Here is a 48842-nt window from a genome sequence, read left to right as displayed (position 1 = left end):
CCACCATTTCGCGCAGCTTGTAGCGATGCCGCGACAGCGCGCGCAGAACGCCGCCGGCGAGACCCGCCGCCACGACCGGTCCCTTGATGCCGAGCAGGTCGAAAAGATCGTTCATCATGGCCTCCAGCCGCAAAGTTTCTGGCCCTTTTCGTTGTGAGCCAGGATCGCCGCCACCGACGCGTCGGAAAGGGCCGCCGCCTCTGCCCTTGTCGGCCGGATGGGATGCCCGGCCGCGCAGAACGATCCACCTGATGTGGTGCAGCCGGCCAGCAGGAGCGAGAGCGCTATGATTTTGACCATCTGGCCAGCCTCCCTCTGTTGTCGTCCGGCGCCCGGCCGGCGACGGCATCGTCGATCTCCTGGGCTTCGGTGCGCGCCGCGGCGTCGGCGGCATCCTGCCTGGCCTTCTGGTTGGCCTTGCCCTTGGCGTAGGCCGTCCAGACACCGGCGAGCGCGGCGCCCATTGCCAGAAGATACGGCCAGGCCTGGCCAAGCAGCGCGAAAGCGAGTGTTCCCATCTCATGTCTCCTTGGCCGGCGCGACCATGCCGCGCGGCCCGTCACGCACCGCGTTGATGATGATCTTGGCAAGGGCAATGGCGCCGCTGATCTGAAGGGCAGTGCGGTCGCTCACGCCGAGCAGCGTCCAGTCAAAGCCGGCGAGCGCGCCGCCGCAGATGATGGCGATCAGCGTGTTGAGGAGATTGTGCAGCGCATTGGTGTTGAACCATGTCATCGAAACAGGCTCCCGAAAAAATCGGCGATCTGATGCCGGACGGCCGCGAGCGCTCCGGCCATGAGAACGAGGATGCCGGCCACGGCAGCCGTCTTGCCGCCGGGCGTCGGCTGCTCGAGACGAACCGACGGCGCCCCATTGGCCGATGTTTCGACCCTGGGCGGCGCCGCCGCGGTCACCGGTGCGGCGGGGCGCTGCGCCGACATCAGCAGGGCCTGAACCCGCACCGACCTGACCCGATCCGACCAGCCGCGCCCGAATGTTGCCCATGTCGGCAACCGCTTCAGGAACGCCAGCCGCGCATCGCAAAGTGCATCGATGGTCACACCGGCCGGCTTTGCCTTGGCCGCCGCGACGGTGACCGGTCCGATCCGGCCGTCCTGCGCAACGCCGACGGCCGCCTGCAGATATTTGGCCGCCCGGCCAGGCCCGCTGTTGACGGCGAAATCGAATACCGCGTGATCGACGCCATCGGGCAACTCGGCGCCGAGCACAGCGTCCCAGTAGAAGCGGCGATAAACGGTGGCGACCTGCGCGTCGCTGATCGCGCGCAGATCCGCCTTTGTCGCGCCCGCCTTCACATAGCGGCGGAAGCTGGCAAGCGTCACGCCCTTCATGGTGGCGCCGCCAGGATCAGACGGATTGTCCGACCACCCGCCTTCCGATTTGAGAACAAGCGCAAGCGCCCGCGCGAAGTTGCGGTCCATGGTGTTTCCTTTCCTCATTGAACTATGGTCGGGGGAGACCGTTGGAGGAACCTCACGGTCTAGGAAATGCGAGGCGGGAAGCGCGGGCGCTTCAGTCGATGAGCGATGCGATGATCAGGAAGTCCGCAGTCGGAGAAAACCTTGAACCGGGCAAGCCGTGGATATGAGTCACGCACCTTGCCAGAGGCAGGGCCGGCGCGTTTACTTTCGGCTGCTGATTCCAGCTCGTAAGGAACCGAGATGATCTTGGAAGCTATTCGGAACGTGCGCGATGTTGGCTTTGAAATTCTTACCGCCGGCAGAAGAACGGTAACAGTCCGGAACATCACGCTGTCTTTGGATGGCGTTTCCCGCCGCATGCGGTACGTGATGGCCAGAGGTTACGAGGATCAAGATGCGGCTCTTGCTTTGCGCTTCCTGAGTCGCCACGACAAGGTTCTGGAGGCCGGCAGCGCGATCGGCTTCATGGCGTTGAACTGCATGATCGACATCGGCATCGATGACTACTGCATGGTCGAAGCAAACCCTCGCCTAGAGGCATCCATCCGCGAGAATTTTCGCCTCAATGGGATAAGCTTGCCCATTCTTAGGACCGTCGCTGTAGGTCCGTCCGACGGTTCTATCAGCTTCGGTATAAGCCGAAATTTCTGGTCGTCCAGCGCGTTGCCTCGAGACAACGAAGTCGAACGACTCACAATACCTATGCTCTCAATCCCGACAATCGTTTCAGACCTGCCGTTTAGGCCAACCGTCTTAATCATGGATATCGAAGGCGCCGAAACGAGCATTCCGCCAAACCATTTTGAGTTATTTGAAAAACTCATCATCGAGTTCCACCCCAAATTGACCGGCCCTGCCGAAGCGCTGGAGTTGGAGCGGAACATAACCAGGCGTGGATTTACAGAGTTTGGCCGAACTGGGGGAACAATCGCGTTTATAAAAGGCGCAGTGATAGCCGATTCGAGGTGAGACAGCCGTGAGACCAATTGCTTTCATTGCCATTGCCGTCGGACTTGGAGCTGTCATGACTATCGGCGTCCTAACATTCGCTACTCCCAAGGCTCCCAAAGCCGTGCCGAAGCTGGCAGAAATAAAGGACATCAAAGGTCGACTGACCGTGCTCACCGCTAGTTCGTTCGAGGTGAATGGCACTTCCATCGTTCTCTGTGGAGTTAGGCCATCAGGTACGACGTCTGCGGAAAAAGTAGCCCAGAGCGTTAGGCTTTCTTATGAAAATGCCTATGTGAAATGTAAGCCTGTTGGCGGCGGCACCCCATGCGATGGGAAGACGGTGGCAACCTTGGGTAGATTTGTCGTAGCGCAATGCAAGATTAACGGGGCGCTTGACTTGGCAACGGCGTTGACAGACTCCGGCATTCTTTGCGGGACAATCCCTACGTACAAGTCCTGCTAGAACCATGTCGCACTATTACGCAAAAACGCAAAGTATTCCCATTGCGACGCAGTCGACTTTTGCTGAAAAACTGAAGACAATTTACGCCGCCTCTGCCGTCATCGCAATGAGTCTGCAAAGTGTCTATCTGCCTCAATTCGGGGTAGCCGCCTTTTGCTACCTCGGGCTTCTCATGCTGATCCCGCTATTAAATGCGCCGGTCAAGGCGAATTCTTTTTGGATCGTTGCTTTCCTACTAGTCGGGATGTGCGGAACTTTCACCGAAGATGGCGGCACTAAAGCAGTCCTAGGCACTATTGGCAGCAGCTTGGCTCTCATCCTCGTTCCAGCTTGCTTTGCCAGAGACAGTCGTCCTTTGTTGGTTGGTTTGCGATGGGCGATCGCTGCGCACGCGCTTATGGTCCTGTTCCAGATTTTCTATTTCGTGGCGTTCCGAACTTATTTTGACCCGCTTGCAAGTCTTGGCCTTGGTGATCAGACGGTCATGAGTAAGAAAGGACTTGAGCTTGCCGTCGGCAGAGTGCCGCGCTTTGCAGGCTTGTCGAATGAACCGGGTACCCATTCGACTATGATCGCAAGCCTGCTTGCTGGCGAGTATGCCCTCTCGCGCAAGCTCTCTAAGGTCTCAATTTTAGGCATTCTTTCAGCGATCGCGACGATGTCGCTGGGCGGCATGATGTTCGTCGCAATGTTCTGCGGAATTGTTGGGCTCCACCAATTTTTTGCCGTTCGAAGATGGAGGATTCTTGTCGCCGCCGGCGGCATAGCGCTGCTTTCAATCACTATATATTGGGCATTGCTGAATCTTGAAACAAGATCGCAACTCTATATCGAAGGCACGCAGCACGATCAGATGATGGAGTGGGCATTTTCCTACCAGCGGATAACGTTGTTTGGCCTAAGCGAAAATCAGATACCGATGTTCTTCACATTTGGCTATCTCGGCGTTGGCCTCGACTTTCTGCTCCGATACGGCTTATGGGCAGTTATAGGGATTGCCATGTATTTGTTGAGCTTGCCGCTCTTGGGCATTGGCCTGTCGATTGTGTTGTTGGCCACAAAATTGAAGCTGACGTATCCTCTAGTTTTCGTCATCCTCGCAACGATCAACTTAGGCATGACGCAGTACCCTTACGCAAAGTTGCGAATTCATCCTAGGCTTCGAAATCCCCTGACCAGCCGATAGCCGAACTGACAACCCACAGTCCTACCGTATAGGCCTCCAGGGTTACACGCTCGCCGGGATCGAGAATGAGATATTTGCCTGCACCGCCGCCCTTGATCGTGTCCGTCCCGTTGGGCTCGATGTTCATGACATGGGTTGCGTGTACTCCGGCAAAGCCGATCCGAAGGCCAGGCACGGCAGGCGGCAGCGTATGTGTGCACGTCGCGCCGGCGCCGTTGTTGTGGCAGAGTGCCCGGTTGTGAAGCCCGGACAGCGTTGTGTTAACGCTCAGATTGATCGGCACACTCGACGTCCCCTGCAGGCCGGGATTGTTGCCGCCAATAAACCTGGTCACGGTGCCGGCCGTGATGGAACTGCCGGTGCCATCGCCAACCCATTCCGTCATGTCAAAGCCATCGACCAGCATTTCGTCTATCGCGCCGCCGGTGGTTACCCGAAAGGCAACGCCAATGGAGGTCGGGTTCTTCAGGGCGATGTCCCTGAGACTGGCTTTGCGCAGCCGTTGGCCCACCGAAAGATTGAACCGGACGCCATGCGACTGGGTGTTTCCCCTGATGCCAGAAAGGCTAAGGCTCGCCGGTGTCACTACGTTCGCAACGACAATGGCGTCGGTCGAGCAGTTCATCAACGTGCCCGGGCCGATCGCAAGTGGCGTCTGGTAGGGCGCGGCGATTACGGCTGTGGCACCTGACGTTCCGCCCGTGATAGTCTCGCCAGCCCGAAAGATGCCGGCCGAACCGCGCACATAGATGCGCTGGGTCGCGCTGTTTGCCGTTTTGGCAATCGCAGAGGTGCCTCCAGTGATTGTTTCAGCGGCCTGAAACGTTCCGCTTATCGGCAAGACCCTCAGCACGTTGGCAAAGAAGTCGACCAAGATGCCCGTCGCGCCGGATGAACCGCCTGTCACCGTCTCACCGAGTTCATAGTCGAGGGTTGAACCGGTAATGACGATTTCAAAATGTTGGAACCGCAGGGTTCCGGTCGAGCCAGAGGTGCCGCCGCTGATCGTTTCGCTAATCGCAAACGATCCAACTTGCGAGCTGAGGGCGAACTGATATTCGCCGTTTGGTTCCAATTGCAGGGCTGTGTTGTAGCGATCGATGTACCAGTTATCGAGCCGGCCCGACTGAATCTGAACGCCGAAGACGTTACCGGCAGAACTACCGGAGAGCCGGTTGCCGATTGCCTTGACATTCGAAATGACGATCTCGCTGTTGGCGTCAGTCGCAGCTACGCCAATCAGACAGTCATTCGCCACCACGTTAGTTATGATCCCTCGCGGATCTCGCGCACCGGTCATCTCCACCCAGACACCGGCGGAGGGGCTGTCGAGATGTGCATCGGCGAAAACCCCGTCGACCAACACGTCGGTGGTGTTTAGATTCCCCGTATAGGTCAACACGACACCGTCGCGTTTGCACTTCGCCGACCGGATGTTGCGCAGGATCGGCTTGCGGACGCCGGCCACGTAAACCGTGTCGCCAAACTCGCCGCCGGTTGGCGTGACGATGTTATAGCCGTCAATGTCCTCAATCGTCGGGCTGTCGACACAGAGCGCCATCACACCGGCAAGGCCGAGATTACGGACTTTCACGCCGCGGATTGTCGGCCGCTTCCGGCGTGCACCAGTGGAGAGGCCGACGCGAATACCGATAGAAGCCTGGTAGCCGGCATGTGATCCACCATCAATCGTGAGGTCCCCGTCTATCAGGACGTCATCGGCAGCGATATCGATGACGGGATGGTGGCCGGTAACGGCACCGACTGGCGCGCGCAGGATCAGGGCAGAGCCGCCCAGGCATTCGACGCGCTTCTTCGCTGTCGAGATCGTATGGTTGCCGTCGGTCTGGTAGGAGCCGTCAATCAGCACATGCGGATAGCTGCCCGCGAGCAGTGCACTGATAGCAGCCGTGGCATTCACACCGCCACCACGCGCCCCGAGCATTGATGCCGTCACCGGGGTTGAGGCGAGCGTATAGCCTGTTTTCGTCATGCCATCGCTCAGCGTGATCACCAAATCCCCGACATTCGTTCCATTCTTGCGGTACACAGCGCCGCTGCCTGCCACCTGAGAGCTGTCGTAGAAGGCGGTGCGGATGTATGTGGGCGCAACCGCCGGCGAGTATGCCTCCGCAGTCGCCTTTGTCGCGAATTGCGGATCGAGCACGGTCGTCATGGCGCCCGTCGCTACGTCCGCCGCGGCCTGGGCCTGGTCGATGATGCCTTGCGCGGCTGCCTGGATATCGCCGACGGTGTCGTCGGACTGGTAGAACGACAGCACAATGTCGTCGGTGCCGATCACAGGGTTCAGCGTCTGGAAGGCGAAGCTGCACTCACCCCGTCAACCATTTTCTGAGAAAAAATTCCTAGTCTGGTCGAAACTCCCGCGCTGAGCGACGCTGGCAAAGCGCATAAAACCCTGCTTTTGCCGGCGGCTGGTCATAAGCCGGCAGGTGTGAAATCATTCGTCGAAGCTCATGGAATGATTCCCGTCGCACGGCCTTGTGGGAGAGGACGATGGACAGACCAGCCATGGCATCCGTGTTCAGGATGCGACATGCACCAGCCACGGTTTCCGGCGTGTGCAGCACCGGCCAGGGTCAGGCCGATCCAGTCATCCGCGTGCATTCGCTGGGCGAAGCCATCCGTTTCGTCGCCAACGCCTACCCCCAATACGACGTCGGCGCCGTCGCCATCAGCTGTGGGGATGTTTCGATCGGCAGCCTCGGCAACCTGGAGGTCAAGGCGCTGTGGCGCGAATATGGCGAACGGCTGACGCAGGAATAGGCGTTCGCCCGCAGACTTTCTGGAGCGGAAATGCCGCTCGTGCGTTTCAACCCCAGCCACGGGAGCAATCGCCATGAATGTCGCCAACCTGCAACTCGAAGGCCTGTTGATGGCCGTCGCCTCGATCAATCGTCTCCTGGTTCAAAAGGGGGTGCTGACGGCGGAGGAAATCGACCTGGCCCTGCGCAAGACCGAGGCCGGCGAAACCAACGAGGAACGATCCGAAGGCATGTCCGCATCCAGCCGCGACGCCGTCAACTTTCCGATCCGGCTGCTGGAACTCGCCAACCAGTGCCAGCCGGAGGCGGAGCTGCCGTCCTTCTCAAAGCTGGCCCGCATGGTCGGCAAGATAAAGGAACCCTACAACGACCAGCTGTGAACGGTGCCGGCGGGCCGGCATGCGTCCGCGGTGGCCCACTGCCCTCGCCTCAAGCCCTGCCCGGCCATCCCAAATTGAGCGAAAGCACCTTGCCCGGTCCATGTACCGCCGCAAACAGCAGTCCGGCCAGGAACGAAAAATGGTCGATGAAGAAGCCGAACTCGGCCTGGTTGCCGGCCCAGTGGCTGGGTCCGTGGAAGGCAAGGGCCAGGAACAGCACATAGGCGGCGGCGACAAGGGCCGCCTGCGTGAAGAAGGCGCCGGTCAGGAAGCACAGCACCAGCGCGACTTCCAGGATCGCCGCGCACCAGGCCAGGAACAGCGGAAACGGAAAGCCGGCGGCGGCGATATAGCCGGCGGTGGCCGCCATGCCCATGAATTTGAACGTCACCGCCATCAGGAAGACGCCGGCGAAAATCAGCCGGGCGATGAGAAGGGCCGCGGTCTGCCACGGCGATTGAGTGATTTGCGACGACATGCTCGTTCTCCAGCTTTGCAGGTTGCTCGCTCCTAGGACGCGCGACGGACGCCAGATCCGACACACCAGGCCAATTTTTCTCGACAGGGCGCTTGCCGCGGGTCGAAGCAGGCTTCGAAGCCTCACACCGACGGCAAGGAGCGATCTTCGGTTTGCCGGCCGACGGTATAGCGTTGCTCGCTCAAAGGGGGAAACGGACATGGCCAAGGCATTGACCATTGGCGCACCGCGGCATCCGGCGATGAGCACCGCCTACGAACAGGAATGCAGGGATATGCTGGCTCCGCATCTCGACGCCCTGCTCCGCAAGGTCGAGGCTGCCGGCTGGGACCGCGGGCAGGCCACCTCGGCGCTCATGTATCTCGCCGCGATGCGGCTGAAGCCGGCCTGACGACACGCCGGCCCGAACGGCTTTCCGGCGCATCGCGCGATTGAAACTTGTTGGTAATCACGAATGTGATATTGTTAGCCGGGGCTAATGCAGCGGTGTGCCGGTGCAGCAATTTTGGGTGGGCTGAAATTTGCGAACAAGCGTCAGGTTTGGGGCGATACCTCGTGGCGTGGGGTCGGCGACGCTGGAATGCAGCGGCTGCGGCGGCGCTGGCCAGGTCTTCCAATGTCCGCGCTGGACGAGTTCCAACGGCCATTGTTGCCCTGCCGGCACCCACCGGCGCGGCTGCCCCGGCCTCAGCGCGGCATGCTCCGAATGTGACGGCGACCACGCTGCCGACGCCGACCCGATGCGGCCATCGGCCTGATACAGGCCGGTTGCAGCCTGGCCGTGTCGCCTGGTGGAACCGGCGGCGCCGATCTGTGTTATGTCGTGTTGATCGCGGGCGCCGAAGGTTGCGCGTTTCCCCGACAACAGAAAGCGAGGCCTGAGATGGCTGACGACAAGTCGAAGACGAAACAGGACCGCAAGCAGGTCTCGGGCGAAGAGCCCTACGAGGTTGCCGCCTTTGCCCGCAAATACGGCATTCCGCCAAGCGAGGCACAGACCATCATCAAGCGCTACGGACCCTCGCGCAAGAAGCTCGACGCCCATATGGCGGCCCGCGGCTAGCCGAAACCATTTCGCCTGGGCGGCGTTGAAGACGCTGCGGGCCGTGTCAACCGGGCCTGGTGGTACGGTGAACAGGATGTCTTTTTCCCGGTTTCTCATCCTGGCCAACGAAACGGCAGACGAGCATCTGTCCCACCCGGCCCGCAGCGCCACGCATTGAGGGAGGTCGTCATGTCCGACACCATACGCAGGACCGGCAGCTGCCTGTGCGGCGGCGTGCAGTTCGAGGTTCACGGCGCGCCGCTGCGCGTCGGCCTGTGCCATTGCAAGGATTGCCGCAAGGCCGGCGGTTCGGTCTATTCGGCCTTTGCCATCTGGCCGCGCGAGGCCTTCGAGACCACCGGCCTCGTCAGCTCCTATGGCACGCGCAGCTTTTGCCCGACATGCGGCGGCCGCGTCGCCTGGGTCGACGACAACGAGGCCGAGGTGGCAATCGGCAGCCTCGACATCGCGCCGACCGATCTCGTGCCCGAATATGAATTGTGGACCTCCAGGCGCGAGACCTGGCTGCACGCTTTGCCAGGCGCCGAACAGTTCGAGCATGACCGCCCAGCCACGTACAACGCCGAAGCGCCGACGCCGAGATCGCTGTCGGACATCGACGCAGAGATTTGATCTCCGGGCAAGGGAACCCTGCCCTGCCGCCGACGTTACCGGACGCCTCTCACGCATGTCGCCCGGCGACTTGCGGCAATCATGGAGACGACCGTTGAACGACAAGATGTTTCCCCGCCCCATCAGGCTGAAATTCGCGCCTGAGCGCGAGCGCATCATCCGCAGCGCCTGGGAAGGCCTGGAATGCCTCGGCGACTGGCCGGCTGGCCAGGGACGGCGCTACCGGGCGGCGTTGCGCAGCTGCCGCGATGCGCTGGATGGCTGGACGCCGCCGGAAAAAGCGATGCGGGCGGTGATCGACGCCGCGCGCGAAGCAAAACTCCTGCAGTAGTTGGAAAACAGGACATGTCTGAGCTCATTTTGCCCACACCGATGCGGATCAAGCCGCATGGGTCGGACACGATCCGCGACGTCGCCACGCTCAGGGATGCCAGCGAAATCCTGATCGATTGGCGGCAGGCCAAGCGCGGCCCGTTCTACCAGGCGGCGCGCGAGAAGGTCGAAGCCGCATTGGAAACCCAGAGAGGCGCCGCCGAGGCGCAGGAAGCGTTCGCAGCGCTCTGCAGCCACGCCGGCGTCTTGGTGCGGTAGGTGTCAAAGGAAGCAGACGTCGTGCCTCGCCTGCTTTGTCATTTCGTTGGAAGCTCGCCCTGGACAATCGGCTGAGAGGTTTCGAATCCAAAGCTCTTCGGCACCAGAAGAATCAATGCAATCACGATGGCGATCGACGCAAGCAACGTGGCTGTGGCTGCAATATCTCTCACGATAATCTCTCCAAATTCCAAGTCGTGAGAAAAACGCTCCCGAGAAAACGAGGTTCCATTAGCTTGTGCGGTAATACCAGTGAGCCGGCGTTTATTGCTTCGGCGGCTGGGGTGGAACTTCACCCGGCTTGATCACCGGCGTCTTGCCTTCGTCGGGGGCCGGCGCCGCCATGCCCTGGTCTCCCGTCGGGGGCGGTTTCAGCACGCCGCCGCAGTCGTTGAGCTTCGCGGTCAAATTGCCGTCATCGGCTTGCTTTTCAGGCTGCTGTTTTGCCCCTTGCCCGGTCTGAGCCCTGCATTTGTCGGCCTGCGGCGCCTGGCTGTCGTTCTGCTGCTGGGCTGCGGCCGGCACTGCCAGCGCCAGCATAAGGCCGAATGGCATGATGGCGAGAGTTCTCATCCCTGCCTCCTTCTTTCTTTCACGGTCGCCCGCGGCGACCTTCCCTTCACAGGGACAACGCCTGTCGACGAAAAAGGTTGGCCGCGTCGCCGGGCGGCATTGCAACCAAACCCGTTCGCCGGCCGTTGCGCGTGCCGGAGGCGGTCATGTTCGAAGGTTTTCAAGGCGCGGAAATCGACACCGGCGATGCCGGCATATTCTGCCTGCGTGCCGGGACCGGGCCGCCATTGCTGTTGCTGCACGGCTTTCCGCAGACGCATCTGATGTGGCGCGACATCGCGCCCGCTCTGGCCAGCCGGTTCAGCGTCGTCTGCGCCGATTTGCGCGGCTATGGCGGCAGCTCCTGTCCGGCGTCCACTCCGGACCACGCACCCTATGCCAAGCGCGCCATGGCGGACGATTTGGTGAGGCTGATGGAGAAGCTGGGTTTCAGCAGCTTCATGGTCGCCGGCCATGATCGCGGCGGGCGTGTCGCCTACCGCATGGCGCTCGACCATCCGGGCAGCATCGACAGGCTCGCCGTCCTCGACATCGTGCCGACCGCGGATGCCTGGGACCGCGCCGACGCCAGGCTGGCGCTGGGCTATTGGCCATGGTCGCTGCTGGCGCAGCCCGAGCCATTGCCCGAAAAGATCCTGTCCGGCGCCGCCGAGGCGATCGTCGACAATGCGCTCAACGGCTGGGGCTCACAGCCATCGGCGTTTCCAGCCGAAGTGCGTCGGGCCTATGTCGAGGCCCTGCGTACGCCTGCCCACGCCCATGCCATCTGCGAGGAATATCGGGCGGCAGCCACGCTCGACCGCGAGCATGACCATGCCGACAAGGCAGCCGGCCGGCGCATCCGCTGCCCGCTGCTGGCGCTATGGAGCGGTCAGGGCGCGTTGGCGGATTGGTATGCCGGCGAAGGCGGGCCGCTGGCGCTGTGGCGCGGCTGGGCTGAGGATGTGCGCGGCCAGGCGATGCCGGGTGGACACTTCTTCCCCGAGGAGGACCCGGCGCGGACGGCCGATCTGCTGGCCGGCTTCTTCAGTGAGACCGGTCACCGCATCTCCGCGCGATCGGAGTTACCTTCGCCCTCCCCTTGATGGGTCAGGACGTTTCGGTTTCAGGCAGGTCAGCGCCGAGCTGCGGAACGATGATCGAATCCAGCGGCGCCGTCAGCGACCAGCTGAGATGGCCCGGGCTGCGATCCAGCACCGCCAAGCCGTTCAGCGATTGCGGCGCGACCCGTTGCAGGACGACGGTGCCGAAACCCTTGCGCGTGCTTTCGTCTTGCCGCCCCCCGGGCCGCTCTCCCTCACGCACCGGCATCGTCTCGTCCCAGAGCAGATGGATTTCCAGCTTGTCCGAAGCGCCTTCGACGATCCGCCAGGTGATCTCCAGCCGCCCGGCCTCGCTCGCCAGCGCGCCATATTTGGAAGAGTTGGTGCCGAGTTCATGGAACGCCATGCCGAGATTTTGCACGGCATTCGGCTGCAGGGTCAAAAGCGGTCCGGAAAGCGATACCCGCGCCTCGTGGCCGAACGGCTTGAGCTGCTCCTGGGCAAGGTCGAAGAGGCTGGCGCCGGCCCATTCCGAGTTCACCAGCAGATCGTGCGACCGCGACAGCGCCATGATGCGGGAACGGATCATCTCCTCGAACTCGCGCGGATCGGTCGAGCGTTTGCTGGTCTCCCGGATCATCGAGAGTATCACCGCGAACTGGTTCTTGACGCGATGGTTCACCTCGCGGAGCAAAAGCCTGATCCGACGCTCGCTCTCCTTGCTGGCGGTGATGTCGCGGGCGATCTTCGATGCGCCGATGATCTCGCCGGACGCATTCCTGATCGGCGAAATGGTCAGCGACACGGCGATGAGGCCGCCATCCTTGCGCCGGCGGATAGTCTCATAGCTGGCCAGGAGTTCGCCCTTGCGAACCCGGCTGATGATGTCGGTCTCTTCATCCTTGAGATGATCGGGGATGAGCATGAGCACGGAGCGGCCGACGGCCTCTTCGGCGGTGTAGCCGAACATGCGTTGCGCCGCCGCGTTCCAACTGGTGATGATGCTGTTCAGGTCCTTGCTGACGATGGCGTCGAAGGACGAATCGACAATCGCCGCCAGCCGAGCGTGGGCAGTGATTTCGAGCAGGCTATCGACGCTTGCCAATTCTGTCATTGCCCCGTCGTGGCCCCACCTTGCCGCCTCCCGCCAGCGTCCGGGCATGCGTGAGGATTTCCCTCGTGCCAGAAATGCCTGACCGGGCATTTTGGTTGCAGTCGGTGCGCAACATTCCGCATTTGCGGTCGCGGACACGCATGTCACGATAATGCCCGGCCCTCCATCTCGGCAATGCCTCTGCGGCCGTAGATGCCGATCCAGTCGAGCTGCTGTAAGCTCGGTGACCGCTTCGCCCTGTCCGTCTTATCGGCCTGCTTTTTCGGAGCCAGCGTCGTTGGGCGGCGCAACGGGCACTGCATCGGCGTCGGGATTCCTTTGCGGACAGTCCTCGTAGCTGTGGTCGCGTCCGCCGCAGAAGGAACAGCACATGGCCTCGCGATCCCCGCTTCCGGGCCGCCATTGCGGAGTTTTGTAGGGCTTCCTGCCATCCATCCCCAGCAATGCACGACGGACCATTTGGTTGCGCTGCCACAGACGGCGAGCCGGCGGTTGCGGAACCACCCGGCGGGATGCGAGTTTCGGCCGATATGTCCATTCGAGGAACAGCCATGCCAATGCGCCGAATTGCCTTGACGGCAGCGATCCTGCTGGCCGCGACCGGCCTCGCCGAAGCCAGGCCCGACACCCGCACGATGAGTTGCGACCAGCTCCGGCAACTGCTCCAAAGCCGCCATGCCGTGGTGCTGACCACAGGCCCCAACACCTATGACCGCTATGTCAGGCAGTTCGGCAACGAATGCGACTGGCCGGAGGTGCCGATGTCGGCCTATGTCCCGACCCGTGACGGCAGCTGCCCGGTCTACCGCTGCGAGGAACCTGTCACCAACTTTCCGGACTGACACCGCGCTTCCAATCGGCTTTGCCGCCGCAGTGCGTTGATCCCGGCGCGCGAACCGGCTAGGGGTGGGGCGCAACGTGCATTTTCCCGCTTCGTCTAATGGTAGGACAGCGCCCTTTGAAGGCGTGAATCGAGGTTCGAGCCCTTGAGCGGGAACCAGCAACCAAGCGCTTGGCTGGTTCGAAGCCGCGCGCAGACTGGCCAGCCAGCTTCAGCACATTAGCGCGCGCTTGTATTTCACTCGAAGCAGGATCATCATCCAGGCCGTCAGTGGCTTGAAGGGGTACAGCGCATGGAACTGAGTTGCTTTGACGGGGGCGTCCTTGCGTCGACGATGTCCCTGAACGTCACGGCGGTTTTCATGATATTGGCCGCATTTGCCGCATTTCGGCTGGTTGCAATGTCAGGCGAAGGTTCTGTCGACCAACTCCAGACGGCGTAGCCGGCAGAGAACCTCCCGTGCAGGAGAACGGCATATGGCCGCGAGAAAGGTGATAGCCGTCAAGGACTGGTCTTGCGGCATGAGCGACGAGCTTGGCCGCGTCGTGCTGACCATCAACCCGACCGAGGGTGAGCCCATCCTGGTTTTGATGACAATTTTCCAGGCGGCAAGGATGGCCGGGGAATTGCGGGCGCCGAAACTCGTCTCCATACCCCGGTGATGCCACGCCCCTGGCAAGGCGGATCAAGCTCGCCGGGGCAGCCCCAACGCCCCCAGCGGGCCCTGTTGCTCCGTTACGATGAACAATGGAGCAATTAGTGTTTTACGGATCTGGGCGCCGTCAAGTTGCATCCGGCTCCTGAAACCATTTCGCGGACCCCGCGTTGACCACCGGGCCGACACAGGAGACATCTCATGACCGTCAACTGCCGCATATCGATCGACAACCGGCCGGAGGCCACGGACGCGGTTTTTCAGGCGGTTCCGCGGATCGGCGAAAGCGTTGCGCTGTCGATCGATGGAACCACGCAGGATCTGCGGGTATCGCGTGTCGTGCACGTCACCAATGGCAGCCTGGAAGGTGCCGCGATCGTCGTCGAAGTGACGACCAACATCCTCTGAATCGAGAGTTATGGTCCGCTGGGCCGGCCGGCACCGCGTTGCGGCGACCGGCAGCCTGAAAGGACTGGAGCGGCTCACGCGCGGTGACCCGCTACTCCTTGCCGCTTTCGGAAATGCCGTTGCCGCCGGCGGTTGGCAGGATGCCGAAGTCTTGCGACTTCGCCCCTTGCTCCGCCGTCAGGAAGCCGTCCGAGGCAAGCCCGCGCCGCAGCAATTCCCTGACCGCGGCCGAACGGCTCGGCATACGCTTGTCGAAGCGCCAGTTTTCCAGCGCAGCCAGCTCGTCTGACGTCAGCATGATCTGCAACCGTTCCGGGCGTTCCAGTTCAGTCATCGCGCTCCCTCGCTCAGGATCCCGATACCTCGAATGAGTATTCAACTCGCTTACCTAATAGTTAGGAAAGCGCTCCTAGCGCGTCAAGACCTCGCGATGAGTGAACTGCTTCTCATGCGCATGATGAGCCTGATGGTATTCGGCGTAAGGCGCATACTTGCATAACTATGCTAACTAGCTGATTTGTTTAGATATTATTTAATTCGTGACTTGCCAAGACGAAGCCTCTGCCGCATTGTGCAACCTGAACAGAAAACCGTTCCCTTTGGGAGGTTTCGATGCGGTATGATTACTCGGCGCGACTGCGCGATGACGTCCGTTCAGCGGTCCAGATCGCCTTCAGGAAGACCGGCATCGTCAGTATCACGGCGGTGGCGGAACATGTAAGGGTCAGGAACCTGGCCGAAAACATCGCCCTCGAGGACGTCGAATACCTTGTCTTCCAGGCAGCCCAGCTGATTGGCGCCGCAATTGAATTCGACGGGCTCACCAATTTCGACGGCGTGGCTGGCCTGTTCGTGGATGGTCTCGGTGGCGACGATGGCGGGCGGATGATCGCCCAACGCGACGGGCCTGGTCCGGCCACCCTGCAGTAAGACGGTACCGGCTGAACAGGGGGCCTTCTCAAAAGGCCGCCCTGCTGTTTCTGAACCGGGTGATGACCGGAGCCGTTCCGTCAGGCAGAGCCGGCGATTTGTGAGGCGAAGTCGCGATAGGGACGCGGAGGGCGGCCCAGAAGCGCGGTCAGGCGCTCGACGTCGCCGGCCTCGGGCAGCATGCCGTCGGTCAGGAACCGTTCGCCCATCAAGCGCATGTCGTAGGCCATCCAGGCAGGCAGGAACTGCTTGAGATTCTGCTCGAAACCTTCGGTGTTGTCGCCGCCGTAGCTGATCGGCCGGGCGAGCACGTCGGACCAGATGGCCGCGATATCCGTCCCGGTCAGTGTCTGCGGACCGACGAGGTTGATCCGCTCGAGCGCAAGCGGCTCCGCGGACCGTTCGCGGCGCAGCAGCTCGAGAGCGGCGATCTCGGCGATATCACGCACATCGACCATGGCGAGGCCTTTGGCGCCGATCGGCATTGTGTAGGTGCCGTAGCCGGTGATGACGTCTTCGATCATCAGGTCGTTCTGGATGAAATAGGCCGGGCGCAGGATCGTAGCCTGGAAGCCCATCTGCTCGATCATTCGCTCGACGCCGAACTTGCCGGCGAAATGCGGCACGTTCACATACACGTCGGCATGGATCACCGAGAGATAGACGATCCGCTCGATGCCCGCCGATCGGGCGACATTCAGCGCGACCAAAGCCTGGGTGAATTCGTCCGGCACCACGGCGTTCAAGAGGAACAGGGTGGAAACGCCGGACATGGCTTTGCGCAGTGAATCGACATCGAGAAAGTCGCCTTGCGCGACCGATACGCCCGCCGGGAAGCTGGCTTTCGACGGATCGCGGACGAGAGCACGGACGTCGGCGCCGCGCTTGACGAGGTGCTCGACGACTTGGCGGCCAACATTGCCTGTGGCGCCGGTAACGAGGATGGTCATGGAATTTCTCCTGTTGGGTTGCTTGACAGGCCCAATATGTGTGGCTCACAAACACTCAAACAGACCGAAATTTTAGACGCACCGTCTCACTGGTGGAACACCTATGGATATTCTGGCCCTCACCGATTTCAACCTCGTTGCCCGCCATGGCGGTTTCGGCAAGGCGGCACGGGCCACCGGCCGACCCAAGGCAACCCTGTCGCGGCGCGTTGGAGACTTGGAGAGCAGCCTTGACCTGCGCCTGTTTGAACGGGGTGCGCGTAACCTGAAGCTGACCGAGGAAGGACGGGCGCTTTTCGAGCGGACGGGGGCGTTGCTTGCCGAACTGGACGAGACGGCCGCGGCGATCGCCTCGGGCGGTCAAAGACCCAAGGGGAGACTGCGGATCAGCGCGCCCCTGCTTTTTTCTCAGACCGCGATGGGGAGGATCGCCGCGGGATTTGCCCTCAAATTTCCGGAGGTGAGGCTGGAGGTCACGACGGAGGACCGGGCTGTGGACATGATCGAGGAAGGCTACGACCTGGTGATCCGGGTCAACCCGGATCCCGACGAAAGCTTGGTCGGACGGGCGTTTCTCCGCGACCGGCTGGTCGTCGTGGCGAGCCCTCACCTTCCTCGCACCGGTGGACCGGCCCCTGCCGTTGCGCGCGGGAAAGGCGAACGGCAAACATGGCACGTGAAGACCGAGGGTGGCCGGTCGACGATCAAAATCGAGCCGGTCCTCGCTTTGGGAACGCTCATTATGGTGCGCGATGCGGTGCGAGCGGGGGTCGGTGCGGCACGTCTTCCCATTTCGTTGGTGGCCCACGATTTGGCTGACGGCACGTTGGTGAATTGGGGGGACATCGACGCCCCTGAGATCGCTCTTTGGACGCTCTACCCCTCCCGGCGGCTGCTCAGCCCGCGCGTGTCGGCGTTCCTGGATTTTCTGAAACAGGCCTTCCCGAACGGGACGCCGGACGAACTGGCCGCCTATATCGGCAGGTGATGCCCGGCTGCTTTCGCCGGCAAGAACTTTTATTTCTGGCGGAAGGAGTTTGCGGTGGAACAAGTTGGGGCGACGGCAATTACCTTGTCGCCCTACAAGAGGAGGACGCCGTGAAAGACTTGCGCAGTCTCCTTGCCGAACTGTCAGCCAACTGGCTCAAGCGCCGCAAGGCGCAGGCGCCCACGACCGTGAACACGGTCAAACCCCGCCCTGCCGACCAGGCGACGCGGCAACGCGCCGCCCACAAACCCAAAACACCGCCCACCCGCGACGTCGCCTCGAACATGTGAGCCCCGCGGACAATGTGGGGCCCAATGCCGCTGGGGGGTATCGGCAATCTATCACGCCAGATTGATTGGTAGCGACGAAACCTTGAGCGGCCATAAGCGTTTATTGCTTCAGCCCAATTGAGGTGGTTCCAATGCAAACGGCATGGTTCTCCAAACCTGTGGCGGTTTCGGTCGGCGTCACCGGTTCCATCCATCATCTGTCCAACACACAGCAGGCCATTGATTTGCTCACCACACATTGGCGTGACGCAGGCAGCCCGAAGCATCGGTCCGCACTGCGCGCCTGCCAGCGGGCGACGAGCGGCGATGTTGCCCCCGACGTCGCCAGGGCGGCGCTCGTCGAAGCAGCGCGCGAAGCCCACATCCTGATCGAATAGCCACATCCTTATCGAATAGCCACATCGTGATCGAATAGGCGTATCGATTGAACCTGCTGACGCTATAATCGCTGCGCCCCCTCCGGAGAACGCCTGCCATGACCCTGAAAACACGCAAGCTCGGCAGCCAGGGGCTGCAGGTCTCGGCCATCGGCCTCGGCTGCATGGGCATGAGCCAGTCCTATGGCCCGGCCGACGAGGCCGAATCCATCGCCACGCTGCACCGTGCCATCGACCTCGGCTGCACCTTCCTCGACACCGCCGAAGTCTATGGCCCTTACGACAACGAAGCCCTGCTCGGCCGGGCATTGAAGGGCAAGCGCGACCAGGTGACGATCGCCACGAAATTTGGCTTCCGCATCGAAAACGGCAAGCAGACCGGAACCGACAGCCGGCCCGAGCACATTCGAGAGGCGGTGGAAGCCTCGCTCGGCCGCCTCGGAACCGACCGTATCGACCTGCTCTACCAGCACCGCGTCGACCCGGCGGTGCCGATGGAGGATGTCGCGGGCGCCGTCGGCGAACTCGTCGCGCAAGGCAAGGTGCGCTTCTTCGGCCTGTCGGAAGCGGGTGCAGCCAACATCCGCCGGGCGCATGCCGTGCATCCGGTGTCGGCGTTGCAGAGTGAGTATTCGCTGTGGGAGCGCAATCTGGAGCCGGAGATCATCCCGCTGCTTGGCGAACTCGGCATCGGCCTGGTGCCGTTCTCGCCGCTCGGCCGAGGGTTTCTCACCGGCCAGGTCAAGCGTGCGGAAGACTATCCCGACGGCGATTATCGCCGCAACGACCCGCGCTACCAGGGCGAAAACTACGACGCCAATGTCGAGGCGGCCGCCAAGGTGAGCGACATCGCCGCTGCCCGCGGCGTCAAGCCCGGCCAGGTCGCGCTGGCCTGGCTGCTGGCGAAGGGCGACGGCTTTGGCATCGACATCGTGCCGATCCCCGGCACCAAGCGCAGAAAATACCTGGAAGAGAACGTCGCCGGCGCCGCTATCAAACTCGATGCCGCCGAGATGGCCGCGCTCAACGAAGCGCTCGCGCCGGGAAAAATCTCCGGCCCGCGCTATACCGAGCGGGGCATGGCGATGGTCGACCGGTAGGGGGCGCCTGCTCCAGCGTCCGCGACAATCTCGCCAAGCTCGTTCCGAATAGTGATGCTAACGAAAGCCCAGATGCTCCCGATAGCAGTGGGTTTCCACGGTGAACCTGCCGGCGACATCATCCGGCAGCCAAAGTGCGTCTTCGAAGCTGCGGTTCAAGCGCCATCCTTCGCGGGCATAAAATCTCTGCGCGCGGACATTTCCCGCCGTGCAGAAAAGCTCGGCCTCCGCCACGCCCTGTTCGCACAAGAGATGCTCGGCATAAGACAGCAGATCGCGGGCGGTTCCGCTTCCCCGTGCCTGCGGGCTTACATAGAGTTTCACCACCTCCGCCCCGTTTATCGAGACGAAGCCAAGCAATCCATCGGCTGCCGCCACATGGAAGGCATCGGTGGATTGCTCCAGCCACAGCGCAAAATGCGCCGGCGTTCGGTACGCCAGGATTTCGGCTGGAACCAGATGCGCATGGGCATCATGCCAGCCCTGATGCCACAGTTGCACGATCGCCGACCGGTCGGCTTCCTGGGCTGGGCGAATTTCGAGCATTTCTCACCGCCGACGGGTAGCTAATTTCGTAAGGCCGCGCGGAGGGCCGCCTGGTTCCACCGGCCTTCAGCCGATTTCGGTCAACCCGCCGCTGCCGCGGTAACCTTCTTGGACGCGGCCCGCTGTCGCCGCATGCGCCGTTTGGCGACAAGCTTGAGCGCGACCGGCGGCTCGTTTGACAGCGCGCCCAGCACCGCGTCGACCATGCCATGCGCCACGAAATCCGCGTTCATGTCACGCGCCAGTTTGCCCGCCGTCTCCTTGTCCTCGCTGTCGGCCTCCGACCAGAACACGATTCCCACCCGAAGTGCGGCCTTCGCACGCTTCAGCCGGCGGACCAGAAAGCGGGCGTGCTTGATGGAATCCCGGTTCAGGAATCCGACCACGACGGTGTCGACGGTTTCGAGCTCAAGGCGGCGAATGCCGGCGGGTTCCATATCGGCAAAGCTGGCTTTCGACACCGTCGCGCCCTGGACCTCCAGCACCTGCGCCAGCATCGCGGCAGCGGCGTCGTCGAGCTCGCCACGCCCCCCGGCGCAAAGCACGGACATATCCGTGCCATCGGGCAGTTCGGTCTCGTCCTCCCCGCCGGGATCGTCATCGTCGCTCGCCTCTGCGGCCACGGGCGGCCCCTCCTCCTCGCCTGCCTCCTCCTGCGCGCTGTCGTCGAGATTGGCGACCAGCATCAGGGCACTGGCCGCCACCTGCCGCCTTTGCAAATCGCCCATGACGCCGCGCACACGGTCCTGTTCGCCCAGCAGAAGCGCCGGAATGGCAACCTTGTCATAGAATTCGACCAGATATTTCTCCTCCAGCATCTCCTCGGCATGATCGGTGGCTTCTTCCGGATCGCCGGCCAGCAGCCGCTGGTACAGGCGCGCATGGGGTTCGAGCACGGGCTCGTTGCCGAACAGCACGTCCAGGAATTCAAACTGCGGCACGTGCCTGCCCAGCACCACCAGGCAGACAGTGAGCGGCGTCGACAGGATCAGCCCGAGCGGCCCCCAGAGCCACGTCCAGAAAATCGCCGCGACGATGATCGCCAGCGGCGACAGTCCCGTTCGCGAACCGTAGAGCCAGGGTTCGATGACATTGCCGGTGATCAGTTCCATCACCACGAACAAGGCGGCTGTCCACAGCACGAGCGACCAGCCCGGTGCCACGGCCAGCGCCAGGAACAGCGGCAAAAGCATGCCTATGATCGGGCCGATATAGGGAACGAAACGCAGCGCCAGGGCCAGCAGCCCCCACAGCAGCGCATTGGGAATACCGAGGGCCCAGAGCCCGATCGCGATCGGTATGGCGTAGACGATGTTGACGACCAATTGCATCAGGAGATAGCGGCCCACCCGCTTGGCGGCATCCTGAAGCGCCTCGGTGGTGCGGTGGAGGTCGCCGTAGCCGACAAGCCGGATGAAGCGGTCGCGCAGATCCTCCCGCTCGAGCAGCATGAAGATGACGACGACAATGATCAGCCCGGCCGACCCAAGCGGGCTGATCAGCGGCCCGACGACATTCTGCAGGACCTGAAGCGGCCTTTCGTGCGCGACGATCTCGACGGGCACCGGCTCGCGCGGCGGCTTTTCCGGGGTGGCGACCGGCAGCGAGGGGTCTTGCCTGTCGATCTCCTGGCCGACCCGCTCGACCACCTTGCTCAGTCTGGCAAGGATCCCGCCGCCGACCCCGGTTTCCTTGAGCGAGCGGATCTTGGTCAGGATGTTGGTCTGGTAGACCGGGATGTTCTGCGCCAGTTCGCTGACCTGCGTGGCGACGATGAAGGAGAACAGGCCAAGCGCCGCGAAGGCGCCGAGCACGCTGGCGATGACGGCGGCAATCCGGGGAATGCCGAGCTTTTTTAGCGCTGCGACAAGCGGCGCCAGTGCGAAGGTCAGCAGCAGCGCGATGGCGATCGGCAGGAAAACCTCGCGCCCGAAATACAGTGCCGCCACTGTCGTGACGATGGCCGCCACATTGGGCAAAGAGGTTCGCGGATGGGGCGCGGCCGCTGAAAGGGTGTCCCCCAGCCCATCAGCCGGAGACGCCGTGCCGTTTCGACGATTGGCCACGTGATGCCTCCCTGCCAAATGCCATGGTCGGGCATATAGAGCGGACGTGCAACTTTAGCCAACGATGAAATACGCCTCGCTCACAGGCAATGATCCGGCCCGCACCGGCCGCTCCCCAAGGGCTAAATGGAAGTCAGGCTCGCCCGATCGGATCAGCGCGCCGCATGCCTGGCCAGCGCGTGCTCGATCAGCACGTCGATGGTCTGGCTGTAGCCGATGCCTGAGGCGGCAAGCGCCTTGGCATACATCGAGATGTCGGTGAAGCCGGGAATGGTGTTGACCTCGTTGACAAGCAGGCTGCCGTCGGTGCGCAGGAAGAAATCGACGCGCGCCATGGCTTCGCAGCCAAGCGCCTGGAACGCCTGCCGCGCCATATCCCTGGCCTTTTCGGCCACATCGGCCGGGACATCGGCGGGCACCTTGACCAGCGCGCCGTCGGCATCGAGATATTTGGCCTCATAGGTGTAGAAGCCGTGCTTGCCGGCCGGAATGATCTCGCCGGGCAGCGACACCGTCAGCGACCCGTCGGCGCGCCCCAGCACCGAGAACTCGATCTCGCGGCCCTCGACGAATTCCTCGATCAACACTTTGCCGTCGTAGCGGAAAGCCGTGTCGATGGCCTGCTCGAAGCCGTCCCTGTCATTCACCTTGCTGACCCCGAAGGACGAGCCCTGGCGCGCCGGCTTGGCGAAGAAAGGCAGGCCGAGCGTCCCGGCAATCTCCTGGAAGGAATGCTTGCCGTTTCGATGCACGGTGACGGAGCGGGCAACCGCCAGTCCCGCCTCGCGCATCAGCCGCTTGGCGACGTCCTTGTCCATGGCGGCGGCCGAGGCGAGAATGCCGCAGCCGACATAGGCGACATCGGCGACCTCGGCATAGCCCTGCACCGAGCCGTCCTCGCCGAACGGCCCGTGCAGCACCGGGAACACGACGTCGATGGGGGGCAGCTCAGGCTGCGTACCATCCCGCGACACCGCAACCAGCCGGCCCTTGCCGCCGGGCAACAAAGCAACCTCCGGGCCGTCTTCGGAGGCCGGCGCCCCTGCCGCCTCATCGCCGATCGCCGCGGCGCGATCGAGTTGTTGCAGCAGCCACCTGCCGCCTCGCGAAATGGCGATCGGCACGATATCGTAGCGCGTGCGGTCGATCGCCTTCAGCACATTGGCGGCCGAAAGGCGCGACACGTCGTGCTCGGCCGAACGCCCGCCATAGAGGATGGCCACTCTTGTCTTGTCGGTCATCGAAATCCCTCGACTGTCAAAAAATCAAATGGCGACGGCAATGCCGCGATTGGCAAAGAAGCGGTCGAAATCGGCCGGTGACAACACTGCGTCTGCCTGTGTGGCGGGCTCATGGCCGGACGGGTTGTGAAAGCGGAAACCTTCGTCGGATGCCGCGGTGATCAGCACCAGATGGCCGCCCTTCGAGGGCGGCTCACGCTCGGGCCAGCGGATCGAGCTGCTGACCGACGCGATGAAGAAGCGCGTCCGCTGCATGATCGCCGGAATGTCTGATGTGGCGACATTGGTCATCACCTCGGCGCGCAGGCCGAAAGCTTCCTTCACGAAGCTGACGAAGGGCGCGTAGATCAGCCCCTTGATCGATCTCTCATTGACGACATAGCCGCCATATAAGGTGCAGCGCCTGGCAAGCTCGATCGTCGGCACGATCTCGCCGCGGCTGGCCAGAATCATCTTAAGGCAGGCCATGCCGCAGATGTTGGCGGCCCAGATTGCGTATTCGTCGAGGGTCTCCGCCCCGGATCGCCTCCACAGCGGATCGCGCCTGAGCGCAACATCCGCGCCGTCGGCGAGCACGTCCAGCGTCATGTCAGGCGTTTCCCACTGGCTGAAAAACGGCACGGTTTCAGGCGGCGGGCTCATGCGGTCTCCTCGGTCGGCTGGTTCCATCTCGTATACGAGGATACGAGATGGATGAAAAGCCGTGACATTCAGTGGCGCGACCCAGAAGATGTCATCTTCCGTTTCGGTCAACCATCGCTGACATCCGGGGTTAGCGGAAGCCTCTCCCGCCTTCGTCATCCACAGGCGGAGCAGGAGCGAAGCTCCGTCGCGGAGACCCGAGGATGACGAACGTGGTGAATGCTGCGCGCCGCCTACTCGGCCTTCGCCCAGCCGAAAACCAGCCACGCATATTTCGATTTTTCGTAGGGTTCGACAGTGTAGGTCATCTGCATGTCGCCGTCCTTGGCGTAGATATCCAGCCGGGGCGCCGTATCCAGCTCGAGCCACGCCGAACTCTTGCTGAACGACCAGGTTCCGCACCAGACGCAAGGCCCCGACGTCGGATCTCCGGGCTGGTGAAAATTGTAGCGGCCGTCCGCCGTGATCTCCAGATAATCGAACGCCCCGTAAAACGCGGTCACCGTCTGCTGGAACTCACTGGCGGCCGCTTCCTGTTCCGGTGTCGGCGCATCCTTCATATCGCGCGGCGGCCGGATGGCTCCGCCGTTGAGTTTCCATTTGCCGACAAAATCCTTCTCGGTCGGAAGATATTCCTCCTGGGCCTGCGCCGATGAAATATAAGCAAAGGATGATATACTTGTGAGGCCAACGGCCCCGATCGCAAATAGAAGCGTGGCGGCACAGATCGCCCTTGCTGGGTTTTGCATAAAAAAAATATCTCCACGGGGGGTAAGGGGAGTTTTATTGAAAATTTGTGGCGGACGTTGCTTCGGGACCGATTCCCACCCGCCATTTGCACGGTTAGCATCGGGGCCACCGATCTGGCAACGCAAGGCAGCCTCTCTCCAGCATCGCCCATGCGTCCGCGATCCCGGCCGGCTGAATATCGGCAGCTTAGAAGGTGATCTTCACCGAAGCGGCGCTGCGACGATGCGGGCCGTGATGGACGGCCTCGATGTTGTTGCCGTCCGGATCGAGCAGGAAGGCGGCGTAATAGCCGGGGTGATAGGGCCGTTCGCCCGGCGCGCCATTGTCCGTGCCGCCGGCCGCCAGCCCGGCCTTGTAGAAGCCGTCGACCATGGCGTGGTCCCTTGCCTGGAAAGCCAGGTGATGGCGGCCGGTGAGTTTTCCCTGTGCGGCCCGGCTGTCGGCAGTGGAGACAAACAGCTCGTCGGCCCAGAAAAAGTCGGCGCCGCTACCTCCGATCGGGACATCGAGCGCCTGCAGGACCGCCTCGTAGAAACGCCGGCTGGCCGCGAGGTTTCTGACCACCAGTTGGATGTGGTCGATGAGCCGGCCGCGATGCAATTCCTGGGTTTCCATGAAAACGCCTCCTCGTGTGGGTTCGAATTTAGGTTGGGATAGGGCGTCGTCAATGCGGATACTTCCCAGCAAACAAAGGGCCCGCCGGGAGGGGATCCGGCGGGCCTTTGGAAAGCATGTCTAGCCTTCAGGGGTCTGAGGGGGGGATCAGACCTGGTAAGAACCTTTGTTGGCCGCGGAGGTTCCACCCGAACAAAAAAATTGCCGATGGCCCGTCCGCGGAATTCAAGCAGTGGAGGCGATTTCTTCGCGAGACCACTCACAGTTTGGAACTTTCCGCTCGCAACCGGGTTTGGTGGCGCGGTGGGAGGAATTGCGATTGGATTGTTTTCAGAGGCTCGAAGCGCTGGTCGACAGCGCCGGTCTCGACGATATCGAGGAAGCAACCGCTCTGCTGCGCCGGTTCAAGGGCAGGTCGCGCGAGGTCGCGGCAGCCATCGACGAATTCATGCTCGATTTCATGACCTTGGTCTTCGTCGTCGAAAACGGCGAAGAAGGTTTCGAAAGGCCGGTCCGCAAGCTCGCTCGCACCAGGCTTTCAAAGCTTGAGCGGCTGGTGACTGTAACGGCGGAGGAAAAGCCGGCTTCCAGCGCCGGCCTATCCCTTCAGGATGGCGGCTAGCCTTGGAATGCCTTCGCTCACCGCGCGCCGGTCGGCGAGCGTGAAGGACAGCCGCAGCGTGTTGCGCCCGGTGCCATCGGCATAAAAGGCGTTGCCCGGCACGAAGGCGACCCGCGCTTCCTTCACCGACCGAGCCAGAAGCTCGGTGGCGTCGGCCCCTTCCGGCAGTGTCACCCAGACGAACATGCCGCCTTCCGGGCGGCTCCAGGTCACGCCTTCGGGCATGTGGGCTTCCAGTGCCGAGAGCAGCCCGTCGCGGCGCTCGCGATAGGCGTCGATGAGTTTTTCCACCTGGCCTTCGAACACGGCTTCGGCGACGCGATGCATCACCACCTGGTTGATCGACGGGCTGTGCAGGTCCGAAGCCTGCTTCATCAGCACCAGCTTCTCGACAATGTGGCGCGGCGCGCACACCCAGCCGACCCGCATGCCCGGCGACAGGATCTTCGAGAACGAGCCGCAATAGAGCGTGCGCGCCTTGTCGATGCCGCCGGACCGGGCACAATCGAGCGCCAGGATCGGCGGCTCGCCATCGCCGTCATAGCGCAGCGCGCGGTAAGCGGCATCCTCGAGGACGGCGATGTCGAGTTCGCCGGCAAGGTCGAGCACCGCCTCGCGCTGCTCACGGTTCAGCGTGTTGCCGGTCGGGTTGGCGAAATCCGGCACCAGATAGGCGAATTTGGCCTTGCCGCCATTGGCGGCCGCCGCCGCGCGATAGGCATCGGGCGTCATGTTGCCGCCGGCCGGGGTCAGCCGGTCGTAGCGCGGCTCATAGGCGTTGAAAGCCTGCAGCGCGCCGAGATAGGTCGGCCACGTCACCAGCGCGGTGTCGCCCGGCGACAGGAACAGCTTGCCGAGATAATCCAGCGCCTGCTGCGAGCCGGAGGTGATGAAGATGTTGGCCTCGTCGCAGGCGACGCCGAGCTTGCCCATCTGCCCGGCGAGCCAGCGCCGCAACGGCAGATAGCCTTCCGAGACCTGGTACTGCAGCGCAGCGCCCGCCTCGGCGCCACCCAGCACATCGGCATAGGCGTCGCGGATCGCCTCGGCTGGGAACAGCGCCGGATCGGGAATACCGCCGGCAAACGAGATGATGTCCGGCTGGTCGAGCAGCTTCAGCAGCTCGCGGATTTCGGACGCTTTCATGCGCGACGAGCGCGAAGCCAACAGGTTCATAAGGGTCACGGCACGCCTCCCCGACGCTGCAATATAGGTCAACTTGACTGACCTATATCCCCTCTTGGCCGCGAATTGAAGTGTGCCTGAACGGTTTCCCGAATGCGCCAGCACTGGCGCACTGCTCGAACGCCGCGAGCAGTTCCACAAAAGTGTTGCAGCGTTTTCCGACCGCCTAAAGGCTCTTCTTGTAGCCGAGATGGCTGCCGGTGAAGCCGAGGCTTTCGTAAAAACGATGCGCGTCCGCCCGCCCTTTGTCGGTGGTCAGTTGAACGAGGCCGCAGCCGCGCGCGCGGCACGCGTCGATCGCCCATTCGATCATCTGCCTGCCGATGCCGTCCGAGCGCCTGTGGCCGGCGACCCGAACCGCCTCGATCTGGCCGCGCCACGCGCCCTTGCGCGAGAGCCCGGCAAGGAAAGATATCTGCAAGGTGCCGACCACCTCGCCGCCATCCACGGCCACCGCCAGCAGCTGATTGGGATCGGCGTCGATGGCGTTGAAAGCGTCGACATAACCTTGCGCCAGCGGCAAGGAAGCGTCCTCGCGGCCGGCGCCAAGCGGGTCGTCGGCCAGCATGGCCACGATATCAGGCAGGTCGGAGGCTTGCGCACGGCGGAAGGTGATCATGGTGTCGAGATATCGCGAGGCGGCGGCAGCGGCAAGATTTGAATACGTTCCCACTAGGCGCGGGCTAAACTTCGCCCTCATAAACCCGCTGCGCCTGCGTCAGCGCCTCATCGAGCCGCGCGCCCTCGGCATATCCAGCCAGGTTCCGTGGCCGCTCCATGTCAGGCATCAGCCTCGGACACGGCTCGGCGGCGCCGACCACCATCCGCACCGGGATGACGCCGGCCCAAACCGGATGCCCGTAATCCTCCTCGTCGTCGCCGACGCCCTTGGCGCGCACCTTCGCCGATGCCTCTTCAATACGCATGCCGATCACCGTCGTCGCCTTGGCCTCCTGCGCCGAGATCGGCCTCAGGGTCTCGCTCCGGCCGGGATAGAAACGGTCGACGACGCCGGCCAGCGCCTTCAGTTTCTCCTGCGGCTCGTCGACGATTCGCGCCGTGCCGAAACACATCGCCGAGCGATAGTTGGCCGAATGGTTGAAGCCCGAGCGCGCCAGCACCAGCCCGTCGAGATGCGACACCGTGAGACAGGCCGGCGTGCCGCCGCGCAGATTGCGCAGCATGCGGCTGGCCGACGAGCCGTGCCAGTACAGCATGTCGTCCTCGCGCCAGTGGATGGTCGGCGTGCAATAGGGCTGGCCGTCGAACGTATAGGCGACATGGCACAGCAGCCCGGCATCCAGCACCGCGAAGACTGCCGCATGGTCGTAGCTGCCGCGCTCGTGCAGGCGCTTGACGCGGTTGCGGCTGGTGGTCGGAAAACTGGCTGGCGTGTCGTTCACGGCTTGCATCCTTGGTTGTCGTCTGCCAACCATGCGCCATGACATTGGTCGATAAAAGAACCAATCCCATGAAGAAAAACCAGACCAATTTTCCGGATTGGTCGGCGCTGATCCCGGTCCTGCCGGGCGACGGCCCGCGCAGCCGCGAGCTCTATGCGGCGCTCAGGCGGCTGATCGAGACCGGCGCGCTGGCCGCCGGGGCGAAACTGCCGACCACCCGGGATCTCGCACAGCGCTTCGGCCTGTCGCGTTCGGCGGCGGTTACCTGTTTCGAAATGCTGATCTCGGAGGGGTTTGCGGTCGCCAAGGTCGGCGCCGGCACCTTCGTCGCGCCTGATGTGCCGCATCTGCCGCTGACGCTGATCAAGCCGCGTCCAGCGGAGATCGAGGTCGCGGCGTCGCTACCTTGCGGCCTTGGCGTTGCGGTCTCCGATCCGCGCACGCTTGATATGTTTCGCATCCTTCTGTCGCGCCACCTCACCCGCCCCGGATCGGAGCATTTCCGCTATGGCGATCCGCGCGGCGGCCTGCCGCTGCGCACGGCAATTGCCACCTATCTCAGGACCGCACGCGGCGTGCGCTGCGACGCCGGCCAGATCGTGCTGACGTCGGGCACACAGCAGGGGCTCGATCTCCTGGTGCGTGCAGCACTTCGTCCCGGCGATGCCGTCTGGATCGAAAACCCCTGCTATCCCATGGCGCACGCCGTGCTGGCCGGCAGCGGGGCCAGGGTTTTTGGCGTACCCGTCGACGCGGAAGGGCTCGATCCCGAGATCGGCGAAAGCCTGTGCTCCAAGGCGCGCGCGGCCTATGTCACGCCCTCGCATCAATATCCGCTCGGCGTGACGATGACGATGCGCCGCCGTCTCGCTTTGCTCGACTGGGCGCGGCGCAACGATGCCTGGATCATCGAGGACGACTACGACAGCGAGTTCCGCTATGCCGGCCCGCCGCTGACCTCGCTGCAGGGCATGGACGGCTCGGGCCGTGTCGCCTATCTCGGCACCTTCTCGAAAATCCTCTTCCCCGGCCTGCGCATCGGCTATGTCGTGGTGCCCGAAGCGCTGCTCGATGCCGTCATGGCGGTCAGGGCGCGCTCCGACCGCTTCCCCTCGACGTTGGCCGAAGGCGCGCTGACCGACCTGTTGAACGAGGGCCATTTCGCCGCGCATCTCAGGCGCGTGCGCCGCCGGGTGCAAGCCGCGCGCGACGTGCTGGTCGCCGGCCTCGAGACGCATTGCGGCGATGCCCTCGAAGTAACCGTGCCCGAACAGGGGCTGCACTTGATGGCGACGCTGAAGCACGCCGGGCCGGACACGGCGATCGTCGAGGCGGCGAAGGCGGCAGGTGTCGGCGCCAGGGCCTTGTCCTCGATGTTCATCGGCGGGGCGTCCCGGCAAGGCCTGGTGCTGGGTTTTTCCGGGTTTTCGGACGAGGAACTGATGGCCGCGACGGTACGACTGGGTGGGGTGATGGGCCGCAGTCCCGGCCGCCAAACTACCTGATCCTGCTCAAACAATCCTAGGGCGAAGCAGGAGCGCAGCTCCGTCTCGGAGGCCCTCGGATGACGAAGTCCTCAATCCCCATCGGCGGGCTGGGCCTTGCCGCACTGCGCCAGCACCTTGCCGATGGCCGCGCTTGAACCCTTCAGCGGAAAGCTGATCTCGCCATATTTGGCTGAACTGACCGACACATCGCCCTTGCCGCGCAACAGGTCGAGCAGCGGATCGGCTTTCGCCAGGTTGACCACGAAGTAGTTGTACATGGCCTCCAGCTGCAGCGCCTTAGTTACCGTCTTGCCGTCGGCCTTGAACGCGAACGAACCGCTGATGCCAGGCTCCAATTGCTGGCCGTTGGCGCCGAGATCGTAGCTCAGCACCGGCGTGTCGAAACAGGTCAGCATCAGATACGCATCGCCTTTCGGCCCGCCGCAGACCGAGGCCGTCAGCACGCTGCCGCCCTCGTCTTCCTCCATCCTGGCGCTCCAGCCGCCGCACGACGCGGCAAACGCCGGTTGCGCGGCCTGCAGGACCGCTACCGCACCGGCGACGACGAGATGTGCAACTCTCATGGCTCCCCCAATTGACTGCCTTCAGGGCATTTGCAGCGCCCGTCGCCAGCATATAGGAAAAAGCGATCCGATGGCATTGCCCCTTGCGGCAGCCGGTCCTGTTTCGCGGAGAGTTGGATTGAGAGCCTGCATTCGCCTGTGTCTGTCCTTTGCCGCCCTGCTGGCCTTGCCGCTCACCGCTCATGCCGAGTGGAAGCCGGTCGAGAAGATCGAGCCCTACGCGATCTCGGGCCAGTCCGGCGCCGAACTCTACCGCTCGATCGGCGAGAAAGGGCCAAAGCTCGGCATTGCCCGCGCCATCGCCTACACCAATTTCAAGCTGACCTGGGGGCTAAGGGATTACAAGCCCAGCGGCAAGGACTGCGTGCTGACGGCCGGGCGGCCGAAGCTGATCGTCACCTACACTTTGCCGAAACCCTCCCGCTCCCTGCCGCCGGCCGTCCAGAAGAACTGGGACACCTTCATCGCCGGCGTCGCCGCCCATGAGAAGGTGCATGGCGCCAGCATGGTCCAGATGGTCCACGACATCCAAGCCGCGACGGACGGCCTGACCGTCGCCGACGATCCCGAATGCAGCAAGACCAGGGCCGAGGTGGTCAAGCGGCTCGACGCGATCTCGAAGGCGCGGGTGCAGGCAAGCCGCGACTTCGACCGTATCGAATTCGGCAATGGCGGGAATTTGCAGAAACTGGTTTTTTCGCTCGTGACCGGCCCCTGAAGCCACCTGACACGGATCAGGAGGCGGGCACTGATGACTTACCAGGAGCAGCAATTGAAGCTGCCGATCTCCCCCCTTGCGAGGGAGATGGCCGGCAGGGCAGAGGGGAGTCTGACAGAACTCGGCCCCTTCCAGCTACTGCGGTATGGGCGCGAGGTGCGAGCCCTCACCGCGTTTCCGCGTTCGCTCTCAGCTCCGCCCGCTTCTCGTCCGACACCACGGCCAGATCCAGCACCTTCTGCAATTCGGCCGCATGGCGGAAGGACGGTTCGGCCTGCACGCCCGTGCGCACCGCGTCAGTGAAACGCTGGTAGTTGGTCTCCACCGTGCCGGGGTCGCGCTCTTCCCATATGGCGTTCTCGACATTCTCCCCCACGCATGCCTTGAGCGTCGAACCGTCGAGATTGTGCACCACTTCGATGCCGCCCTTCTCGCCATAGATGCGCAGACGCAGTTCGTTGAGATGGCCTGTTGCCCAGCGGCTGGCATGCACCACGCCGAAGGCGCCGTTGGAAAAATCCAGCGTCATGGCGAAGCTGTCATTGGCGTCGAGTCCGTAGTCGCCGATGCGGTTGCCGGGCGCCTTGTCGAAGGCGCGCAGCCGGCAGAATACATGGTCGATGTCGACGGCTGCGCCATAGCTGGCGAAATCGAGGATGTGGATGCCGACATCGCCGAGCACGCCATTGGAACCGTGGCCGCGCGACAGCCGCCACAGCCATTTCGGATCGGTGCGCCAGTCGCCCCAGAATTTCGACACCAGCCAGCTCTGCAGATAGGACGCCTCGACATGCCTGACGGTGCCGATCTCGCCCGCTTGCACCATCTGGCGCGCTTTCTGCAGCGCGGCCACATTGCGATAGGTGAGGTTCACCATGTTGACGATGCCGGCAGCCTCGGCGGCATCGGCCATCTCGGTCGCCTTGCCGAAGTTTTCGGCCAGCGGCTTTTCGCACAGCACCGGCTTGCCGGCGGCGATCAGCGCCATGGTGGTCGGGTGGTGGATGCGGTCGGGCGTGACATTGGCCACCGCGTCGAACTCGCCCCATGCCAGCGCCTCCTCCAGCGCGGTAAAGCGGTTGGGAATGTCAAAGCTGTCGGCGAACTCGCCAACCCGCGCCGGATCGACATCGACTGCGCCGACAATGTCGACGCCCTCGATGGCGCTGAAGCGCCGGGCATGTTCCTGCGCCATCCAGCCGGTGCCGAGTATCAAAAGCCGCATTATTTGCTCCTTGGGGTGAGATGCCGGAATCCCCTCCCGGCCGACGCCCTCAAATAGCGCGTATAATGCCGCCGTCGACCCGGATGTTCTGGCCGGTGATGTAGCCGGCGCCCTCCGACGCCAGGAAGGCGATGGTCGCGGCGACCTCTTCCGAAGTCCCGTAGCGCTGCATCGGCACCGAGTCGCGGCGTTCTTCGGTGGCCGGCAGGCTGTCGATCCAGCCGGGCAGCACATTGTTCATGCGCACATTGTCGGCGGCATAGGTGTTGGCGAAGATCTTGGTGTAGGCGGCAACGCCGGCTCGGAACACGGCGGACGTCGGGAACATCGGGCTCGGCTCGACCACCCAGGCCGTCGAGATGTTGATGATGGCCCCACCCTTCTGCTTGACCATCTGGGGCGCCACGATGCGCACCGGCCGGATGACGTTGAGGAGGTAGACGTCCATGCCGGTGTGCCATTGCTCGTCGGTGATCTCGAGGATCGGCGCACGCGGCCCGTGGCCGCCGCTGTTGACCAGCACGTCGATGCGGCCATAGCGCTCCAGCGTCAGGTCGACGAGGCGGTGCAGATCGTCGTTCGACTGGTTGGAGCCGGTGACGCCGAGCCCGCCAAGCTCCTTGGCCAGCGCCTCGCCCTTGCCCGAAGAGGAAAGAATGGCAATCTTGAAGCCGTCCGCCGCCAGCCGCTTGGCCGCCGCCGCCCCCATGCCGCTGCCGCCGGCCACCACCACAGCTACTTTTTCTACACTCATCGGATTTTCCTCTCAGGGTTTGCGGGCACCGCAAGCGGTGTTTTCGGGAGTTGAGCGTCGATATAGCTGGTTTTCCCCGTCGGTTCGAACCAGAATGCCTGAAATCAACCTGTAGAAAAACTACTGCATGCCCGAAACCTTCCTCAGCTTGCCGCCGTTGAATGCGCTGCGCGCCTTCGAAGCCTCGGCGCGTCATCTCAACTTCCGCATCGCGGCCGAAGAGCTCAACGTCACGCAAGGGGCGGTCGCCCAGCACATTCGCGGGCTGGAGGCCGATCTCGGCACGAAGCTGTTCGAGCGGCTGCCGCGCGGCCTGGCGCTGACCGATGAGGGCCGCGCCTATGTCCCCAACATCCGCCGCGCCTTCGACCTGATCTCGGAGGCGACGCTGCTGCTTCGTCCCGAGCCGGCGCGGCTGACGATCAGCGTGACGCCGAGTTTCGCCACCAAATGGCTTATCCCGAGACTGCACGACTTCGTCGCGCACCACCCGCTGGTCGACCTGCGCGTACTGGCCAGCGAAAGCCTGTCGAGCTTCCAGGCCGATGGCGTCGACATCGCGGTCAGGCAGGGCCGCCCACCCTTCGGCGCCGGGCTGGTCGTCGACCTGCTGTTTCCCCAGCAGATCGTCGCCGTGTGCAGCCCGGCCCTGCTGCCGGCCGGCGCGATCGAGATCGCGGCCTCCGAAATCCAGCACCACGTACTGCTGCACGATGCCCACAATCTGTGGCCGGAATTCACGGAAAAGGCGGTCGGCCTGAAGATGACGACCGAACTCAAACGCATGCGCTTCAACCAGACCGGCCTCGCCATCGACGCGGCGGTGGCCGGCCAGGGCATTGCGCTGGCCAGCCGCTTTCTCGTCGCCGCCGACCTCGCCGCCGGCCGTCTGGTTCAGCCCGTCAGCGGCGAAATGCGCGGCACGCAGGATTTTTATGTCGTGATGCCGAGAAAACAGCGCCATCCCGAGCCGACGCAAGCCGTGCGGCAATGGTTGCTGGATGCTGGAGAGCGACGACCTTTGTCGTGAGACCTTCGCACGCACGGAGACGTCAAGCCGCTTGCCTATGAGGCAACGACGGGCGCACCGCGAAAGATCGCCACGGCGGCAGCGACGATTTCCGCATTGTCCTTGGCCGTCCTGCCATCGGCGAGCGTCTTGCCGTCTTCCAGACCGACCCGTGTCGACCAGCGCTGGCGATGCGCAAGCTCGACGAGGGGCCAGACAGTCGTGTCGACGCCATGCAGCAGGATCGGCTGCCGTACCCCGGCGCGCTCGAGTACGGCGGCGATGCCATGCGCTTCATCGAGTGCAGCGGACAGATCGGGGATGTCGATCTCGATCAGATTGCGCAGCACCTGGTTGTGGCCGGGAAGCGCTACGAAGCGCTCGGCATCGGCGACGACGGCAAGCCCCGTCTCGATGCCTACACCACGCTGGCGCAGCAACTCCATCACGGCGGGCGCATCCGGTTCGGACAGGTTGACCGAAGCATAGTCAGGCAGGTCTCGCCAGCCGGCGATCGCCGCGCGGGTCCGCTCGACGTCGTTCTCGATCCAGGCGCCGGTCGACACGCCAACCAGTGTTCCCGGGCAGGTCCGGCGCACCGCCAGCACCGTGGCGTCGACGGCTGCCAGGCTTTCGCGTCCGTCGGTGCCGCGCGGATGGATATGCAGTTCGGCCGCTCCAGCGGCGACGCAGGCTGCCGCATCGCTGGCCATTGCCTCGGCGGTCAGCGGCAGCTTCGGGTGGAAATCGCGCGGACGCGCGCCGTTGATGCAGGCCTGGACGATCATCGATGTCACCTTGCGCAAGGGGCCGCAGTGTAGCTGTGCGGCGTTGAAACTGCCAATCTCCCCCTCGTAGGGGAGATCGGCAGCTTCAACGCCGCGCGCCTGCTCACAACATTCGGCGGCATTTGAATAAAAGCCGCTTGTGGATATTTACCCGGCGTTCCCTCGTCTCCGGCAAGCTCTTTTTAGGGCGGGATCATGGAGGGACCATTGACCAGCGATTTTTCAGCCGCCCGCATCCACCTCGAACGCGCCTATCATTATCTGCAAGGCAATGACGAGACGAGCCGTGCCGCCTGTGACGCGCTCGATCTGTTGATCGAAGCGGTGACGGAGGCGCAGCACAGGCGACCCGAGGCTGGAGTGCTGGAGTTCCCGCAATCGACGGCGCGGCGAACCGGATAGAAAGTGTCGAGTTTCAGGCCAGTCCGGCCTGGCCTGAAACTCGCCGCACCCGGATCACGATGCCTTGCGGGCCGTCGCTCCCTTGGTTGCGCGCGCGACAATTCGCTCGAGCGGCTCCGGCCGGTGCAGCAAAAATCCCTGGCCGAAGGCGACCCCCATGTCGCTCAACATGGCCAGCGTGTCCTGCCGTTCGATCTTCTCACCGACCACGTCGCAACCGAGGCTACGGGCAATGCTGGTGATGGCCAGCACGATCTCGCGGTCGAAGCGGCTTTGCGTGATGTGCTCGATGAAGGAACCGTCGATCTTGATCGTGTCGACGGGGAACCGCCGGAGATATTCGAACGAGCTCATGCCGGCTCCGAAATCATCGAGGCCGACCCGGCAGCGCCGCTCGCGCGCCTTGCGCACGAACTGTTCGGCGGCATCGAAATTGGTGACGGCGGCGGTTTCGGTGATCTCGAAGCCGATGCCCGAATGCGGCGCCCCGGTTTCTTCTATGACGCTGTCGACGAAGTCCCAAAGCTGCGGATCGCTCAGCGTCTGCGCCGACAGATTGAAGCCAAGCGTCAGCGCCCCCGAACGCAAGGCGGCACCATGCCGCGACAGCGCGGTGCGGATGATCCAGCGATCGAGCCGCGACGCGATGCCGAACCGCTCGGCCACCGGAATGAACTCGCCGGGTGGCACCAGCCGGCCGTTGCGTGCGGCGAGCCTGGCCAAGACTTCGACATGGCGGCTTTCCTGCCAGGGGCGGCCCAGAAGATGGATTTCCTGGCCAAACAGCTTCAGCCTACCGTCTTCCATGGCATCGACCGTATCGGCGACGATGCGCGCCGCGTTGAGGCCACCCGAACCCGATGCCGTATCGGTGGAGAAGACGGCAAATCGGTTTCGCCCGGCGGCCTTGGCCGCGTAGCAGGCGTCGTCGGCACAGGCCAGCGCGTCGGCCACCGTCGTGTCGGCGTCATCGACGAAAGCGATACCGATCGAGGCCGCCAGCTTGCGCGACGTGGCCGTCGATCCAAGTTCGGCATCGCGAACCGCGGCAAGTACCGCGTCGGCCAGCCGCCCGGCCTGCGCCGCATCGCAATTGGGCATCAGCAGCGCGAACTCGTCACCGCCCAGGCGCGCGGCATGCGCCTTCGCGGGAAGGCAGCCCAGAATGCCTTGCGCAACGCTTTTCAGTGCCAGGTCGCCGGCCGCGTGGCCGGCAAAATCGTTGAGCGCCTTGAAGTAGTCGAGATCGACATAGAACACGGAAAGCGGCAGCAACTGCGCGGCCGCGATATGATCGGCCAGCAGCCGGTCGAACGCGGCGCGGTTCAAGAGACCGGTGAGCGCGTCATGGCGGGCCGCATAGGCAAGCTCCTGCTCGCGCTGCTTGTCTTCGGTGATATCGCGCACCGTGCCCAGGATCTGCCCCGCCAGCCGGCGGTCCCGAATTTGCGGGTCGGCGATGAAACGCAGCAGGGATTCTATGTGCCGGACCTCTCCGTCGCGCCGCACGATGCGGTATTGCACGGCGGTGACCTTGTCCGTTTCGAGCGGCACCAGATGCGCGCGCGACGCGGCGTCCTTGTCGTCCGGATGCAGATAGCCGAACCAGTGGTCGCGCTCGACTTCGGCGGTGTCGGAGACGAGCCCGAAAATCTCCCTGGTGCGTTGGTCCCAATAACTTTTGCCGCCCGCGAGGTCGTGGTGCCAGATGCCGGTGCCGCTGGCGGCGAGCGCCAGGCGGAAGCGCACATTGACCTGCTCGAGTTCGGCCTCGGCGGCCTTCTGCTTGGAGATGTCGGTCTGCACACCCATCAGCCTGAGCGGCTTTCCCATCGCGTCGCGCTCGACGACGCCGCCGCGATCGAGCACCCACACCCAATGTCCCTGCTTGTGCTTCAGCCGCAATTCGGTCTCGATGGCGTCGGTCAGGCCGGCAATGTGGCGGTCGCCGCTGGCCAGCGCCCGCTCGCGGTCGTCGGGATGGGTCAGTTGCAGCCAAAGGTCGCTGGTGTTGGCCAATTCGCTCTCATCGTAGCCTAGCATCCGCGCCCAGGTCGCGGAATAAAAGCAGTCGCCGGTCACAAGATCCCAGTCCCAGACGCCAAGATGCGCGCGCTCCAGGGCTTTTGCCCAGAACGTTCCATTGCGACTTTTCTTATCCTGACGCGCCATCGTCTGCTTCGCCTGCTCCACCGCGGCGCAATCTGCGGCAAAACCAGAGAAGAAACAGTTACCGCGCGGGCGGAGTTTCGACGTCTGATTGGGAGCCCCTGTTCATCAAGGCCGTACCGAACTACTCCAGGCAGCCGTCAATTTCCCCAGGTCGACGACACGACATTGCCCGCCGTCACGCCGGACAGTCTTTCGCGCTTCTCGAGCCTCGGCTTTTCATAGGTCTTCTTCATTGCCATCGCCTTCTCCCGTGGCCATCCGATTTCCAGGGTCTAGCTGAGGCGGGGCAGCCATGCTTGGGCTCAGCGGAACGGGTTCCGGCCCAGGCGGCCCTGCCCGGCGCCGAACCCGCCTTTTCGATTGGCCGGCAGGAACCGGAGTTTTGTGTCTGGCGGATCGTCCTACTGCTGCCCAGGTCAGCGGCGCAAGCCGGTGACCCCTGGATCATCGGCGGCGCCGATGATCCCATGCACGACAACAACAAGGACCTTCCAATGACCAAGCAAGAAGACAACAAGGCCGTCGTCGTCAGATGGTTCACCCACTTCTGGGGTGAACGTTGCGATCTGTCGGTCGTCGACGAGATCGCGGCACCCGACATGCTGCTGAAATATTCGCTGCACGAGCCGCGCCGCGGCCGCGACGACATCAAGGCCTTCATGGCCGACTTCCGCGCCGCCTTCCCGGACCTCAACTTCTGGGCCACCGCCGACCTGATTGCCGAGGGCGACTATGTCGTCGGCCAGTGGGAGGGCGGCGGCACGCATACCGGCCCAGCCTTCGGCGACTTCCTCGTCGGTTCGCTGCCGGCCGCCACCGGCCGCATCATGCGCTTCACCGGCACCACGGTGCTGAAGGTGGTTGACGGCAGGATCGTCGAGGAAATCGGCCTCGATGACGGCGTCGCCGCCCTCACCCAGCTCGGTCTGATCAAGACCGCCTGAGGCGATCAGGCAAAACGATCGTTCGGGCCAGGCGGCGTCAATGCCGCCTGGCCTCATTGCTTATTGGCTCGGCGCCATTGCGTGCTCGCATGACACTTTCGGATTCATGTCGGCGAACGTGCCTGTCGGGTTCCCTTTCCAGGCCCAGACATGCAGCTCGTAGAATTCACCCAGGCCATAGCGGTTGGGGGCGTTGTTGAAGTTGAACAGCTGGCCGTCCAACGATGCCGGTCCTTTCGAAGTGATGTACTCGACCGCCACCAGCTTCAGCGTGCCATCGGCCATCGGCTCGTACATCACAGCTTCGGGACGGGCGATGTCGATCTTGTCGTCCTTCAGATACTGGCCGTTGACATAGTGGATGCCCATGGCGCCGCCGGTGATGCCGCTGGCACAAGGAATAGGCGCATAGCCCTCTGATACCGCTGTCTTGACGTCGACAAACCGGCTGTTGACAGCCCGCACCTTGTCGGCCAGCGGGTTGGGGCCGGAGGCAGCTTCAGCCGGCTCCTGATGCGCCTGCGCGAGGGTGGTGCAGATTGCCAGCATGGTCCCCGCCATAAGAAGTCCGCTGCGAAAGTTTGATATCATCTTCATTCCATTCTTCTTGAAAAAGCACAGCTGGCCGGCCGCCGAAAATACGGAGGCCCGGCAGGCAAGCGCTGTGGCTGTTGTTGCTTGGAGATCCCGAAATTGATGTAACGGCTACCGAAAAGGATCATCCCTTCGGCAGATACGGGATCGTTCCGGCCAGATCGGTGTTGTCGATCATCTGGAAACGGCTGTCGCTGCCGTCCTGACGGGCCGAGACGAAGGGCGCGTAGGCAGGATCGGTGGTGAAGGCGCGCGCCGCCGCTTCCGACGGGAACGCCATCAGCGCGATCAGCGTGGTATCGAGCGGCTTGCCTTCAAGCGTTTTCACATTGCCGCTGCGCGACAGATATCTGCCGCCATGCTTGTGGACGAGATCGTGCACCGAGGCGGCGTAAGCCGGCACCCACTGCGGGTCGTTTATCTTGATGTCTGCGATAACGTAGGCGGTCATGGTGGTCTCCTGGTTGCGGTGCACAGGCGTATCCCGTGCAACCGGCCAAAAGGCTCGCATGGCAGGACCCTCGCCAACCAGTCCGCGATCTGTACCGGGGCAGTACAGTTTCCGTACTGGCCGCTTCATTCATGAAGGCCTAATATTCGGTCAGGTTTGAGGGAGAGGCACCAATCATGAGCCAGCACGGATACAAACAATTCTGCCCGCTATCGATGGCCGCTGAGGTGCTGTGCACCCGCTGGACCATGGTGCTGATGCGTGAACTGGTGGCCGGCTCGACCCGCTTCAACGATCTTCGCCGCGGCGTCCCCAAAATGTCGCCGACCCTTCTGTCGCAACGGCTGAAGGAACTTGAGATCGCCGGGATCGTCGAGCGCAAGGAAGTGCCGGGCGAAAAAGGCATCTTCGAATATCGGCTGACGGAAGCCGGCCGGGATTTGCGTCCTGTCGTCGAGGCAATGGGCTTCTGGGGGCAGAAATGGGTCGAGTCCCGGCTGTCGCTGAAGAACCTCGATCCGTCGTTGCTGATGTGGGACATGCGGCGCAATCTAAACCCCTCGCCGCTGCCTGAAGGGCGCACGGTGATACAATTCCTGTATCAGGATCTCCCGGCGTCCAAACGGTCGTGGTGGCTGATCGTCGAGAAGCACGGTGAGGTCGATCTGTGCTGGTACGATCCGGGCTTCGATGTCGATCTCTACGTCTCGACCGACCTGCACACGATGACGGCGATCTGGATGGGAGTGCTGACCGTCGAGAAGGCCGGCGCCAGGGTTGCCCTGACCGGCGACCAGGCCATCGGCAGGAAGATGCAGACCTGGCTCGGCCTCAGCCCATTCGCGGTGGAACCCAAGCGCGCGGCTTAGGAGAATCGGTGCATGTTAGGCGCGCCTGCGGCCCCTGTCATTTGCAAGGTGATAGGGTTGCACGAGGACTTCGGCGGGAATTTTCCATTCCTTGTTCAGTTTGAAGACCATATCCAGGGTGAGTGCGCGCTTTTTGTTCAACACCTCGGTCGCCCGGGGTGATGATCCGATCACCTCGGCCAGCGCCTTCCGCGACAGGTTGAACAGTTCCATGTGCGAATGAATGGCTTCAACGGGATCCGGTGCTTCAATCGGGTAGTGCTTATCCTCATAAGCCTCGATCAGGGTTGCGAGAACGTCGAACCGGTCACCATCGAGAGAGCCGACCTCCGGCTCATTTTCGAAATATTTAGTGATTTCGGCGATCGCCCAATCGTAATCGGCGACGGTCTTAATGGGTCGAATGTTTTCCATCACACCTTCTCCGGATCAATCTTGTCATACTCTTTGTGCGTGCCGACGAATTTGATCAGAACGCGGTGAAACTTGTAGGCGACGTGGACAATCAAACGATACTTGTTGCCGCTAATGTCGAAAATGATGCGATTGTCACCGACGAAATCAACTGTCGCTCCAAACGCATCCTTGACGTCAGCCGGGGTCTTCCAATCAGCATTCCCGACAGCCACATACCAAGCCGTCAAAGGAGCTTCGGCCTGATTGTGTTTTGCCCAAATCCTTCAGCGCCTTCTTGGCAATTATCTGCATGACCTGATATAGCAAATTCCCAAATTGGGAACAAGAGGATTTTCCCAAATTGGGAAAGGCAAGTGAGGTTCTCCAGGCACTTGTCAGGAAACGGGTGGCGGGGCCGGCTTGTGGTGGCTTCAATGCGGTCATGTTCATCACCCTGGCCAAGAATCTGAAGTCCGCGCCGCTGCAAATCACCGACGATCCGCGCTGGGCGCGCATCGTCGCGCGCGACAAATCCGCCGACGGCGCATTCTGGTATTCGGTGGCGACGACGGGCGTCTATTGCCGGCCTTCCTGTCCGTCTCGGCGCGCCAATCCGAAAAATGTGCAGTTGCACGACACGCTGGACCAGGCCAGGGCGACCGGTTTTCGCCCGTGCCGGCGCTGCGATCCACATGGCCCGTCGCTCGAGGCCGGCAACGCGGCGATGGTCGCCGCTGCCTGCCGCAGGATCGAGCAGAGCGAGGAAGAACCCTCGCTGGCTGAATTGGCGGATGCCGCCGGCCGCAGCGCCGGTTATTTCCACCGCATCTTCAAGGCCGTCACCGGGCTGACGCCGAAGGATTTTGCCGCCGCGCACCGTGCCGCCAGGGTCCGCCAGGGCCTGGAAGACGGCGCCAGCGTGACGACGGCGATTTACGATGCCGGTTTCAACTCAAGCGGACGTTTTTACGAGAAATCCACTGGCATGCTCGGCATGACGCCGACGCGCTATCGCGCCGGTGGCGCCGACGAAGAGATCCGCTTCGCCGTTGGCGAGACCTCGCTCGGCACCATCCTGGTCGCGTCCAGCCAGAAGGGCGTCGCCTCGATCCTGCTCGGAGACGATCCCGACGCGCTGGTGCGCGACCTGCAGGATCGTTTCCCCAGGGCACGGCTGATCGGTGGCGACCGCGACTACGAGGCGCTGGTCGCCCGCGTCGTCGGTTTCGTCGAGGCTCCGGCGCTCGGCCTCGACCTGCCGCTCGACGTCCGCGGCACGGCGTTCCAGCAGCGCGTCTGGCAGGCCTTGCGCGCCATCCCCGCCGGCCAAACGGTTTCCTATGCGGAGATCGCGCATCGCATCGGCGCACCTAAGGCGACCCGCGCCATCGCCGCCGCCTGCGCCGCCAACAATCTTGCCGTCGCCATTCCCTGCCACCGCGTCATCCGCAAGGACGGCGCACTTTCCGGCTACGCCTGGGGCGCGGAGCGCAAGCGCGCGCTGCTCGACCGCGAGGCAGCGTCCGACAATGCCAACCGGTCGGTGCGGGCCTGACGAGGACCGGCAATGCGCGCGATGGCAAGGTCTCCCACCACCGATGCGAACATCCAGACCCAAGCTGCCGGCAGCCGCCGCGCCCCTGACGCGAAATCACGGGTGATGACCGCCATCGGCCAGATGGTCGATGATGGCAAAGCCGAATGGAGCCGCACCGCAACCGGCGAGGTTGAGTTGCGCCTGTCATCAGGCGAAGTGTTCGTGCTGGGCGAAATTTCCGTCACCCGTGTCGCATGACGTCCTCAGGCGAAGTGCCAATGATCCAAATCAGCGCTCTACGGCGCCCCCTCTGTCCTGCCGGACATCTCCCCCACTTGTGGGGAGATTGGCTGTCATCGCGACCTTCTCCAATCTCCAACGTTTCAGGACGAGAGCCGGCGCAGGAACTGCCAATCTCCCTCCTTGTGGGGAGATGTCCGGCAGGACAGAGGGGGGCGCCGTAGAGCACCTGCCTTGGGGATTCGAATTTGAAAGCAAGCACCGGAGTGAGACACGGCTGGTAGGTGGCTAGGGTTCAGGCACAGACAAAAGGAGTGAAGGCAATGAACCTCGTACAAACCAATATTCCGGCGACAGTCACCAAGCTCGCCGCCCTCGATATCATAACCTACGCCATCGGCGAATCCGCGATCGGTAAAATCCTGGCGGCACGCAGCCAGATCGGCGTCTGCGCCATCCTGATCGGCTCGGACGCCGACGCGCTGGAGCGGGATCTTGGCCATCGCTTCCCGGGCAAGCTACTGGTCGAAGACCGGGCCACCTTGCGCGACGATCTCGCGGCAATCGCGCGCTTCGTCGAAATACCTGGCGTCGGTCTCGACCTGCCGCTCGACCTGCGCCGCGGCACGCCATTCCAGCAGCGCGTGTGGGAGGCGCTCCGAGGCATCCCGTGCGGCGCCACCATCACCTACGCCGCGCTGGCCCAGCGCCTCGGCCAGCCGGACGGCGCCCGTGCCGTGGCGACGGCCTGTGCGGCCAACGCGATTGCGCTGGGCATTCCCTGCCACCGTGTTGTCCGCGCCGACGGCACGCTGTCGGGCTACCGCTGGGGCCTCGAGCGCAAGCGCGCTCTGATCGACAAGGAGGCTACGATATGAATGCCCATGCTAGGGTTGCCGCATCGGCGGTTGAAGCTGCTCAGACGCGTGTCGCCGGTTACGACTGGCCCGCCCTTGCAGCCGAACTCGACGGTTTCGGCTGCGCGGTGATTGAAAAGCTGCTGTCGCCCGAAGAATGCCGGGAGATCGCCGGCCTCTATCCCAAAGAAGAGCATTTCCGCAGCCACATCCATATGGCCAGGCACGGCTTCGGCAAGGGTGAGTACCGCTATTTCCGCTATCCCTTGCCCGACCTTCTGGGCGGCCTGCGCAGCGCGCTCTATCCCAGGCTGGCCGAGGTCGCCAATCGGTGGAACGAGCGGATGGGGCAGGCCATGCGTTATCCCGCGACGCATGCCGCGTTTCTCGATCAGTGTCATGCCGCCGGCCAGACGCGGCCGACGCCGCTGCTGCTGCAATATGTGCCTGGCGACTTCAACTGCCTGCACCAGGATCTCTATGGCGACCTCGCTTTCCCGCTGCAGGTGGCGATCCTGCTCTCCGAACCGGGCCAGGATTTCACCGGCGGTGAGTTCGCGCTGACCGAGCAGCGGCCGCGCATGCAGAGCCGGGTCGAGGTGGTGCCGCTGCGCCAGGGCGACGCCGTTGTCTTTGCCGTCCACAACCGGCCGGTGCAGGGCACCAAAGGCAATTACCGCGTCAACCTGCGTCATGGCGTCAGCCGGCTGCGCTCAGGCATGCGCCACACGGTCGGGATTATTTTTCACGATGCGAAGTGAGCAGGGAGAAGATGGAGGTCCCCCTCACCCCGCCGGTGCATAGCGACTGACCACCATGCCACAGTCATAGGTCTTCGAGCCGAGCAGCCGCAGGTTTCTAAAACCGCCCTGATCAAAAATCCGGCGGCCCGCACCCAGCACCGCCGGGTTGATGAAAAGCTGAAACTCGTCGACCAGCCCGGCCGCAATCAGCGCCGACGCGAAACCGGCGCCGCCGAACACGGCCATGTCGCCGCCCTCGCCCGCTTTCAGCGCATTGACTTCGCGCGGCAGGTCGCCGCTGGCCACGCTCGTGCGCTCCCAGGCCGGCTCCCCGGCCGATTGCTTGAGCTTATCACTGAGCACCACCTTGCGGGCGTCGACGATGCGTTGCGCAAAGGCGTAGAACGGATCGTGCGGAAACTTCTTGGCGGCATTGCCCCAATGGGTGAGATAGCCCTCCTGCGCCATCTTGCGGCTGAGCAGGATGGTATCGACGCCTGTGAAGACAGCGTTGAAGTCCTGCTTCAGCTCATCGTCCCAAGCGCTCTCGTCACCCCACTCCCAGAGCTGCCAGGAATGGTCCTCGGTGGCGCCGACAAAGCCGTCGACCGACATCTGCATCTGCAGGACCAGCTTTTTCACCGTCATTCTCCTCACGGCTATCGCAAAACAGTTTACATTTGGAACTGTTGACGCAAGGCCAAAACGATGTCAATAGTAAAGTGATTTAGAAATGGAACCATAGATGGCGACGCGCGAAAAATCCGACTGCCCGATCAACCTGTCGCTCGAACTCATCGGCGACCGCTGGACGCTGCTCATCATCCGCGACATGGTCTTCGCCGGGAAAAAGCACTTTCGCGAATTCCTGCAATCCGACGAAGGCATCTCCTCGCGCACGCTGGCCGAGCGACTGCAAACGCTTCAGGACGAAGGCATCCTCACCAGAAGCGACGACCCGACGCATGGCTTGAGAACGGTCTACCGGCTGACCGAAGCAGGCATCGACCTATTGCCGGTGCTGGCGACGCTCGGCGCCTGGGGCAGCAGGCACCGCAAGGCCGACGAGAGATTGGCCAGGATTACCGACCAGTTGGCGGCAGGCGGCGAAGCAGCGCTGGAAAAGATGAAAGCGGCGCTGCGAACGGAGCATAGTGTCTAGGCGGTTGCGTTCAAGCCGAACCGGCATGGCTGTTGCCGCACCCAATCGCTCTTCGCTTGACAACCATCCATCTTTGTTCTTTATTTGTTCTATTCTATCAGCAACTGCGGATGTGCGGTCGATGGAAACGACAGCCACCATCCTGCATGCCGATCTCGACGCTTTCTACGCCTCTGTCGAGCAGTTGCTCGATCCGTCGCTGCGCGGCAAGCCGATCGCGGTGGGCGGCGGCGTCGTGCTCGCCGCTTCCTATGAGGCGCGCGCCTTCGGCGTGCGTGGCGGCATGCCGGGGCGCAGGGCGCGCGAACTCTGCCCGCATTTGATCTTCGTCGGCGGCAATTTCAGCCATTACCAGCGGCTGGGCGATGCGGCGATCAAGGTGCTCGACGATTTTACGCCTGTAGTCGAGCGCATTTCCATCGACGAGGCGTTTGCCGACGTCGCCGGCTGCACGCATCTGTTCGGCTCGCCGCAGGAGATCGCGACAACCATCCGCCGCCGCGTGCGGGCCGAACTCGGCCTGCCGATCTCGATCGGCGTGGCGCGCACCAAGCATCTGGCCAAGATCGCCTCGCAGGTCGCCAAACCCGACGGGCTGGTGGTCGTCGAACCCGGCACGGAACTCGCCTTCCTGCATGATCTGCCGGTCGGACTGATGTGGGGCGTCGGCCCGGCGACCAGGGCGCGGCTGGCCGAGATCGGCGTCGAGACCATCGGTCAACTGGCCAGGACGCATCGCGGCGCGCTGACGCGCCTGCTCGGTCCCGCCGCCGGCGAAAAGCTCGCCGCCCTGTCCTGGAACCGCGACCCGCGAAAGCTGGAGACGAAGCGCCGCGCGCATTCGGCCGGCGCCCAATCGGCGCTTGGCCAGAAGCCGGCTGTGGCACGGGTCATCGTGCCGACACTGCTGCATCTGGCCGACCGCGTCGCCAGTCGGCTGCGCGCCAAGGCAAGGCCCGGCCGCACGGTGACGGTACGCGTGCGCTTTGCCGATCTCAGAGCCGTCACCCGCTCGATCACGCTTGACCAGCCGATCTCGGCGACCGCGATGCTGGCCGAGATCGCCGGCGATCTGGTGCGCGGCCTGCTTGCCGACAATCCACAGGAGAAAACGATCTCGCTGCTGGCGATCTCGGTCTCGCATCTTGAGGAAAGCTTCGAGTTACAGCTCGACCTGCCGCTTGGCCTCGCCGACGAGAGGCGCCGGCCCGGCACGAAGAAGGGCCTAGCACGCTTCGACGCCGACCGCGCCATCGACAAGATCCGCGAGCGTTTCGGCAAACAGGCGGTCGGCTACGGCACGGTGGCGCTGGAGGCGGCGCGCTCGGTTCCCGACGAATTCAGGGAGTTGGCGGAGAAGGAGCTGTGAAGCCGGGGGCTACTCCATCTCTTCGCCGTCCCAGTACCGCCTCACCGCTCCCATGTCGAAAATGCCGTCGCGCCGGCGCAAGGCGTCGACCGCCATCTTGTTGGAATCTGGATAGACGCAGACCTCGTTGGGATTTTTCTCGCCGATCATCAGGTAACGGCACGGCCCCGTGCCGCTGTTGAGGAAGGAATGCCCGACCGCCAGGCCGGCTGGAAAGCAGACATAATCGCCGGTTTTCATTTCGTGGCGCTCCTCGCCAAGCAGCAGCGTCACCTCCCCTTCCAGGATCAGCGCATGCTCCTCTTCGAGCATGTGATAGTGCCGGGGCGCCAAGCGCATGCCGGGCGCCGGCGCTTCGATCAGCATGCCGACATGATAGTCGGAGCGTCCCAGCGCGGCATAAGTCAGGTGCCTGGACCGGCCGCCGAACCGCGGACCTTCGCCCTCGACCTTCCATTCGACAGCATCGCTGGCGATCGGCGGGATCGGCGCGGCTGGGGGTTTGGTGACACCGGCCGTCACATCCGACGGCAGCGGATCGCCGGCGGTAAGGCCGGTGTTCTCGCCGTCCCAGTAGCTTCGGTTTGCAGCGAGATCGAAGATCGCGCGGCGGCCCAGGGCGCGTACCAGCACCTTGTTGGAGGCGGTGTAGACGACCACTTCATTCGGGTTGCGCTCGCCGACGATGACATAGCGGCACAGTGCGTCGCTGGTATTGATCAGGCAATGCCCCGCCGCGGCACCGGCGGGAAAGCAGATGTAGTCGCCGGCCTTCATTGCATAGGCCGCGTCGCCGACATACGCGGTAAGCGCCCCTTCGAGGATGAAGACATGCTCTTCCTCGAAAATATGGTAATGCGCCGGCGAGGACTGCTTGCCAGCCGGAAGCTCCTCGATTGCCACGCCGACACGGTGTTTTTCGCCAAGGGCGGCCAGCGACAAATGCCGGTAGCGCAGGCCGAAGCGTGGCACGTCGGACCATTCCGTCCACGGCACCTCATCCGATGCGAATGGTAGCGGCGGTTTAGCTTCGTCCACCATTAGGGCCTCCTGGTCCTGTCGCCCTGCCCTCGTCGCGTGCTGCTAGAGGGTCCACGACAGAACAAAGCTGCCAGCTTCCGGCTAAACCGCCAAGCGGTGTTCGCTACGCTCCTGACATGGCTCGACAGGAGCCGCGCGCTTCAGCCTCGGATGGCCTTGCCCGCCTGCTGCAGCAATTCGAACGCCACGAAGCGTTTGGCATGCCAGCCGGCCAACGTAGGGTCAGGATGATAGACCTCGCCGAGTTCCGACATGCCGGCCATCGCCGCCGCCAGATCCTTGTAGGCACCGGCGGCGACCGCGCCCAGCATCGCCGAGCCGAGCAGCACCGGTTCCGGCGAGGTCGAGGCCACCACCACCATGCCTGTGGTGTCGGCCAGCAGTTGGCGCACCAGCGGGCTTTGGCCGGCGCCGCCACTGACCACGATGGTGTCGACGGGAATGCCCTTGTCATGCTCGGCCCGCACGATCTGGCGCGCGCCGTAGCCCAGCCCGCAGACCCCGGCGACATAGAGCCCGACCAGGCTGTCGAGGCTGGTGTCGAGATCGAGCCCGGCAATCAGCGCGCGCGCGTCCGGGTCGGCGAAAGGCGCGCGGTTGCCGAGGAACTCCGGCACGACATGGATGCCGCCGACCAGGGCCGGCGTGGCCGCGGCTCCATTGCGGCTTTGCGCCTGCAGCGACAGCCAGGCGCTGAGGCTGAGCCCCTCGGCTTGCGCTTTGGCGGTCGCTTCGCCGGCTGCAGGGTGCATGCGCACCAGATGATCAATCGCAGCACCAGCTGCCGACTGGCCGCCCTCGTTCAGCCACAGGCCCGGCACCATGGCCGAGAAATACGGACCCCAGACACCGTCGACGAAGGCCGGCTCGGCGGTCGACGACATGGTGCAGGCCGAGGTGCCGAAAACATAGGCCATGCGCGACAGCACGCTGCCGAAATCGCCGCGCGCGCCGACCGTGCCGACGCCCCCGGCATGCGCGTCGATCAGTCCGGCCGCCACCGCGGTGCCGGGGTTGAGACCAAGGTCTGCTGCTGCCTGCGCGGTCAATCCGCCGCCGAGTGCGGCACCGGCCGGCACGATCTCGGTGCCGATGCGCGCGAATGCCTCGTCGGCCAGCGCGCCGAGGCCGATCTTGCGGAAATACGTCTCGTCCCAGCGGCTCTCATGCGCCAGATAGGTCCATTTGCAGGTCACCGTGCAGACC

The 48842-nt window shown here is 63.4% G+C and carries 63 protein-coding genes, 1 tRNA gene and 1 pseudogene; 32 read left to right on the top strand and 33 right to left on the bottom strand.

Annotation, left to right across the window (positions count from 1 at the left end; all coding sequences use genetic code 11):
- Positions 1–114: 114 nt before the first annotated feature.
- The 4 genes from EN990_RS19560 to EN990_RS19545 are packed head-to-tail and all read right to left on the bottom strand — an operon-like array spanning position 115 to position 1442.
- On the bottom strand, positions 115–300 hold the full coding sequence (locus tag EN990_RS19560) for a hypothetical protein (protein WP_013530788.1): 186 nt from the start codon (positions 298–300) through the stop codon (positions 115–117).
- Positions 285–518, bottom strand: coding sequence for a phage-related exported protein (locus EN990_RS19555; protein ID WP_013530787.1), 234 nt, complete (start codon positions 516–518; stop codon positions 285–287). The genes EN990_RS19560 and EN990_RS19555 overlap by 16 nt, the downstream gene beginning before the upstream one ends.
- 1 nt (position 519) lies before the next feature.
- Positions 520–735: a hypothetical protein gene (locus tag EN990_RS19550; RefSeq protein WP_063168557.1), complete on the bottom strand. Its 216-nt coding sequence runs from the start codon at positions 733–735 to the stop codon at positions 520–522.
- On the bottom strand, positions 732–1442 hold the full coding sequence (locus EN990_RS19545) for a glycosyl hydrolase 108 family protein (protein WP_127368807.1): 711 nt from the start codon (positions 1440–1442) through the stop codon (positions 732–734). Before EN990_RS19545 ends, EN990_RS19550 begins: the two co-directional genes overlap by 4 nt.
- 240 nt (positions 1443–1682) lie before the next feature.
- On the opposite strand from EN990_RS19545, the gene EN990_RS19540 reads away from it, so the two are divergent.
- Positions 1683–2411 carry an FkbM family methyltransferase gene (locus EN990_RS19540; protein WP_013530784.1) on the top strand — a complete coding sequence of 243 codons (729 nt, stop codon included), beginning with the start codon at positions 1683–1685 and terminating at the stop codon, positions 2409–2411.
- 449 nt (positions 2412–2860) lie between these two features.
- Complete coding sequence (locus EN990_RS19530; protein WP_013530782.1) at positions 2861–4042, top strand: hypothetical protein; 1182 nt, start codon at positions 2861–2863, stop codon at positions 4040–4042.
- On the opposite strand, the gene EN990_RS19525 is transcribed toward EN990_RS19530, so the two are convergent.
- Positions 4011–6344, bottom strand: coding sequence for a hypothetical protein (locus EN990_RS19525; RefSeq protein ID WP_127368806.1), 2334 nt, complete (start codon positions 6342–6344; stop codon positions 4011–4013). The genes EN990_RS19530 and EN990_RS19525 overlap by 32 nt on opposite strands.
- 215 nt (positions 6345–6559) lie before the next feature.
- On the opposite strand from EN990_RS19525, the gene EN990_RS19520 reads away from it, so the two are divergent.
- Together EN990_RS19520 and EN990_RS19515 are read left to right on the top strand one after the other, a co-directional pair.
- Positions 6560–6829 (top strand): hypothetical protein, encoded by a 270-nt coding sequence (locus EN990_RS19520; protein WP_127368805.1) that lies wholly within the window; start codon positions 6560–6562, stop codon positions 6827–6829.
- Positions 6830–6902: 73 nt separating this feature from the next.
- Positions 6903–7208, top strand: coding sequence for a hypothetical protein (locus tag EN990_RS19515; protein ID WP_013530780.1), 306 nt, complete (start codon positions 6903–6905; stop codon positions 7206–7208).
- A gap of 49 nt (positions 7209–7257) precedes the next feature.
- Here EN990_RS19515 and EN990_RS19510 read toward each other — a convergent pair whose 3' ends face one another.
- A complete protein-coding gene (locus EN990_RS19510; protein WP_063168563.1) occupies positions 7258–7686 on the bottom strand; it encodes a DoxX family protein in 429 nt (142 codons plus the stop codon).
- A gap of 199 nt (positions 7687–7885) precedes the next feature.
- Here EN990_RS19510 and EN990_RS19505 point away from each other — a divergent pair, with 199 nt between their 5' ends.
- From EN990_RS19505 to EN990_RS19485, 5 genes are all read left to right on the top strand, one after another.
- Positions 7886–8077: a hypothetical protein gene (locus EN990_RS19505; RefSeq protein ID WP_127368804.1), complete on the top strand. Its 192-nt coding sequence runs from the start codon at positions 7886–7888 to the stop codon at positions 8075–8077.
- A gap of 492 nt (positions 8078–8569) precedes the next feature.
- Positions 8570–8749, top strand: coding sequence for a DUF3606 domain-containing protein (locus EN990_RS19500; RefSeq protein ID WP_013530777.1), 180 nt, complete (start codon positions 8570–8572; stop codon positions 8747–8749).
- Positions 8750–8920: 171 nt separating this feature from the next.
- The gene (locus EN990_RS19495) at positions 8921–9364 is read left to right on the top strand and encodes a GFA family protein (protein WP_127370569.1); all 444 of its coding nucleotides are present in this window, start codon (positions 8921–8923) and stop codon (positions 9362–9364) included.
- Positions 9365–9458: 94 nt separating this feature from the next.
- Positions 9459–9695 (top strand): DUF982 domain-containing protein, encoded by a 237-nt coding sequence (locus EN990_RS19490; RefSeq protein WP_027035115.1) that lies wholly within the window; start codon positions 9459–9461, stop codon positions 9693–9695.
- A 14-nt stretch (positions 9696–9709) separates the two neighbouring features.
- Complete coding sequence (locus tag EN990_RS19485; RefSeq protein WP_127370212.1) at positions 9710–9955, top strand: DUF982 domain-containing protein; 246 nt, start codon at positions 9710–9712, stop codon at positions 9953–9955.
- Positions 9956–9993: 38 nt separating this feature from the next.
- Here the strand turns inward: EN990_RS19485 and EN990_RS36685 are convergent, their stop codons facing one another.
- Both EN990_RS36685 and EN990_RS19480 read right to left on the bottom strand, forming a co-directional pair.
- Positions 9994–10128 carry a hypothetical protein gene (locus EN990_RS36685; protein ID WP_263484935.1) on the bottom strand — a complete coding sequence of 45 codons (135 nt, stop codon included), beginning with the start codon at positions 10126–10128 and terminating at the stop codon, positions 9994–9996.
- Between the two features lie 91 nt (positions 10129–10219).
- A complete protein-coding gene (locus EN990_RS19480) occupies positions 10220–10528 on the bottom strand; it encodes a hypothetical protein (RefSeq protein WP_127370214.1) in 309 nt (102 codons plus the stop codon).
- 146 nt (positions 10529–10674) lie between these two features.
- On the opposite strand from EN990_RS19480, the gene EN990_RS19475 reads away from it, so the two are divergent.
- Positions 10675–11613 carry an alpha/beta hydrolase gene (locus tag EN990_RS19475; RefSeq protein ID WP_127370215.1) on the top strand — a complete coding sequence of 313 codons (939 nt, stop codon included), beginning with the start codon at positions 10675–10677 and terminating at the stop codon, positions 11611–11613.
- 4 nt (positions 11614–11617) lie between these two features.
- Here EN990_RS19475 and EN990_RS19470 read toward each other — a convergent pair whose 3' ends face one another.
- On the bottom strand, positions 11618–12685 hold the full coding sequence (locus EN990_RS19470; RefSeq protein WP_013530772.1) for a PAS domain S-box protein: 1068 nt from the start codon (positions 12683–12685) through the stop codon (positions 11618–11620).
- A 551-nt stretch (positions 12686–13236) separates the two neighbouring features.
- Between EN990_RS19470 and EN990_RS19460 the strand changes: the two genes are divergently transcribed.
- The 4 genes from EN990_RS19460 (at position 13237) to EN990_RS19445 (ending at position 14589) form a co-directional block, all read left to right on the top strand.
- Positions 13237–13527: a hypothetical protein gene (locus EN990_RS19460; RefSeq protein WP_013530770.1), complete on the top strand. Its 291-nt coding sequence runs from the start codon at positions 13237–13239 to the stop codon at positions 13525–13527.
- 84 nt (positions 13528–13611) lie between these two features.
- A tRNA-Gln gene (locus tag EN990_RS19455) sits at positions 13612–13685 on the top strand.
- A 317-nt stretch (positions 13686–14002) separates the two neighbouring features.
- Positions 14003–14188 (top strand): hypothetical protein, encoded by a 186-nt coding sequence (locus tag EN990_RS19450; RefSeq protein WP_013530769.1) that lies wholly within the window; start codon positions 14003–14005, stop codon positions 14186–14188.
- Positions 14189–14382: 194 nt separating this feature from the next.
- Positions 14383–14589: a hypothetical protein gene (locus tag EN990_RS19445; protein ID WP_013530768.1), complete on the top strand. Its 207-nt coding sequence runs from the start codon at positions 14383–14385 to the stop codon at positions 14587–14589.
- 91 nt (positions 14590–14680) lie between these two features.
- Here the strand turns inward: EN990_RS19445 and EN990_RS19440 are convergent, their stop codons facing one another.
- Positions 14681–14923 carry a hypothetical protein gene (locus tag EN990_RS19440; RefSeq protein WP_013530767.1) on the bottom strand — a complete coding sequence of 81 codons (243 nt, stop codon included), beginning with the start codon at positions 14921–14923 and terminating at the stop codon, positions 14681–14683.
- A gap of 278 nt (positions 14924–15201) precedes the next feature.
- Between EN990_RS19440 and EN990_RS19435 the strand changes: the two genes are divergently transcribed.
- Positions 15202–15519, top strand: coding sequence for a hypothetical protein (locus tag EN990_RS19435; RefSeq protein ID WP_013530766.1), 318 nt, complete (start codon positions 15202–15204; stop codon positions 15517–15519).
- Between the two features lie 80 nt (positions 15520–15599).
- Here the strand turns inward: EN990_RS19435 and EN990_RS19430 are convergent, their stop codons facing one another.
- Complete coding sequence (locus EN990_RS19430) at positions 15600–16469, bottom strand: NmrA/HSCARG family protein (protein ID WP_127369700.1); 870 nt, start codon at positions 16467–16469, stop codon at positions 15600–15602.
- Between the two features lie 103 nt (positions 16470–16572).
- Between EN990_RS19430 and EN990_RS19425 the strand changes: the two genes are divergently transcribed.
- The 4 genes from EN990_RS19425 to EN990_RS19410 all read left to right on the top strand — a co-directional run bounded on the left by EN990_RS19425 (position 16573) and on the right by EN990_RS19410 (position 19224).
- Positions 16573–17457, top strand: coding sequence for a LysR family transcriptional regulator (locus tag EN990_RS19425; RefSeq protein ID WP_013530764.1), 885 nt, complete (start codon positions 16573–16575; stop codon positions 17455–17457).
- 110 nt (positions 17458–17567) lie between these two features.
- A complete protein-coding gene (locus tag EN990_RS35505; RefSeq protein WP_164753542.1) occupies positions 17568–17747 on the top strand; it encodes a hypothetical protein in 180 nt (59 codons plus the stop codon).
- A 131-nt stretch (positions 17748–17878) separates the two neighbouring features.
- The gene (locus EN990_RS19415; protein WP_013530762.1) at positions 17879–18124 is read left to right on the top strand and encodes a DUF982 domain-containing protein; all 246 of its coding nucleotides are present in this window, start codon (positions 17879–17881) and stop codon (positions 18122–18124) included.
- A 98-nt stretch (positions 18125–18222) separates the two neighbouring features.
- Complete coding sequence (locus EN990_RS19410; protein WP_127388351.1) at positions 18223–19224, top strand: aldo/keto reductase; 1002 nt, start codon at positions 18223–18225, stop codon at positions 19222–19224.
- A 57-nt stretch (positions 19225–19281) separates the two neighbouring features.
- Here the strand turns inward: EN990_RS19410 and EN990_RS19405 are convergent, their stop codons facing one another.
- The 6 genes from EN990_RS19405 to EN990_RS19380 all read right to left on the bottom strand — a co-directional run bounded on the left by EN990_RS19405 (position 19282) and on the right by EN990_RS19380 (position 25084).
- Entirely contained in the window at positions 19282–19770 is a 489-nt protein-coding gene (locus tag EN990_RS19405) for a GNAT family N-acetyltransferase (RefSeq protein ID WP_127369043.1), read from the bottom strand.
- 80 nt (positions 19771–19850) lie between these two features.
- Positions 19851–21836 (bottom strand): AI-2E family transporter, encoded by a 1986-nt coding sequence (locus tag EN990_RS19400; RefSeq protein WP_127369042.1) that lies wholly within the window; start codon positions 21834–21836, stop codon positions 19851–19853.
- Positions 21837–21988: 152 nt separating this feature from the next.
- The gene (locus EN990_RS19395) at positions 21989–23077 is read right to left on the bottom strand and encodes a D-alanine--D-alanine ligase family protein (protein ID WP_127369041.1); all 1089 of its coding nucleotides are present in this window, start codon (positions 23075–23077) and stop codon (positions 21989–21991) included.
- A 24-nt stretch (positions 23078–23101) separates the two neighbouring features.
- Complete coding sequence (locus tag EN990_RS19390) at positions 23102–23719, bottom strand: C39 family peptidase (RefSeq protein ID WP_127369040.1); 618 nt, start codon at positions 23717–23719, stop codon at positions 23102–23104.
- 233 nt (positions 23720–23952) lie between these two features.
- Entirely contained in the window at positions 23953–24468 is a 516-nt protein-coding gene (locus tag EN990_RS19385) for a hypothetical protein (protein WP_013530757.1), read from the bottom strand.
- A 187-nt stretch (positions 24469–24655) separates the two neighbouring features.
- On the bottom strand, positions 24656–25084 hold the full coding sequence (locus tag EN990_RS19380; protein WP_013530756.1) for a VOC family protein: 429 nt from the start codon (positions 25082–25084) through the stop codon (positions 24656–24658).
- A gap of 319 nt (positions 25085–25403) precedes the next feature.
- Here EN990_RS19380 and EN990_RS19375 point away from each other — a divergent pair, with 319 nt between their 5' ends.
- The gene (locus tag EN990_RS19375) at positions 25404–25706 is read left to right on the top strand and encodes a hypothetical protein (RefSeq protein ID WP_245459131.1); all 303 of its coding nucleotides are present in this window, start codon (positions 25404–25406) and stop codon (positions 25704–25706) included.
- On the opposite strand, the gene EN990_RS19370 is transcribed toward EN990_RS19375, so the two are convergent.
- From EN990_RS19370 to EN990_RS19360, 3 genes are all read right to left on the bottom strand, one after another.
- Positions 25683–26882: a PLP-dependent aminotransferase family protein gene (locus EN990_RS19370; RefSeq protein ID WP_206524262.1), complete on the bottom strand. Its 1200-nt coding sequence runs from the start codon at positions 26880–26882 to the stop codon at positions 25683–25685. The genes EN990_RS19375 and EN990_RS19370 overlap by 24 nt on opposite strands.
- Before the next feature lie 175 nt (positions 26883–27057).
- Positions 27058–27510, bottom strand: coding sequence for a GNAT family N-acetyltransferase (locus tag EN990_RS19365; RefSeq protein ID WP_127384752.1), 453 nt, complete (start codon positions 27508–27510; stop codon positions 27058–27060).
- Positions 27511–27574: 64 nt separating this feature from the next.
- Complete coding sequence (locus EN990_RS19360; protein ID WP_063168570.1) at positions 27575–28327, bottom strand: pyridoxamine 5'-phosphate oxidase family protein; 753 nt, start codon at positions 28325–28327, stop codon at positions 27575–27577.
- 35 nt (positions 28328–28362) lie between these two features.
- On the opposite strand from EN990_RS19360, the gene EN990_RS19355 reads away from it, so the two are divergent.
- Positions 28363–29799 (top strand): PLP-dependent aminotransferase family protein, encoded by a 1437-nt coding sequence (locus tag EN990_RS19355; protein ID WP_127384749.1) that lies wholly within the window; start codon positions 28363–28365, stop codon positions 29797–29799.
- 71 nt (positions 29800–29870) lie between these two features.
- Here EN990_RS19355 and EN990_RS19350 read toward each other — a convergent pair whose 3' ends face one another.
- Positions 29871–30365 carry a hypothetical protein gene (locus EN990_RS19350; protein ID WP_244506842.1) on the bottom strand — a complete coding sequence of 165 codons (495 nt, stop codon included), beginning with the start codon at positions 30363–30365 and terminating at the stop codon, positions 29871–29873.
- Positions 30366–30483: 118 nt separating this feature from the next.
- Between EN990_RS19350 and EN990_RS19345 the strand changes: the two genes are divergently transcribed.
- Positions 30484–31083, top strand: coding sequence for a DUF922 domain-containing protein (locus tag EN990_RS19345; protein ID WP_027160753.1), 600 nt, complete (start codon positions 30484–30486; stop codon positions 31081–31083).
- A gap of 166 nt (positions 31084–31249) precedes the next feature.
- On the opposite strand, the gene EN990_RS19340 is transcribed toward EN990_RS19345, so the two are convergent.
- Both EN990_RS19340 and EN990_RS19335 read right to left on the bottom strand, forming a co-directional pair.
- Positions 31250–32308, bottom strand: a complete 1059-nt coding sequence (locus tag EN990_RS19340; protein ID WP_127366159.1) for a Gfo/Idh/MocA family oxidoreductase — start codon at positions 32306–32308, stop codon at positions 31250–31252.
- A gap of 49 nt (positions 32309–32357) precedes the next feature.
- Positions 32358–33062, bottom strand: coding sequence for an SDR family oxidoreductase (locus EN990_RS19335; protein WP_013530747.1), 705 nt, complete (start codon positions 33060–33062; stop codon positions 32358–32360).
- Positions 33063–33189: 127 nt separating this feature from the next.
- Between EN990_RS19335 and gcvA the strand changes: the two genes are divergently transcribed.
- Positions 33190–34092, top strand: coding sequence for a transcriptional regulator GcvA (gene gcvA / locus EN990_RS19330; RefSeq protein ID WP_127369120.1), 903 nt, complete (start codon positions 33190–33192; stop codon positions 34090–34092).
- Between the two features lie 35 nt (positions 34093–34127).
- Here gcvA and EN990_RS19325 read toward each other — a convergent pair whose 3' ends face one another.
- Entirely contained in the window at positions 34128–34859 is a 732-nt protein-coding gene (locus EN990_RS19325) for a 3-keto-5-aminohexanoate cleavage protein (RefSeq protein ID WP_127369119.1), read from the bottom strand.
- Between the two features lie 207 nt (positions 34860–35066).
- On the opposite strand from EN990_RS19325, the gene EN990_RS19320 reads away from it, so the two are divergent.
- Positions 35067–35261 carry a hypothetical protein gene (locus tag EN990_RS19320; RefSeq protein WP_024501638.1) on the top strand — a complete coding sequence of 65 codons (195 nt, stop codon included), beginning with the start codon at positions 35067–35069 and terminating at the stop codon, positions 35259–35261.
- Positions 35262–35315: 54 nt separating this feature from the next.
- Here EN990_RS19320 and EN990_RS19315 read toward each other — a convergent pair whose 3' ends face one another.
- Positions 35316–37433, bottom strand: coding sequence for an EAL domain-containing protein (locus EN990_RS19315; protein ID WP_127385662.1), 2118 nt, complete (start codon positions 37431–37433; stop codon positions 35316–35318).
- A gap of 137 nt (positions 37434–37570) precedes the next feature.
- Positions 37571–37672, bottom strand: a complete 102-nt coding sequence (locus tag EN990_RS19310; RefSeq protein ID WP_013530742.1) for a hypothetical protein — start codon at positions 37670–37672, stop codon at positions 37571–37573.
- Between the two features lie 255 nt (positions 37673–37927).
- Here EN990_RS19310 and EN990_RS19305 point away from each other — a divergent pair, with 255 nt between their 5' ends.
- Positions 37928–38377 carry an ester cyclase gene (locus tag EN990_RS19305; RefSeq protein ID WP_127368854.1) on the top strand — a complete coding sequence of 150 codons (450 nt, stop codon included), beginning with the start codon at positions 37928–37930 and terminating at the stop codon, positions 38375–38377.
- Between the two features lie 60 nt (positions 38378–38437).
- On the opposite strand, the gene EN990_RS19300 is transcribed toward EN990_RS19305, so the two are convergent.
- Both EN990_RS19300 and EN990_RS19295 read right to left on the bottom strand, forming a co-directional pair.
- Positions 38438–38974 (bottom strand): hypothetical protein, encoded by a 537-nt coding sequence (locus EN990_RS19300; RefSeq protein ID WP_206519198.1) that lies wholly within the window; start codon positions 38972–38974, stop codon positions 38438–38440.
- 121 nt (positions 38975–39095) lie between these two features.
- The gene (locus EN990_RS19295; RefSeq protein ID WP_013530739.1) at positions 39096–39422 is read right to left on the bottom strand and encodes a DUF1330 domain-containing protein; all 327 of its coding nucleotides are present in this window, start codon (positions 39420–39422) and stop codon (positions 39096–39098) included.
- 176 nt (positions 39423–39598) lie between these two features.
- Between EN990_RS19295 and EN990_RS19290 the strand changes: the two genes are divergently transcribed.
- Positions 39599–40291, top strand: coding sequence for a helix-turn-helix domain-containing protein (locus tag EN990_RS19290; protein ID WP_024501641.1), 693 nt, complete (start codon positions 39599–39601; stop codon positions 40289–40291).
- A gap of 15 nt (positions 40292–40306) precedes the next feature.
- Here the strand turns inward: EN990_RS19290 and EN990_RS19285 are convergent, their stop codons facing one another.
- Together EN990_RS19285 and EN990_RS19280 are read right to left on the bottom strand one after the other, a co-directional pair.
- Positions 40307–40705, bottom strand: coding sequence for a type II toxin-antitoxin system HigA family antitoxin (locus tag EN990_RS19285; protein WP_127367261.1), 399 nt, complete (start codon positions 40703–40705; stop codon positions 40307–40309).
- Positions 40705–40999: pseudogene (locus EN990_RS19280) on the bottom strand (type II toxin-antitoxin system HigB family toxin). The gene EN990_RS19285 and the pseudogene EN990_RS19280 overlap by 1 nt, the downstream one beginning before the upstream one ends.
- 130 nt (positions 41000–41129) lie before the next feature.
- On the opposite strand from EN990_RS19280, the gene ada reads away from it, so the two are divergent.
- From ada to EN990_RS19255, 4 genes are all read left to right on the top strand, one after another.
- Positions 41130–42242: a bifunctional DNA-binding transcriptional regulator/O6-methylguanine-DNA methyltransferase Ada gene (ada, locus tag EN990_RS19275; protein WP_164766125.1), complete on the top strand. Its 1113-nt coding sequence runs from the start codon at positions 41130–41132 to the stop codon at positions 42240–42242.
- Positions 42243–42254: 12 nt separating this feature from the next.
- Positions 42255–42482: a hypothetical protein gene (locus tag EN990_RS19270; RefSeq protein ID WP_127367766.1), complete on the top strand. Its 228-nt coding sequence runs from the start codon at positions 42255–42257 to the stop codon at positions 42480–42482.
- Between the two features lie 305 nt (positions 42483–42787).
- Positions 42788–43342: a methylated-DNA--[protein]-cysteine S-methyltransferase gene (locus EN990_RS19260; protein ID WP_127368857.1), complete on the top strand. Its 555-nt coding sequence runs from the start codon at positions 42788–42790 to the stop codon at positions 43340–43342.
- On the top strand, positions 43339–44082 hold the full coding sequence (locus tag EN990_RS19255) for a 2OG-Fe(II) oxygenase (protein ID WP_127368858.1): 744 nt from the start codon (positions 43339–43341) through the stop codon (positions 44080–44082). The genes EN990_RS19260 and EN990_RS19255 overlap by 4 nt, the downstream gene beginning before the upstream one ends.
- 24 nt (positions 44083–44106) lie before the next feature.
- Here EN990_RS19255 and EN990_RS19250 read toward each other — a convergent pair whose 3' ends face one another.
- Entirely contained in the window at positions 44107–44712 is a 606-nt protein-coding gene (locus EN990_RS19250) for a dihydrofolate reductase family protein (protein WP_245268621.1), read from the bottom strand.
- 97 nt (positions 44713–44809) lie between these two features.
- On the opposite strand from EN990_RS19250, the gene EN990_RS19245 reads away from it, so the two are divergent.
- Both EN990_RS19245 and dinB read left to right on the top strand, forming a co-directional pair.
- Positions 44810–45226, top strand: a complete 417-nt coding sequence (locus EN990_RS19245; RefSeq protein ID WP_013530730.1) for a helix-turn-helix domain-containing protein — start codon at positions 44810–44812, stop codon at positions 45224–45226.
- Between the two features lie 121 nt (positions 45227–45347).
- Positions 45348–46595, top strand: a complete 1248-nt coding sequence (gene dinB / locus EN990_RS19240) for a DNA polymerase IV (protein WP_127385660.1) — start codon at positions 45348–45350, stop codon at positions 46593–46595.
- 9 nt (positions 46596–46604) lie between these two features.
- On the opposite strand, the gene EN990_RS19235 is transcribed toward dinB, so the two are convergent.
- The gene (locus tag EN990_RS19235) at positions 46605–47636 is read right to left on the bottom strand and encodes a cupin domain-containing protein (protein ID WP_082827445.1); all 1032 of its coding nucleotides are present in this window, start codon (positions 47634–47636) and stop codon (positions 46605–46607) included.
- A 140-nt stretch (positions 47637–47776) separates the two neighbouring features.
- Positions 47777–48842, bottom strand: a 1066-nt coding sequence (locus EN990_RS19230) for an FGGY-family carbohydrate kinase (protein WP_127388350.1), incomplete at its 5' end; no start/stop codon positions are given.

This window comes from Mesorhizobium sp. M7A.F.Ca.US.005.03.1.1 (genome assembly GCF_003997975.1).
Classification (GTDB): Bacteria; Pseudomonadota; Alphaproteobacteria; order Rhizobiales; family Rhizobiaceae; genus Mesorhizobium; species Mesorhizobium ciceri.
Note: the sequence above shows the minus strand (reverse complement) of the source record. Positions and strands in the feature narration are given on the sequence as shown.

Excerpts from the sequence above, each read along its gene's own strand:
- EN990_RS19560 (WP_013530788.1), bottom strand. The coding sequence starts at position 300 with ATGGTCAAAATCATAGCGCTCTCGCTCCTGCTGGCCGGCTGCACCACA.
- EN990_RS19555 (WP_013530787.1), bottom strand. The coding sequence starts at position 518 with ATGGGAACACTCGCTTTCGCGCTGCTTGGCCAGGCCTGGCCGTATCTT.
- EN990_RS19550 (WP_063168557.1), bottom strand. The coding sequence starts at position 735 with ATGACATGGTTCAACACCAATGCGCTGCACAATCTCCTCAACACGCTG.
- EN990_RS19545 (WP_127368807.1), bottom strand. The coding sequence starts at position 1,442 with ATGGACCGCAACTTCGCGCGGGCGCTTGCGCTTGTTCTCAAATCGGAA.
- EN990_RS19540 (WP_013530784.1), top strand. The coding sequence starts at position 1,683 with ATGATCTTGGAAGCTATTCGGAACGTGCGCGATGTTGGCTTTGAAATT.
- EN990_RS19530 (WP_013530782.1), top strand. The coding sequence starts at position 2,861 with ATGTCGCACTATTACGCAAAAACGCAAAGTATTCCCATTGCGACGCAG.
- EN990_RS19520 (WP_127368805.1), top strand. The coding sequence starts at position 6,560 with ATGGACAGACCAGCCATGGCATCCGTGTTCAGGATGCGACATGCACCA.
- EN990_RS19515 (WP_013530780.1), top strand. The coding sequence starts at position 6,903 with ATGAATGTCGCCAACCTGCAACTCGAAGGCCTGTTGATGGCCGTCGCC.
- EN990_RS19510 (WP_063168563.1), bottom strand. The coding sequence starts at position 7,686 with ATGTCGTCGCAAATCACTCAATCGCCGTGGCAGACCGCGGCCCTTCTC.
- EN990_RS19505 (WP_127368804.1), top strand. The coding sequence starts at position 7,886 with ATGGCCAAGGCATTGACCATTGGCGCACCGCGGCATCCGGCGATGAGC.
- EN990_RS19500 (WP_013530777.1), top strand. The coding sequence starts at position 8,570 with ATGGCTGACGACAAGTCGAAGACGAAACAGGACCGCAAGCAGGTCTCG.
- EN990_RS19495 (WP_127370569.1), top strand. The coding sequence starts at position 8,921 with ATGTCCGACACCATACGCAGGACCGGCAGCTGCCTGTGCGGCGGCGTG.
- EN990_RS19485 (WP_127370212.1), top strand. The coding sequence starts at position 9,710 with ATGTCTGAGCTCATTTTGCCCACACCGATGCGGATCAAGCCGCATGGG.
- EN990_RS19480 (WP_127370214.1), bottom strand. The coding sequence starts at position 10,528 with ATGAGAACTCTCGCCATCATGCCATTCGGCCTTATGCTGGCGCTGGCA.
- EN990_RS19475 (WP_127370215.1), top strand. The coding sequence starts at position 10,675 with ATGTTCGAAGGTTTTCAAGGCGCGGAAATCGACACCGGCGATGCCGGC.
- EN990_RS19470 (WP_013530772.1), bottom strand. The coding sequence starts at position 12,685 with ATGACAGAATTGGCAAGCGTCGATAGCCTGCTCGAAATCACTGCCCAC.
- EN990_RS19460 (WP_013530770.1), top strand. The coding sequence starts at position 13,237 with ATGCCAATGCGCCGAATTGCCTTGACGGCAGCGATCCTGCTGGCCGCG.
- EN990_RS19450 (WP_013530769.1), top strand. The coding sequence starts at position 14,003 with ATGGCCGCGAGAAAGGTGATAGCCGTCAAGGACTGGTCTTGCGGCATG.
- EN990_RS19445 (WP_013530768.1), top strand. The coding sequence starts at position 14,383 with ATGACCGTCAACTGCCGCATATCGATCGACAACCGGCCGGAGGCCACG.
- EN990_RS19440 (WP_013530767.1), bottom strand. The coding sequence starts at position 14,923 with ATGACTGAACTGGAACGCCCGGAACGGTTGCAGATCATGCTGACGTCA.
- EN990_RS19435 (WP_013530766.1), top strand. The coding sequence starts at position 15,202 with ATGCGGTATGATTACTCGGCGCGACTGCGCGATGACGTCCGTTCAGCG.
- EN990_RS19430 (WP_127369700.1), bottom strand. The coding sequence starts at position 16,469 with ATGACCATCCTCGTTACCGGCGCCACAGGCAATGTTGGCCGCCAAGTC.
- EN990_RS19425 (WP_013530764.1), top strand. The coding sequence starts at position 16,573 with ATGGATATTCTGGCCCTCACCGATTTCAACCTCGTTGCCCGCCATGGC.
- EN990_RS19415 (WP_013530762.1), top strand. The coding sequence starts at position 17,879 with ATGCAAACGGCATGGTTCTCCAAACCTGTGGCGGTTTCGGTCGGCGTC.
- EN990_RS19410 (WP_127388351.1), top strand. The coding sequence starts at position 18,223 with ATGACCCTGAAAACACGCAAGCTCGGCAGCCAGGGGCTGCAGGTCTCG.
- EN990_RS19405 (WP_127369043.1), bottom strand. The coding sequence starts at position 19,770 with ATGCTCGAAATTCGCCCAGCCCAGGAAGCCGACCGGTCGGCGATCGTG.
- EN990_RS19395 (WP_127369041.1), bottom strand. The coding sequence starts at position 23,077 with ATGACCGACAAGACAAGAGTGGCCATCCTCTATGGCGGGCGTTCGGCC.
- EN990_RS19390 (WP_127369040.1), bottom strand. The coding sequence starts at position 23,719 with ATGAGCCCGCCGCCTGAAACCGTGCCGTTTTTCAGCCAGTGGGAAACG.
- EN990_RS19385 (WP_013530757.1), bottom strand. The coding sequence starts at position 24,468 with ATGCAAAACCCAGCAAGGGCGATCTGTGCCGCCACGCTTCTATTTGCG.
- EN990_RS19380 (WP_013530756.1), bottom strand. The coding sequence starts at position 25,084 with ATGGAAACCCAGGAATTGCATCGCGGCCGGCTCATCGACCACATCCAA.
- EN990_RS19370 (WP_206524262.1), bottom strand. The coding sequence starts at position 26,882 with ATGAACCTGTTGGCTTCGCGCTCGTCGCGCATGAAAGCGTCCGAAATC.
- EN990_RS19365 (WP_127384752.1), bottom strand. The coding sequence starts at position 27,510 with ATGATCACCTTCCGCCGTGCGCAAGCCTCCGACCTGCCTGATATCGTG.
- EN990_RS19360 (WP_063168570.1), bottom strand. The coding sequence starts at position 28,327 with ATGGTTGGCAGACGACAACCAAGGATGCAAGCCGTGAACGACACGCCA.
- EN990_RS19355 (WP_127384749.1), top strand. The coding sequence starts at position 28,363 with ATGAAGAAAAACCAGACCAATTTTCCGGATTGGTCGGCGCTGATCCCG.
- EN990_RS19350 (WP_244506842.1), bottom strand. The coding sequence starts at position 30,365 with ATGAGAGTTGCACATCTCGTCGTCGCCGGTGCGGTAGCGGTCCTGCAG.
- EN990_RS19340 (WP_127366159.1), bottom strand. The coding sequence starts at position 32,308 with ATGCGGCTTTTGATACTCGGCACCGGCTGGATGGCGCAGGAACATGCC.
- EN990_RS19335 (WP_013530747.1), bottom strand. The coding sequence starts at position 33,062 with ATGAGTGTAGAAAAAGTAGCTGTGGTGGTGGCCGGCGGCAGCGGCATG.
- gcvA (WP_127369120.1), top strand. The coding sequence starts at position 33,190 with ATGCCCGAAACCTTCCTCAGCTTGCCGCCGTTGAATGCGCTGCGCGCC.
- EN990_RS19325 (WP_127369119.1), bottom strand. The coding sequence starts at position 34,859 with ATGATCGTCCAGGCCTGCATCAACGGCGCGCGTCCGCGCGATTTCCAC.
- EN990_RS19315 (WP_127385662.1), bottom strand. The coding sequence starts at position 37,433 with ATGGCGCGTCAGGATAAGAAAAGTCGCAATGGAACGTTCTGGGCAAAA.
- EN990_RS19310 (WP_013530742.1), bottom strand. The coding sequence starts at position 37,672 with ATGGCAATGAAGAAGACCTATGAAAAGCCGAGGCTCGAGAAGCGCGAA.
- EN990_RS19305 (WP_127368854.1), top strand. The coding sequence starts at position 37,928 with ATGACCAAGCAAGAAGACAACAAGGCCGTCGTCGTCAGATGGTTCACC.
- EN990_RS19300 (WP_206519198.1), bottom strand. The coding sequence starts at position 38,974 with ATGAAGATGATATCAAACTTTCGCAGCGGACTTCTTATGGCGGGGACC.
- EN990_RS19295 (WP_013530739.1), bottom strand. The coding sequence starts at position 39,422 with ATGACCGCCTACGTTATCGCAGACATCAAGATAAACGACCCGCAGTGG.
- EN990_RS19290 (WP_024501641.1), top strand. The coding sequence starts at position 39,599 with ATGAGCCAGCACGGATACAAACAATTCTGCCCGCTATCGATGGCCGCT.
- EN990_RS19285 (WP_127367261.1), bottom strand. The coding sequence starts at position 40,705 with ATGGAAAACATTCGACCCATTAAGACCGTCGCCGATTACGATTGGGCG.
- ada (WP_164766125.1), top strand. The coding sequence starts at position 41,130 with ATGTTCATCACCCTGGCCAAGAATCTGAAGTCCGCGCCGCTGCAAATC.
- EN990_RS19270 (WP_127367766.1), top strand. The coding sequence starts at position 42,255 with ATGCGCGCGATGGCAAGGTCTCCCACCACCGATGCGAACATCCAGACC.
- EN990_RS19260 (WP_127368857.1), top strand. The coding sequence starts at position 42,788 with ATGAACCTCGTACAAACCAATATTCCGGCGACAGTCACCAAGCTCGCC.
- EN990_RS19255 (WP_127368858.1), top strand. The coding sequence starts at position 43,339 with ATGAATGCCCATGCTAGGGTTGCCGCATCGGCGGTTGAAGCTGCTCAG.
- EN990_RS19250 (WP_245268621.1), bottom strand. The coding sequence starts at position 44,712 with ATGACGGTGAAAAAGCTGGTCCTGCAGATGCAGATGTCGGTCGACGGC.
- EN990_RS19245 (WP_013530730.1), top strand. The coding sequence starts at position 44,810 with ATGGCGACGCGCGAAAAATCCGACTGCCCGATCAACCTGTCGCTCGAA.
- dinB (WP_127385660.1), top strand. The coding sequence starts at position 45,348 with ATGGAAACGACAGCCACCATCCTGCATGCCGATCTCGACGCTTTCTAC.
- EN990_RS19235 (WP_082827445.1), bottom strand. The coding sequence starts at position 47,636 with ATGGTGGACGAAGCTAAACCGCCGCTACCATTCGCATCGGATGAGGTG.